Here is a 57671-nt window from a genome sequence, read left to right on the forward strand (position 1 = left end):
ATTGACGCCGTTCCCTCGCCCGCCGTTTTTTCACTTATTTAGATCGTTACCATGCAAGCAGGAATGCTCTACGCCATCGCCTCCTACGTCCTGTGGGGCCTGTTCCCGATTTACTTCAAGGCGCTTGAGGCAGAGGTTCCACCGGTCGATATCGTCGCCCACCGGATCGTCTGGTCCTTCCTGTTCCTGCTGATCGTGCTGACAGTGCGCAAGCAATGGGCCTGGGTCGGGCCGATGCTGCGCCAGCCGCGCGTGATCGGCGGCTTCGTCGCCAGCGCCCTGCTGCTGACCGCCAACTGGACCACTTATATCTGGGCGGTCAACAATAATCACATCGTCGAAGCCAGCCTTGGCTACTTCATTAACCCGATGGTCAGCGTCGCGCTCGGCCTGGTGTTTCTGCACGAGCGGCCACGGCCGCTGCAATGGGTAGCAATCACCATCGCCGCCAGCGCCGTACTGTGGCTAACCTGGCAAGCGGGTCATCCGCCCTGGATTGCCCTGACCCTGGCTGTCACCTTCGGCGGCTACGGTTTGCTGCGCAAGACCGCCAGCCTCGGTGCGCTGCCCGGCCTGGCACTGGAAACCGCGCTGGTGCTGCCATTGGCGCTAGCATTCCTGGCGTACACTTCGCTGCAGGGTCACAACACCTTCAGCAGCGCCTCGACCTCCACCAAATGGCTGCTCGTTGCGGCCGGGCCGATCACGTCGATCCCCTTGCTGATGTTTGCCGCCGGCGCTCGGCGCATTCCGCTGTCGCTGGTCGGCGTGCTGCAATACATCACGCCATCGCTGCAACTGCTGTTCGGCGTCTGGTTGTACGGAGAAGAACTGGATGGCGACCGCCTCAACGGTTTTATCCTCATCTGGTGCGCTTTGGCGCTGTATTCAGCCGAAGGACTGTGGCGAACGTTTAAAATACGCCCAGGCGCGTCGGCCTGAAGGATCGCACTTAACAATTCGCCAACCCCGCGCGCATAGGTTATTCTTGGCAGTTACGGGCCGCTGGTGGTCCGCTCTATTCAACGCATTACTTTTTATTATCACGGCTCCTCATGGCTCAATACGTCTACACAATGAACAAGGTCGGCAAGATCGTGCCGCCCAAACGCCAGATCCTGAAAGATATTTCGCTGTCGTTCTTCCCCGGCGCCAAGATTGGCGTGCTGGGCCTGAACGGCTCCGGCAAATCGACCCTGCTGAAAATCATGGCCGGCATCGACAAGGATATCCAGGGTGAAGCAGTGCCCATGCCGGGCCTGAACATCGGCTACCTGCCGCAGGAACCGCAGCTCGATCCGGAACAGACCGTGCGCCAGGCCGTCGAAGGCGGATTGGGCGAGGCGTTTGAAGCGCAAGCCAAGCTCGACGCGGTATATGCCGCCTATGCTGAGGAAGGCGCCGATTTCGACGCGCTGGCGGCAGAACAGGCACGCCTGGAAGATATCCTGGCTACCGCCGGCGACGGCAATCTGGACCTGCAACTGGAAATGGCCGCCGACGCCCTGCGCCTGCCGCCATGGGACGCCAAGATCGGTGTCCTGTCCGGCGGTGAAAAGCGGCGCGTGGCGCTGTGCCGCCTGCTGCTGTCGAAGCCGGACATGCTGCTGCTGGACGAGCCGACCAACCATCTGGACGCCGAATCGGTCGACTGGCTGGAACAGTTCCTGCAACGCTTCCCGGGCACCGTGGTCGGCATCACCCATGACCGCTACTTCCTCGACAACGCCGCCGAATGGATCCTGGAACTGGACCGCGGCCACGGCATTCCATGGAAAGGCAACTACAGCTCGTGGCTGGAGCAAAAGGGCAATCGCCTGAAGCAGGAAGAAGCCACCGAATCGTCGCGCCAGAAAACCATTGCCAAGGAACTGGAATGGGTACGGCAGAACCCGAAGGGCCGCCAGGCCAAGAGCAAGGCCCGTTTGGCGCGCTTCAATGAATTGAGCGAACACGAATACCAAAAGCGCAACGAAACCCAGGAAATCTTCATCCCGGTCGCCGAGCGACTGGGCAATGAAGTGATCGAATTCAAGAACGTCTCGAAGTCATTCGGTGACCGCATGCTGATCGATAACCTGAGCTTCCGCATCCCGGCCGGCGCCATCGTCGGTATCATCGGCCCTAACGGCGCCGGTAAATCGACGCTGTTCAAGATGATCACCGGCAAGGAACAACCGGACAGCGGCGAAGTGGTGATCGGCACCACCGCCAAGGTCTCGATCGTCGACCAGTCGCGCGATACGCTGTCGGACCAGAAGACCGTGTTCGAAGACGTTTCAGGCGGTGCCGACATCCTCACGGTGGGTCGCTTCGAAATGCCGTCGCGCGCCTACCTGGGGCGCTTCAACTTCAAGGGCGGCGACCAGCAAAAAATCGTCGGCAATCTGTCCGGCGGTGAACGCGGCCGCCTGCATCTGGCCAAGACGCTGCTGCAGGGCGGCAACGTCTTGCTGTTGGATGAACCATCCAATGACCTCGACGTCGAAACCCTGCGCGCGCTGGAAGACGCCTTGCTGGAATTCGCCGGCAGCGTGATGGTGATCAGCCATGATCGCTGGTTCCTGGACCGTATCGCGACGCACATCCTGGCCTTCGAAGGCGAATCGCAAGTCTCCTTCTTCGATGGCAACTACCAGGAATATGAAGCCGACAAGCGCAAGCGTTTGGGAGAAGAAGGCGCCAAGCCTAAGCGTATCCGCTACAAGCCTGTGACACGTTAATTGGTATAAAACAAAAAGGGGAAGCACGGTGTGCTTCCCCTTTTTTTATCTCCTGTGGTTAAGTCAAATATGTTGCCAAGCCAGGATACCCAGCACCACGCTGACTCCCGCCGCACCATAGGCCACCTTCTTCAGCCACTCCTTGCGCGTCAGCAGCGTGATCGCCGCCAGCGAAATCGCGATCTGAATCGCCGTCATCGCTTGCGCCCAGCGATGATGCTGGTGCAACACCTGCTCTGACTTCTCATCCCAGGCGCTGGCTTCTTCTTCCAGTGCCTGTGCCTTCTTCTGCACGACTTCCTTTTCGCTCTTGTAGCGCTGCGCTTCCGCCGCATAATGCGCTGCATCGACGCCTGGAATATGAGTTGCCAGCTCGGCCAGGTTCTGCCGGCTGGATTTGGCCTGGTAGTAGTTCCACTGGTTCGACGCTTCCGTTTTCTTGATGGCGGCGTTGTTCTTGTTCATCGCCGCTTCACTTTCGGTGGAACCGGCCTGGTAGCTGAACAGGGCGCCGATGGTGGCCATGATAGCGGTCATCACGGCGATCTTGCCGGCGAAATTGTCGCCGCTGGCATGCGCGTGTTCGGTCACGTGTTCCAGGTGATGTTCGTGCGGGCTGGGAACTTCGAATTCTTCTGACATGGAAATACTCTAATAGTGAAGTGAATGAAATCGTTGCGATCAATGAATGACCATCGAGACGGCACCCAATCCGAGCCCTCTGCTATCCCTTCTGATCATCAACTGCATCGGCGACACCGGGTCTGCAATTGTCATCAGAATATACAGATTGCCATGGCTGTTCGCCACCACGTCGGCCGGAATGTGGAAGCTGCTGATGCCTTCGTGGTTCTGTTCGGTAAAACGCAGTTCTCCCAATGCCCGTCCGTTCACGGATACCGGAATGACTTGCAACGGGTGTTGCGCCGTCACCAGCGCATGTCCGGATATCTCCAGCGTCAGGTCGCCACGGGTCTGATCAGGCACAGACAACCACACGGCGGCAGCATTGCCATCGGTCCAACGCCCCCAGGTTTCGGGGACTGACCAGTTGCCGATACGGTACAGGTCAGCGTTACCAGTGCTGCGGAAATCGATCGACGTACCGAGCGCGTATGCCGGCGCCGGTTTAGCGGCGGCCTGGCTTGACGCGAATTGCAATTGACTGCACTCGCCACAACGACGCCAGCCTGGCGCCAGCACTTGATAGCCGTCTACTTCACCCATGAAATCATCCGGACCGGCATTCAGCTTCGCCTGTTCCCAGAGGGCGCTGGAAAGCGGATCATGGAAGAAAACATACAAGGTCTGCGGATCGTAGCGGCCTGTGAAAACGGTTTCCGCAGTTTGCCGTTGCACCGCACCGAGTTTGTCCAGATCCACGCGGCAAAGTAGCCGTTATTGATCGACATCCCGTTGTTCGATGCAAAAAGCGACAACGCGAAATATTCCCAGGGATAAGTGAGCGGCAACGCAACGGCAATTCGGCGATAATTTTTTGCTACATGCTGCCAGAAAATCGATTGCACCGGGGAAGTCCAATGATGCTCGCGCATTTCCTTGCGCACCATCTGCGTAGCGCCATTGCTGTCGATCAGCTGCAAAACCAGCAACCCAGCCAGCAGATACGTCAACCCCTTTTTCCCTATGAGTTTGAAGGCGGTATAGAACACAGCGACATAAATCAGATAGAACACCGGCCAGAACATGCGGCCCGATGCCCGGAAAACTGCACTTGGCCATTGCAGCCAGCGCGGAAGTTGGTAGGTAAACAAGTCATAGTCGCCCCATCCGACATAATTGGTCAGCGCAATCGCGGTCAGGGCCAACGCGATCGCAAGCAACGGCAGCAGCGTGCTCCAACGCCACTCAAGTGTGGCCCGACGCTTCCCCGCAACCAGCATCTGGAGCGCCGCGAGAACCAGCAATGCCAGCACGCCGATCCCCAAAAAACTGAACCCGTCGTACTGGCCGCCGCTCCTGGGTTGCTCCGGCAGGATGCTGGACCATCCAGCCAGCGGATCGAACAGCGCCAGCAGGCTCATGCGGTAATAGCCCAATCCAACCGGGGTGCTCAATCCGCCGTGCAGCATGAAATAGCCGGTAACCCACATGACCAGTGCCAGGCAAGCGGCCGCTGACAATCCGTTGAGAAGTGCCGCCTGCAACGATATCTGTTTTTTCAGCCAGCGCTGCAACACGTCCGCACACCAGATGGCCAGCACCATGGCGAGCAGGTAAGCATGCGTCAATGTCGCCACGCATAGCAATCCGATCCAGTCGCGCTGGCGGAAATTTTCCCTGAAATACAGATACAGGCCGGCCAGTATCAGCCAATGCGAGGCCAGCGCGTCGCATTCGATATTGATACGCCACCACAACGGGGGGGCGATGACGAAGAATGCCGTGGCCAGCAATACGGCGCCACGATCGGTTGAAAAAAGCGACAGCAGCTTGTAGGCGAAAATCCCTTGCAACATCGCGGTCAAAGCCAGCCACAGGCCGATGTATTGAAACGGCTCCGGCAGGAGCGACGCAAAGGGTTTGAAAAGGAATGCGAATAACGGCGTCGAATCGGTAAACACAATCGAACTACCCAGCACCTCGCCATAGGCCCAGTTGGCGCCCAACGGAAATTGCAGCAGTGGCGTGTGCCGGAAAAAACTCCAGCCCAGATAATGCTGTGCGAAATCTCCTCGCATCAGCCATTCGGTGTAGGTGGGCCAGACAATAGCGCCACCGGTATAAAACACAAACGCAACAAGGCCGATCAGAGCAGCCCAGAATACCGGGGAAATTTTTCTTATCATGGTGTCGGGAATCATGGGTACGGCGTCTTTGCGCAATGAACGTCTCGATCGGAACGTCCAGAGTGGATTCCCAAAACGAGCCCGCATGAGCGCCGCTGTGCGGCCTCATCTTAGCATTATTGTCGACGGGAAATTAGAGGAAAACCGCGACCACAAATGCAAAAGCCGGCTGGATCAAAGACTTGATCCAGCCGGCTTCGGTTGTTGCCTGCATTCGTTCGCGGGCGCCGCCTGCCGCCCTACGTCATGCACACACCATTAATAGGTGTAGAACATGCGCTGGATTTCCTTGGTGTTGTTGGTCTTGGTCAAGGCCAGCATCAGCAGGATGCGGGCTTTTTGCGCGTTCAGCGTATCGGAAACCACGAAGTCCAGTTCGTCATCGTTGGCTTCGCCGTTACGGGCAACGATGCCTTGGCCGACGCGGCTGGCGCGGACAATGATCACGCCCTTCTTGCGCGCTTCAACCAATGGCGTTTTCATCTGCGCGGCAATGCTGCCGTCGCCGACGCCGGCCTGGATGATGCCCTTGGCGCCGGAAGCGACTTGCGCGTCAAGTGCGGCGCGGGTCATGTTGGCGTAGCCATAGATGATGTCGACTTGCGGCAGCACATCCAGCTTGCTGATGTCGAACTCGGTATCGACCGTATTCTTGCGGGTCGACTGACGGTAGAAGTAAGCCTTGTTGCCCTGGATGTAGCCCAGCATGCCCAGCTCGGTCGACTTGAAGGTGTCGGTGGTCGAGGTGTTGGTCTTGGTGACTTCACGCGCCGCGTTGATCTGGTCATTCAGCGACACCAGCACGCCCTTGCCGATCGCATCCTTGCTGCCGGCCAGCAGGACCGCGTTGTACAGGTTGATCGGGCCATCGGCTGAAATCGCGGTCGAAGGCCGCATCGCGCCGACGATCACCACCGGCTTGCGGCTCTTGACGGTAAGATCCAGGAAGTAAGCAGTTTCCTCAATGGTGTCGGTACCGTGGGTGATGACGATGCCGTCGACATCAGGTTGCGCCAACAACGTATTGACGCGCTTGGCCAGTTTCAGCCAATGGTCGTTGGTCATGCTTTCGCTGGCGATCTGGAATACTTGCTCGCCCTTGACGTTGGCGATTTTCTTCAGCTCTGGGACCGCAGCGATCAGCTTCTCTACGCCGACTGTAGCTGAGGTATAGCCGACGGTGGTGGTGCTGTCAGCGCCGGTGCCGGCAATCGTGCCGCCGGTGGCCAGGATCATCACGTTAGGCAGTTTGGCTTGGGTATCTTGCGCGTGCGCCACGGAAGTCGACAGCAACAACGCGCCGAACATCATCAGCGCATAGGAATTGAGGTTGCGCAGTGTAAGTTTGCGGGTAAACATAAATCTCCTGGTCTGTTAGTAATTTGCAATAACCGGTTCCGGTTACGCGATGCCGACATTCTTCGATGCGTCTTCGCGCAGCGGAACTGTAACGGAAAGTCCACAACTCATCGATGCCATCTATGCATAGGTTTATGCATAACTGTTATATCTCTTGGCAAAATTAATGTTATATAAGCACCATTTACGCAGCGTCGAATGTAATTTTGTTATTAAAATTGCATTTTTAAATAGAAACGGCGGTTTCAACCGTATTGCTTCTAGTTGAAACCACCGTTATCAAGTATGCAAATATCGCGCCACCCATTTACCGGGATTGCTCGCCGTTGCTTCAGGCCTGGCCGACGACACTCTTGGCGCCAACTTCGTGCGTGATATGCACTTCACGCACCGGATAGGGGATCGAGCAGTTGACCGCCGCCAGCGTCGATTTCAACTGCTGCGCCAGCGACCAACGCACCGCCCAGTAGTCGGAAGTGCTGGCCCAGGCGCGGATATTCAGCATGACCGCACTTTCGGCATGATCGGTAACCACCACGAACGGCGCCGGCGTCGACAAGATGCGGCTATCGGCCAGCAACAGCTTTTGCAATGCATTGATCGCCACCACCGGATCATCGTGGTAGCTGATGCCGACCGGGATATCCATGCGGCGCGAGGCGTGACGGCTATAGTTGGTCAGTGCGCTGTTCCACAGCTGGTTGTTCGGCACGAACAGGCAGATGCCGTCGGCCTTGGTCAGCTTGGTAACGAACAGGCCGATTTCATCGACGGTGCCTTCGACCGTGCCGTTACCAACGTATTCGCCAACCTGGAACGGCCGCAGGAACAGCAACATCATGCCCGCTGCGATGTTCTGCAATGTGCCCTGCAATGCCAGGCCGATGGCCAGGCCGCGGCGCCGAGGATGGCGACGATACTGGCGGTCTGCACGCCGAACTGGCCAAGCACCGCAACCAGCGTGATCAGCCGCACCAGCCACAGCAGCACACTGCGCAGCACCGGACGCAAGGTAGCATCAAGATCGGCACGAATCATTACCCGGTCGAGCGCATTAGCAAAGCGCGACGACAGCCACCAGCCGACCAGCAACGTGAAAATCGCCAGCACGGCATTGAGACCATAGTGCAGCGAAGATTCGAGCAGGAAATTCCAGATCGAGGAGAGTTGATTAACGGCGAGTATATTCAAGAGCTGGCTCCTTTTGCTTGTGTGAAATTATGCAGACCTGGTCCGCATACAGAACCCTCTATGTTACCAGCCACTTCAAAAAAAACGCGCCGGACAGTTTTCTGTCCGGCGCGCAACAGTCATGACTAGGGCCTGTTAACATTGAATTTAGGAGCGCAACACCTGCAACCGTTCCCGAAGGGTTCAGGTAAAAACGTGCACTGGCTGCGTTGCATGAGGGTATCGTTACGCAGGCGTGCGGCAGTGTTGCGCGAATTCCCTGCTACACCCTTGCCATCACACGTTTTGACTTGAACACATCTCCCACATTAATTGTTAACAGCCCCTAAGACTGCGGGGAAAAATCATTGACATCGCAAGCGATGCTTGCATCGGCGTCAGAACCGATAACCGACACCCACACCAATCAGCCACGGATCAATCTTCACTCGGCTGATTTGTTCGCCGCCGGCGTAGACATCGCTGCGAATTTGCACCTTCTTCACATCCAGATTGAGTGACCAGTTCTTGTCCAGCTTGTAATCGACACCTGCCTGCAGCGCCAGACCCCAGCTGCTGTTATCCAGACGGCCCGCGCCATTCAACAGATCAACGCTCGAAATGCGGGTGTAATTCACGCCAGCGCCGACATAGGGGCTAAACAGCGCATCAGGCAGGAAGTGATATTGCAACGTCAGCGTCGGTGGCAGATGCTTGAACGTGCCGATCTTCTGGCCATCGAGCGTGACATCCTGCTTTTGCGGATAAGTCAGCACCAGCTCCGCCGCCCAGTTCGGCGTGAAGAAATAGGAAATATCAACTTCCGGAATGGTCTTGTCGTTGACTTGCAAACGATCCGATGCGCCGATGCCGCCAACAGCATCCGACTTGTTCGCAGGTTTCAGGTAGTCGGCGCGCACCCGCACCTGCCACGGGCTTTCCTGCGCCGTAGCGTTACCTGCCGCAAAACCCAATGCCAATACCATCATTGCCAGTACAGTCTTTTTCATTTTTCGCTCCTGTGTATATCCGTGTCGACCTGCACTTTAGCGGCTCGCGCAATAAATTAATTTGATATAAATCAAACGATTCTCAGAGCCTCATCGCCGCAACAACAACAGCACCGGCAGCCAGACCGCGCCGGGTTTGCTACCATATGGCTGATTCGCCTGTCGCTCCGGCCGTTCCGGCGACGCAACCAGCCTTCACTTACCTTCTTTAGCGACATTCCCATGAGCAAATTCTGGAGCCCGATCGTCAGCCGCCTGACGCCCTACACCCCCGGCGAGCAGCCCAAGCTGAGCAACCTGGTCAAGCTCAACACCAACGAGAACCCATACGGTCCATCGCCGCTGGCGATTGCCGCCATTGCGGCCGAAGTGGGCGACAACCTGCGCCTGTATCCGAATCCCGATGCCGAGCCGCTCAAGCTGGCGATTGCCGAACAGAACGCCGCGCATGGCATTACTCCTGCCCATGTCTTTGTCGGCAACGGTTCCGACGAAGTGCTGGCGCATGCGTTCCAGGCCCTTCTGCAACATGACGAGCCGATCCTGTTCCCGGACATCACCTACAGTTTCTATCCGACTTACTGCGGCCTGTATCAAGTCGCGCATCGCACGATTCCGCTGGCGGACGACTTCAGCATCCGCGTCGACGATTATCTCGGCACCGCCAACGGCGGCATCATCTTCCCGAATCCGAACGCGCCGACCGGTTGCCTGTTGCCGCTGGCCGAAGTCGAAAGACTGGTGGCCGGCAATCCCGACAGCGTGGTGATCGTCGACGAAGCCTATGTCGATTTCGGTGGCGACAGCGCGATCCCGCTGGTGTCGCGTTACCCGAACCTGCTGGTGGTGCATACCTTGTCCAAATCGCGTTCGCTGGCCGGTTTGCGGGTCGGCTTCGCGGTCGGCCATCCGGACCTGATCACGGCACTGGAACGGGTCAAGAACAGCTTCAACTCGTATCCGCTGGACCGTCTGGCAATCGTCGGCGCCACTGCCTCGATCAAGGACCAGCAGCATTTTGAGAAAACCCGCCAGGCGGTGATTTCCAGCCGCCGGCAACTGGTGGCCGGCCTCGCGGTGCAGGGCTTCGACGTGCTGCCTTCGGCCGCCAACTTCGTCTTCGCACGCCATCCGAACTACGATGCCGCCAAGCTGGCAGCGCGCCTGCGCGGCGACGGCATCATCGTGCGTCATTTCACCAGCGCGCGGATTGCCCAGTTCCTGCGCATCACGATCGGCACCGACGATGCCTGCAAGACCTTGCTGGATGCCTTGCAGCGCCATCTGCAGGAAATGCCGGCGGATTTCTAAGCGCCGTCTCTGTAGATACTGCCGCGAAGGGCGGCGCCGTCGCGTTGCCCTTCGTATTTTTGCTGTTCCTTGTCCCGTCCGCCCTCACCTCTCCAGGCCATGTCCGAATCCATCGCGTTACCCGTATCCGCCGGCACTCGCATGCAGCGGGCGGCACTGCCAGTGCTGTTCCTATTGCTCGGGGTGATGTACGCCAGTTGGGCTTCGCGTATCCCGGCGATCCGCGATCTGTTGCAACTGGAACCGGCCAGCCTCAGCCTGGTGCTGCTGGGCGGCGGCATCGGCGCGGTCGGCTCGTTTCCGATTGCAGCGTGGCTGATCGGCCATTACGGCGCGCGCCGCAGCAGCTGGTATGCCGGCGTCGCGTTGCTGCTCACCATGCCTTGCCTGGCGCTGGCGCCGAACCTGCCGGTGCTGATGCTGGTGATGGTCAGCCTGGGCGCCTGTTCCAGCTGCTTCAATGTCGCCATCAACGCCCTCGGCGCCGCCGTCGAAAAAGCTGCCGGACGTTCGATCATGTCGCTGCTGCATTCATGGTTTTGCGTCGGCACCTTGTCAGGTGCGTTGCTTGGTAGTGCGGTGGCCGGGCTCGGCATCGGACCGCTGCTGCATTTCAGCGTGGCCGCCATCGTGTTCGCGATTCCACTACGACTCTGCTATCGGGCGCTACCGAATGACCGGCCGCAATACATCGCCGGACAAAAACATTTCGCGCTGCCGCACGGTCCGCTGATCGCACTCGGTGTGGTGGCCTTTGGCGGTGCCATCGTCGAAGGTTCGGTCGCCGATTGGAGCGGCGTCTACATGAAAGACCTGCTGTTCGCCAGCGATGGCGTGGCGCCGCTGGCCTTTGCATTTTTTGCCGGCATGATGCTGTTGACCCGCATCGTCGGCGATCGACTCAAGGAATCCTTCGGCGCGCGCCGCGTGGTCGCCGGCGGCGCAATACTGGCCGGCGTCGGCATGGCGCTGGCGCTGGTGGTGAACGATATTCCATTGGCTATTGCCGGTTTCGCGCTGACCGGCGTCGGTGTCGCCACCGTTTTCCCGTTCATCTTCAGCGCCGCCGGCCGTCACGGTCCAACAGCCTTGGCAGGCGTCACTACGATGGGATATACCGGCGGCCTGGTCGGGCCGCCGATGATCGGTTTCCTGGCCCATGGCTTCGGCCTGCATGCCGCCTTGTCGGTGGTCGGCGTGCTATGCATCGCGGTAGCGATTGCCGCCGCTCGCGCAAAATGGTTGGAATAAAGTTCGCTAAGTTAAAATACAGCGTTGCGTTTGTACGCCCACCTTACTACGGAGTCCATATGACGCTTGCTAGATTTTCTTCTTCGCTGCTGCGCAACCTGACCATCGGCGCTGCTGTCGGCGTCGCTCTGGCGGCCTGCGCCGGCACACCACCGCAACCGGCTGCAAGCAATGATCCTGCGCTGTCGACATCCCGCTGGGAACTCACTTCCTGGAGCGGCCACACCGTGCCGCATGGCGACAATGGCGAACCGGTGATTCTGAATTTCAACGTCGAGAATGGCCAGGGACGCGTCAGCGGCCGCGCCGGCTGCAATCAGTTTACGGCGCCATTTTCAATACGTGGACCGGGCCAGCTGACCATCGTCGAAGCGGCGACGACGCGCATGGCTTGCCCGGAGCCGGCCATGCAGTTTGAAGCGGATTTCCTCGACAAGCTGCAAGCCGTCAACCACTATCAGATCAGCGGCCCGGTGCTGGAAATGAAAACCATCGACGGCCAGACGCTGAAGTTCTACGCGCGTGAAAAACCGAGCGCCGCCGCGAAAATCAAATTCGTCTACGTCGCCCCGCAAAAAGTGGCATGCAGCGCCGGTGTGATGCGCACTACCTGTTTCCAGATCCGCGAGCGCAAGGAAGATCCGTGGCAACTCTGGTATGGCAATATTGAAGGCTTCAAATTCGAACCGGGCGTAGCGTATCGCCTGCGTATCCTGGAAGAGAAAGTGCCTAATCCGCCGGCCGATGCCAGCGCGCTCAAGTGGACGCTCGATCTGGTCGTGGAACAGGAACTGATTTCGAAATAATGACGATGGACGCTCACACCAATTTGCCTGATCTATTGCTGCTGCCCGGCTTCATGCTGGACCAGGCGCTGTGGGACGACATGCGCGATGGCCTGCAGCACTTGGGCCGGCTGCATTTCGGCGATCTCGGCCAGGACGATACGATCAGCGCGATGGCCGCGCGGGTGCTGCAACACGCCCCCGAGCGTTTCGTCCTGATCGGCTTCTCGATGGGCGGCTATGTCGCCCAGGCGATCATGCAGCAAGCGCCGGAGCGGGTCATCGCGCTGGGCTTGCTGAATACTTCGGCGCGCCAGCAGGACGCACGAGAAATCGCCGGCAACCGAATGCAGCTGGAACTTGCCAGGCAGGTGCCATTCAAAGGCCTGACCAGCCGTGCGCTGGCATCTTCACTCCATCCCGATCGCGCTAATGACCGCGCGCTGCTGGACCGCCTGCAGGCAATGGCGCTACACAACGGCAAGGAAGTTTTCATCCGCCAATTGTCAGCCCTGCGTAGCGATGGCTACGCCGAACTACAGAAGATTCACTGCCCAACGCTGATCGTCGCCAGCCGCAACGATCAGTTGAGCAGCATCGCCGAAGCACTGCAGATGCAGGCCCAGATTCCAGCAGCGCAAATGGTGTTGATCGAGGATTGCGGGCACATGACGCCGCTGGAAAAACCAGATGAATTGCTGCAGATCTTGTCGGATTGGCTGACCGTTTCCAGCATCAGAAAATCGGCCTAGGCGGCGCAATGCTCATCCTGCCGTAATTGATTTGCACACTGCCGGCCCAATGAAAAAGGGCCGCGCTATCAACGCGGCCCCATGCAACGGCGAGCGACTTGTTACAACGCCAAACGCTTGCGCGCTGCCTGGTATTCCGTCTGCAGGCGATCGACCATCTGCGCCACGCTCGGCACATCGTCCATCAATCCTACACCTTGACCGGCGCCCCAGATATCGCGCCAGGCCTTGGCGCCGGTGCCGCCGGAGCCGAAATTCATCTTCGACTTGTCGGCTTCCGGCAGGTTGTCCGGATCGAGGCCGGCATTGACAATGGATTTTTTCAGGTAGTTGCCATGCACGCCGGTGAACAGGTTGGTGTAGACCACATCGGCTGCGGTTGATTCGATAATTGCCTGGCGGTAGGCGTCGTCGACATGCGCTTCCTTGGTCGCCAGCCAGCGCGAACCGATGTAGGCAAAATCAGCACCCATCGCCTGTGCCGCCAGGATTGCATCGCCGGTGGCAATCGCTCCCGACAACGCAATCGGCCCCTTGAAGAATTTGCGCACTTCGCCGACCAGTGCAAACGGCGACAACGGACCCGCGTGGCCGCCAGCGCCAGCCGCCACCAAAATCAGCCCGTCGACTCCGGCTTCCAGCGCCTTCTGGGCATGGCGGATTGAGATCACGTCATGCAGTACGATACCGCCGTAGCTGTGGATCGCATCCATCATTTCCGGCGGCGGCGCGCGCAGGCTGGAGATGATGATCGGCACCTGGTGTTTGACGCAGACGGCGACATCGTGCGCCAGGCGGTCGTTCGACTGATGGACGATCTGGTTGACCGCGATCGGTCCTATCTTGGCATCAGGATGTTCGGCCTTGTAGGCAGCCAGTTCTGCCTGCAGGTCGGTCAGCCAGACATCCAGCAATTCGGCCGGACGGGCATTCAGCGCGGGGAACGAACCGACGATGCCGGCCTTGCACTGCGCAGCCACTAGCGCCGGACCGCTGGCGATGAACATCGGCGAGCCGATCACGGGAAGGCTCAGGTTTTGCAACGCGGCTGGCAGTGCCATAACGACCTCTTGAATTGGGATTGGAGAAAACGATTATAGGACGAAGGCGGGAATAAAAAGTACGGTCGTGCTAGATTTTGTCCTCTAAAACACGCAAGGAGAGGCTTGCTTTCCAAGCAATAAAACAGCGTCGCATTAATGTTGCTTCGCGACCTATCCATTACCGGTTTAACAAGAAGCCGTCACGTATCTCTGCCGCACCGGCGCGCACCAGCTGCGCCGCCGTCCATTCGGCCAGCGCGGCCTCGCTTAACTGCAGGAAACGCCGGTTGGCGGCAACCACCAGCGGCAGCGCCGACAACATCTGTGGCAGTTCATCCAGCTTCAACTGTTGCCGTTCCAGCAGCAGGAATTTCAGCAGCACCTTGATTGCATTATGAGCGTTGCGCAACGGATCTGCGGCCAGGTAATCAAGCCGCGCAAAGGCCCTCTCCAGCGCCGCGTCCGCCCCACTGAACGGACTGCCGTGGCCGGGGATCACCAATCGCACGTCAAGACCGGCAATCAGTTCCAGCGTGGCGCGCGCCTCGGCAAAACCGGAGCCGCCGTCCAGTTCCGGAAAAATCACGCCGAAACCGTTTTCCCACAAGGCGTCGGCCGAGATCAGGATACGCTCCTCGGCGCAGTAGAAAACCAGTGAATGCGGATCGTGGCCGGCGGCCGCCAACACTTGCCACTCCAAATCGCCGAGCATGACCAGGTCGCCATGCTGCAAGGTATCGTCGAAACTGAAACGCGCGCATTGCTGGCCGGTGCCGCTAAAGGTCAGTGCATCCTGGTCCCAGCTGCGCACCGCCTCGGCTTCCGAAGCCGGAATCGACGTACGGCAGCGATAGGCATGCTGCAAGGCGGCGTTGCCGCCGCAGTGATCGGAATGCAGATGGGTGTTCAGCAAGCGGTCCAGCGGCCGCCCCTGCAAGCCGTGCGCCACCAACGCCACGGTCTGTGCCGCATGTGTCAGATAACCGCTGTCGACCAGCGCAGTCTGCTCACGGCCAAGAAAAAGAACATTATTGGACGACAGCCAACCGCGTTCCAGTACGCGCATCGTCGGCGGCAACGATGGCAATGGCAGCGCGCTCATCGCGCCGCCCGGCGTTGCCGGATCAGTTGCCAGATACGGCGCTTCTGCTCAAGGCTGGCACTACCCCATGCCGCGATTTCATCGATGGTACGCTGACAGCCGTCACACAAGCCGCTCGCGGCGTTCATCACGCACACGTTGATACAGGGCGAGGCGCTGTCGTTGTGGGCGGCTCGGTCAACGCTGGCGCCCAGCGGCGATACTGGACTGGCTGGCTTGATCTGTGTGATTTTCACTCGGTCTCTGTCGGTTCGGTCGGCAGCGATGCTGCTCTTATGGCAACGTGCCCGGTATTTATCTCGTATTTGTTCATATAATACGCGACACCACAGCCCTCCAGAGCGACACCCCGCATGCCTAATATTTTACTGGCTGAAGACGAAAGCGCCATCGCCGATACCGTGATCTATGCGCTTGGCAGCGAAGGATTCCAAGTGCGTCATTGCCTGCTCGGCAGAGACGTGCTGCAACAGGCGCGCTCAGGTCAGTTCGATTTGCTGGTGCTGGATGTCGGCCTGCCAGACATGAGCGGTTTCGATGTCTGCCGCGAGCTGCGCCGTTTTTCTTCGCTACCGGTGATTTTCCTGACCGCCCGCGGCGGCGAAATCGATCGCCTGATCGGCCTTGAAATCGGTGCTGACGATTACATGGTCAAGCCGTTTTCACCACGTGAGCTGGCGGCCCGCATCCGCGTCGTGCTGAGGCGTCTGGGTCATGCGGAGGCTACGCCAGAAGCCGCGCCAACGGCCACGCTCGGCGCCTTTGAGCAAGACCAGATCGGCATGCGTATCCGCTATGCCGGCCAGATGCTGCAACTGACCCGCTACGAGTATTTGCTGTTGAACATGCTATTGAGCCGGCCAGGCGGAATTTTCACCCGCAACCAGCTGATGGACTCAATCTGGCGCGACGCTCCGGACACCACCGACCGCACCGTCGATACCCATATCAAGACACTGCGCATCAAGCTCAAGGCGGTAGCCCCGATGCTCGACCTGATCCATACCCATCGCGGCCTTGGCTATTCGGTCGAACCCGGCGTCAACGACAAATCGGCTACGCCATGAAACTTGGCATCCGCGTCCTGCTCGGTTATTTCCTGATTGTCGGCCTGGCTGGCGTCTTCATCCAGCGCGTGTTCCTGGCCGAGGTCAAACCGGCGGTGCGGCAGGCAATGGAAGACACGCTGGTCGATACCGCCAATATCCTGGCCGAACTGGCCGCCGACGACATGAAGCAGAATCGCATCGCCGATGGCAACTTCGCCAATCGCGTGCGCGAATACGGCCATCGCGACATCAATGCAAAGATCTGGGGTTTTCGCAAAACCACGCTGGATTACCGCATCTACGTCACCGATCTGAAGGGCATCGTACTGTTCGATTCCACCGGCCGCGCGGTCGGCCAAGACTACTCGCGCCGTAACGATGTCTACCTGACGCTGCAAGGCAATTACGGCGTGCGTTCCACGCGCGATGTCGACAATGACGAGCGCACTACCGTCATGCATGTCGCCGCACCGATCATCGACAACGGCAAGATGATCGGCGTGCTGACCGTGGCCAAGCCCAACAATACCTTGCAGCCGGCGATCTCCCAAAGCGAAAGGACCATTCTGCGCTGGGGCGGCCTGCTGCTGGTGCTGTCGCTGGCGGTCGGGTTGGTGGTCACCTTGTGGATCAGCCGCTCGCTGGGCGCGCTGCAACGCTATGCCCGCGCCGTCAGCGTCGGCGAACGGGCGCAACCGCCGACCAAGGCGCCAGCGAAATCGTCGAACTCGGCCGGGCGCTAGAAACGATGCGCCAAAAGCTGGAAGGCAAGCAATATGTCGAACAATACATCCATAGCCTGACGCACGAAATGAAAAGCCCGCTGGCGGCGATCCAGGGCGCCGCCGAACTGCTTGACGAGGATTTGCCGGAAGCGCAGCGTCGCCGCTTCGCCCACAACATCCGCAACCAATCGCAACGACTGGCGGAACTGATCGAAAAGATGCTGGCGTTGGCCGCCATCGAACATCGGCAGACGCTGGAAAATATCGTCACGATCGATACCGGAAAATTGCTTGAAGATCTGGTTACGTTGCTGGAGCCACGCCTGCGGCAGGCACAAGTGACGCTGCAGATCGACAACGCGTCACAGCTGCCGGCATTGCGCGGCGAACTGTTCCTGCTGCGCCAGGCACTACTCAACCTGCTGGAAAATGCCATCGATTTCGCGCCGCCGGCGAGTGTCGTCACGGTCCGCGCCGAATCCGATGCCGCCGGCATGGTGACGCTGGTCGTTACGGACAATGGTCCCGGCATTCCTGACTATGCGCTGGCGCGCGTGTTCGAGCGGTTTTATTCGCTACCGCGGCCGCATAGCAATGAAAAAAGCACCGGCCTCGGTCTGTGCTTCGTGCAACAGGTGGCGCAGCTGCATCACGGTACGATCACTCTGTCCAACCGTAGCAACGGCGGCGCCGAGGCGCGCTTGAGCCTTCCTGTAGCACAAGCATGATTTAGCGCCGCTTCACACTGGCTTCACATTCCCTTCCCGGCGGCGCCATATAGCCGCCGTCATCGATTCACACGCTCTTCTTACACTGATGCCGACCGTGACGCTGTGTCACTTTGATCAGATCGAGAGAGACCATGAACCGACCCCTGCTACTCAAAACCCTGGCAATTGTTGTCCTGACTTTGCTGATCCTGATCCCACTGGGGCTGATCCGCGACACCGTCCAGGATCGCCAACAGCATCGGCAGGAAGCGGTGGCGTCGATCGCTGCCAGCTATGCCGGGAGCCAGACCGTCACCGGACCGATCCTGGTGGTGCCGTACAAGATCCGGATCGACGAATTGACGGGGCAGGATGCCGGCGGCAAGAAAACCTACAGCAGCCGCACCGAAGACCGGCAATATCTGTTCTTCCCGAAAGACCTGCAGATGCAGGGCAAGCTGCTGCCGGCCGAACGCTATCGCGGCCTGCACAAGGTGCATGTGTATGAGTTGCAAAGCCTAGCCAGCGGCAGCATCGAATTTGATTTGCCTTCCCCGGCAAAGCTGGAGGCCGACCGGATCAGCCTGCAACAGCCTTACCTGTCGATCGGCATCAGCGATGTGCGCGGCCTGGTCGGTTCACCGACGTTCAAGATCGATGCCAAGCCACTGCCGGTGGAACAAGGCGCCGGCAGCTTCGGCTCAGGCATGCATGTCAATCTGCCGGCCGCCACGCTGAACAACGGCGGCAAGTTCGATTTCTCGCTTGACCTGACCCTGGCCGGTACCGAGAACCTGGCGATCACGCCGCTGGCCGACAACAACCGCATCGAACTGGCGTCAAGCTGGCCGCATCCGCAATTCGGCGGCAGCTTCCTGCCACGGACGCGCGAGATTTCGGATAAAGGTTTCCACGCAGTGTGGGAAGTGTCGTCGCTGGCTTCCGGTGCACAACGGGCGTTGCTCACCGGTAGTGGCAGCAGGAGTAGCGTGGAGAATCTGGAAATCCAGCTGGCAGAACCAGTGAACATTTATTCACAAGCCGATCGCGCCACCAAGTACGGCCTGCTGTTCGTGTTGCTGACCTTCGTCGGTTTCTTCATCTTTGAAACCATCAAGCAACTGCCGATCCATCCGATCCAGTATCTGCTGGTCGGCCTCGGACTGGCGATCTTCTTCCTGCTACTGGTCAGCCTGTCCGAACACATTGAATTCTGGATCGCCTACCTGATCGCCAGCGTCGCCTGTATCGGCCTCCTCGGCTTCTATCTGTCGCAAGTGCTGCGCAGCGTCGCCCGCGCGCTCGGCTTCAGCGCCATGCTGACGCTACTGTATGGCACACTGTATGGCTTGCTGGTTTCGGAAGATAACGCGCTGCTGCTGGGTAGTCTGATGCTGTTCGTGATCCTGGCGATCATCATGACCGTCACCCGCAAGATCGACTGGTATCAAACCGCAACCCTGAAAATCGCCACGGACGAGTAAACGCTGCAGTGGCCTGCTTGCAGCGTCAATCAGGCCCGTAACGCAACGTCCGCCACCGGCGCCGCAGTCATCGACACCAGTTGCTGCGGCGTCAGGTTGAATACCGCATGGGGATGTCCAGCTGCGGCCCAGACACTGTCAAGCCCCAGCAGATCCTCATCGATCAACATCACCGTCTTGCCAACATGACCGATTGGACAGACGCCGCCTATCGCGTAACCGATGCGCTCCTTGACGAAGCGTGCATCGGCTTTTCCTAACGGCCCCACAATTGCCGCCACCTTGGCTTCATCGACACGATTGCTGCCGCTCGCCACCACCATCACCGCGGCATCGTCGGCCAGGCGCCGAAACACAATCGACTTGGCAATCTCGGCCACACTGCAACCCAGTCCGGCGGCTGCCTCGGCTGAGGTCTTGCCGGTTTCCGAGAGCATGACGACTTGCTTGTCGTGGCCGATTTCGGCCAGCAGATCGGCGACGCGTTGTGCGGTGTCGGGAGTTTTTGATTTTCCATATTTACGCTATCCACATTGCATGAAACAGATGATCATTATGCCTGCATCAGCCGGCCATCCGCTTCGCCGCAATCGCATTGCCGGCCCGGCTGACGGCCTTGCGTCCCAAGTGCTTCGAAATGAACTGGCCGGCATCCACCACCGCATCAAGATCGATGCCGGTTTCGATACCCAATCCCTGCATCATGTACAACACATCTTCCGACGACACGTTGCCGGTTGCGCCCTTGGCATACGGGCAGCCACCTAAACCGGCGACTGAAGAGTGATAAATGGAAATACCGACTTCCAGGCTGGCGTAGATGTTGGCCAATGCCTGGCCGTAGGTGTCGTGGAAATGGCCGGACAGGCGCTCAATCGGGAATTCCTGCACCAACCTTTGCATCACTGTGTGGACTTTGTTCGGCGTGGCGACGCCGATGGTGTCGGCGATATCGATTTCATCGCAGCCGAGGTCGCGCAGGCGATGCAGCACGTCAACCACCGAGTCGATGCCGACTTCGCCCTGATAAGGACAACCAAATACGCAGCTGATGCTGCCACGCAGGCGTTTGCCTTCCTGCTTGGCGACCCGCGCGACTTCGCGGAAGCGCTCGATCGATTCGGCGATTGAGCAGTTGATGTTCTTTTGCGAGAACGCCTCGGATGCGGCGCCGAAAATCACCATCTCGTCAGCACCGGCGGCCAGTGCAGCTTCCAGGCCTTTCATGTTCGGCACCAGCGCGGAATAAATCACGCCAGGCTTGCGCTGGATGGCCGCCATCACTTCCGCCGAGGTGGCCATTTGCGGCACCCATTTTGGCGACACAAATGAGGCCGCTTCAATGTTGACGAAACCGGCTTTGGTGAGCTGATCCACAAGCGCGATTTTCACGTCCGCCGGGATGGTTTCCTTTTCGTTTTGCAGGCCGTCACGCGGTCCGACTTCAACGATTTTCACTTTGCTGGGGAATGTCATGGCTTGCCTCGTAATTGTTCTAGTATCCGTTGCTGCGATCGATGATGCCGCTCACCGTCTTGCCTTGTTCCAGCAACTGTATCTTGGCGCAAATCTGCTGCACCGAATCTTCATCCACCGTAATGGCGGAGATATGCGGCGTAATGCTGATGCGCGGCTCCTCCCAGAACGGATGTCCTGGCGGCAGCGGTTCCTGCTCGAACACATCCAGCGTCGCCGCGGCGATCTGGCCTTCGTGGATCAGCGCCAGCAAATCGGCCTCGACCACATGGCCGCCGCGCGCAACGTTGATCAGATAGGCGCCTTCTGCGCCCTTCTGCAATTTTTCCATATTTTTCCGATTGACGATGCCGCGCGTGGCGTCGGTCAACGGCAAGATGCAAACCAGCACTCGCGACGCCCGCAGGAATTCGTCGAGCGCATCGTCGCCAACAAAATTGCGTACGCCCGGCAACTCCTTGGGAGTGCGGCTCCAGCCGTTCAACGGAAATTCGAAATGCGCCAATGCCGCGGCAATACGCGAACCGAGTACGCCCAGGCCGAGGATGCCGATGCTGAAATCGCGCTTGCTCGGCTCCGGCAACGGCCGCCATTCGCGGCGTGCAGCCTGTTGCCGATAGATATCGTAACGGCCGAAATAGCCTAGTACCGCATGCGTGACATAACTGGCCATCTGGATCGCCATTCCCCCGTCTTCGATACGGATCAGCGGTACGCCGGCGGGCAGTGCGTCACCCAGTTTCAGGATTGCATCGACACCGGCACCGAGGTTGAAGATGGCTTTGAGATCGCTGCGTCCTTGCAGCATGGCCGGCGGTGGGCGCCACACCAGTGCGTAGTCAGCGGGGGCGTTGTCGCCTTCCCGCCAGAAACGAACTTCGGCTTGCGGCAATGCCTTGCCGAAATCGGCGATCCAGCGCTCGAAATCGCTGCCTGGGGTACGTAACACAGGATTTTCACTGTTGGGCCTCTTGCTTTTTACAACGCGAATGCGATGGCGTTTACTCTATGGGCCGTTAACTGGGGTCAGAGTAATTTACGACGATGAAACTGTCGTAAAAAAACTCTGACCCCACTTAACTCTTGATCCCGCTTAACTCTCTATGCCGGCTTAAATACCAGCAACTGCGCCGATTCGCTGACCTGGTCGCCGACCGCATACAGCAGTTCTTCGACCAAGCCATCGGCCGGAGCGGCGATGGTGTGTTCCATCTTCATCGCTTCCATGATCAGCAATGGTGCGCCTTTTTTTACTTGCTCGCCTTGCGTCACCAATAGCGCCACGATCTTGCCTGGCATCGGCGCTGTCAGACGGCCGCCTTCGGCTTCGGCGTCGCCGGCATGCAGCATCGGATCGACATAGCCGAGCACATAATGGCTACCGCCATGGAACACGTGGAACTGCTCACCCTGGCGCACCACGGTGCCGCTCACGGTTCTGTCGCCAAGGCTGATTTCGATGGCGTTGCCATTCTGCTGCAATACGGTCATCTGGTTGAATTGTTGTCCTTGATGCTGCGCGTGATGCAGCAGCCAACGCCCGGCTTCGTACATGACATCCACCGGGCTGGCGGTGCCGTCATCGACAAACGCCAGCCGCCGTTGCAGGCTGCCGTTCAAGCGCCAGCCGTCGGTATTGGTCCACGGATCGCTGCCGGCATTGTTGACGGCGTTGCGTTCCGACAGCAGCAACGATGCAGAAGCCAGCGCCAGCACTTCAATCGCAACCGGAGCCGCAGCCGGAAACAACGCATCGTGATGCCGTTCGATCAAACCGGTATCCAGGTCGGCTTCGGAAAACGCCTTGCTGCCGATCAGGCGCTGCAGGAATTTGACATTGCTGGCCAGGCCGACGATCTGATATTCAGCCAAGGCCTTCGCCATGGCCGCCAGCGCCTGTTCCCGGTCCTGGCCCCAGACGATCAGTTTGGCGATCATCGGATCGTAGAAAGGTGAGATCGCATCGCCCTCGCGCACGCCGGAATCGATACGCACAATGCTGGCGCTGGATTGGCTGACGATGAATTCGTTAGCCGCAGGCGTGCGCAAATGACGCAGGGTACCGATCGACGGCAGGAATCCTTTATCCGGATTTTCTGCATAGATCCGCGCTTCCAGCGCATGGCCGCTCAGCTTCAGTTGCTCTTGCTTGAGCGGCAGCGGTTGGCCCGCGGCGACGCGCAATTGCCACTCGACCAGATCGAGGCCGGTAATCATTTCAGTGACTGGATGTTCAACCTGCAAGCGGGTATTCATTTCCATGAAATAAAAAGAACCATCCTGGTTGGCGATGAATTCGACCGTGCCGGCGCCGACATAGCCGACCGCCTTGGCCGCGGCTACCGCCGCTTCGCCCATCGCACGTCGGCGTTCTGCCGTCATGCCCGGCGCCGGCGCTTCTTCCAGGACTTTCTGGTGACGCCGCTGTACTGAACAATCGCGTTCGAACAGGTAGACGCAATCGCCCTGGGTATCGGCGAAGACCTGGATTTCGATGTGACGCGGCCGGGTCAGGTATCTTTCCACCAGCACCTTGTCGTCGCCAAAACTGTTGATCGCCTCGCGTTTGCAGGATGCCAGCGCGGCCTTGAAATCGGCGCTCTGCTCGACGATACGCATGCCCTTGCCGCCACCGCCGGCACTGGCCTTGAGCAGCACCGGATAGGTGATCTTGTCGGCTTCGGTCTGCAGGAACTCGGCATCCTGATTGTCGCCATGATAGCCAGGCACTAGCGGCACCTTAGCCTTTTCCATCAAGGCCTTGGCCGCCGATTTCGACCCCATCGCAGAGATCGCGCTGGCTGGCGGGCCAATGAACACCAGGCCGGCCTTGGCGCAGGCATCGGCGAACTGCGCATTCTCCGACAGGAAGCCATAACCGGGGTGGATGGCCTGAGCGCCGGTGGCGAGCGCCACTTCGATGATCTTGTCGGCGCGCAGATAGCTTTCCTTGGCCGCAGGCGGGCCGATCAGGACCGCTTCGTCGCATACCGCAACGTGCTTGGCGCCAGCATCGGCTTCCGAATACACGGCTACGGTCTTGATGCCCATGCGTCGTGCGGTGGCAGCCACGCGGCAGGCGATCTCGCCGCGGTTGGCAATCAGGATTTTAGTGAACATGCTGTCTCCTCCTCTTTTTTTATTGTTTTGCCGTGCTGTCGGCGGTTACTTCGCAGCGCGCGTCAAAGACCGACGAACGTGAATGCATGCCAAGCCGCTCCAGCAATGCGCGGTCTTCCTCAACTTCCGGATTGCCGGTGGTGAGCAGCTTGTCGCCGTAGAAAATCGAGTTGGCGCCGGCCAGGAAACACAGGGCCTGGATGCCGTCACCCATTTGCCGGCGGCCAGCCGACAGACGCACGCGCGCCTTCGGCATGGTGATGCGCGCGACCGCCACGGTGCGGACGAATTCGAACAGGTCGATCGGTGCGATACCGTGCAGCGGCGTGCCTTCAACCTGCACCAGATTGTTGACCGGCACCGATTCAGGATATGGCTCCAGGTTGGCCAATTGCGCTACCAGGCCGGCGCGCTGCAGGCGCGATTCACCCATGCCGACGATGCCGCCGCAGCACACCTTGATGCCGGCGCCGCGCACGCTGTCGAGCGTGTCGAGGCGATTCTGGTAATCGCGGGTGGTGATGATGTCGCCGTAGATTTCCGGAGCGGTGTCGAGATTGTGGTTGTAATAGTCGAGGCCGGCATTCTTCAGGCGTTCAGCGTGGCCTTCGCCCAGCATGCCCAAAGTGGCGCAGGTTTCCAGGCCGAGCGCCTTGACTTCGCGCACCATTTCCTCAACCTTTTCCAGATCGCGGTTTTTCGGCTCGCGCCAAGCTGCGCCCATGCAGAACCGGGTGGCGCCATGCGCCTTGGCCTGGCGCGCCGCATCCAGCACGGTATCCAGCGGCAGCATCTTTTGTGCGGTGACGCCGGTGTCGTAGCGTGCCGCTTGCGGGCAGTAGCCGCAATCTTCGGGACAGCCGCCGGTCTTGATCGACAGCAGCGTCGCCAGTTCGACTTCGTTCGGATCGAAATTCTCGCGATGCACCTGCTGCGCCTTGAACAGCAATTCATTGAACGGCATGTTGAACAGGTCCAGCACGGCTTGCACAGGCCACTTGGCATCGGCAGGCAGCACCAGCGGCTTGGCGGCTGGTTGGAATGTAATTGGTTGCGATGACATGATCTAACTTCCTTTGTGTTGAGGGAATAGGGTTAAGAGTGAATGCCGGATGGCAGCGGCCAACCCGGCAGACATGAAAAATCGAGATGGTCGGCGGCGGCCTTGACCAGCGCCCTGGCAGGCAATTTGGGTATGCGCGGCACGTGGCCCAGAAATGGTGCCTGAATGCGGCTCTTCAGTGCTGCGATATTGGCATCGCCGTTGAGCATTGCCGTGTCGACCGTATTGGCGACCCAGCCGGCAAGCTGCAAGCCGCGCGCGGCGATGGCCTCAACGGTCAGCATGGCATGGTTGATGCAGCCGAGCCGCAATCCCACCACCAGTACCACAGGCAAACCGAGCTGCTGGGCCAGATCGGCGGTATCGTGTTTGTCGTTGAGCGGCACGCGGAAGCCGCCAACGCCTTCCACCACCACGGCATCGGCCAAGCTGGTGAGCTGCCGGTAACAAACCAGGATATGTTCCAGTTCAATCGTCCGTTGTTCCTGCGCTGCGGCGATATGTGGCGCAGTCGGTTGGCGCAGCAGAAACGGCGTCGTCAATTCCTGCGGCAACGTCACGCTGGCTTCCGCCGCCAAGATATCAGCATCGTCATTGTGCCAGACGCCGTCGCGCAGTTCGGCGCCAGCGGCCACAGGCTTCATGCCAGCACTGCGGACACCGGTCTTGGTCAGTGCGTGCAACAGTGCGCCGGCAATCAGTGTCTTGCCGATTTCGGTGTCGGTGCCGGCGATGAACCAGGCGGCCTTCGAAAGGTTTGCAATCGGATTAATCATGGCCGATCACGCTCTCAAAAACCGCTGCGGTGCGCGCCGCCAGCAAATCGATTTCCTCATCATCAAGGATGTACGGCGGCATCAGATAGACTGTCTTGCCGATCGGCCGCAGCAGCAATTCCTGCTCGACTGCATTGGCGAAAAAGCGCCGTGAAAAAGTCGCCGCCTGCGCCTTGTTGTCGATCGCTGCGTCGAATGCCCAGATCATCCCGCGCTGGCGGAAGTGTCGCACTTTCGGATGCTGCGCCAACGGCTGCAGTGCGGCTGTAATGCGATGCGCGCGCTGGCGATTGGTGTTGATCACGTCGTCTTCGTCGAAGATCGCCAGCGTCGCAAGGGCGGCACGGCAAGCCAGCGGGTTGCCGGTGTAGGAGTGCGAGTGCAGGAAGCCGCGCGCCAGATCGTTATCGTAGAACGCCTGGTAGATTTCATCGCGCGTCATTACCAGCGACAACGGCAGGTAACCGCCGCTGATGCCTTTCGACAGGCACAGGAAATCCGGCCAGATCGGCGCCTCGCCGGACGCAGTGGCTTGTTCGGACGCAAAGAAAGTGCCGGTGCGGCCGCAGCCGACGGCGATTTCGTCAAAAATCAAATGAACCTTGTAGCGATCGCACAATGCGCGCAGTTCGCGTAAATAAACCGGATCGTGCATCGCCATGCCGGTGGCGCATTGCACCAGCGGTTCGATGATGATCGCAGCGATATGGCTGGAGCGCTGCTGCAGCAACTTCTCCAGCGTCGCGGCGGCGCGGCGCGCCACATCGGCGGCAGTCTCGCCGTCGCGCGCGGCACGGGCATCGGGCGACGCCACCACGTGCGCCTGGCGCAACAGCGGACCGTAGGCATCGCGAAACAGCGGTACATCGGTCACTGCCAGCGCGCCGATGGTTTCACCGTGATAGCTGCCCTTGAGGCAAACGAATTCCTGCTTGTCGGCATAGCCGGCGTTGCGCCACGCATGAAAACTCATCTTCAGTGCGATCTCGACCGCCGAAGCGCCATCAGACGCGTAGAAGCAGTGTCCCAATACATTGCCGGTGCGCGCCGCCAGTTGTTCCGACAATTGCACCACCGGTTCGTGCGTGAAGCCGGCCAGCATCGCATGCTCAAGTTGATCGAGTTGATCCTTCAACGCAGCATTGATGCGCGGATTGGCATGGCCGAACAGATTCACCCACCAGGAGCTGATCCCGTCCAGATAACGCTTGCCGTCGGTGTCATACAGCCAGGCGCCGCGGCCGCGGCTGACCGCGATCAGAGGCACCGTTTCATGGTGCTGCATCTGGGTGCACGGATGCCAGACACTGGCCAGGCTACGCCGGACCAGCTCCGATTGCGGTGCAGGGAGATTTTTTTCAGATTTATTCAATTACATTCCTTGTCATGCCTCGCGCTGACGCGTCGGCATTATTCGCAGCCAACGCATGCAACGCGCTCGCCAGCTGGTCTACTTGTTCGATACTGTGTGCCGCCGACAACGAAATGCGCAAACGCGCAGTACCCTTCGGCACCGTCGGCGGACGGATTGCCGGCACCGAGATGCCTTGCTCGCGCAAGCCTTCCATCAGGTCCAGCGCCAGTTGGTTATCTTCGACGATCAAAGCCTGCACCGCGGTCTCGGATGGCAGCAGCGGCCACGGCAAACCGGCCAGGCCGCTGCGCAAACGTGCAATCAGTTCACGCAAATGCTGATGCCGCCAATCTTCGTCCTGCATCACCTTGACGGCCGCCAGCAAGGCGCTCGCCAGCAACGGTGGGCTGGCAGTAGTGAACACGTAGGTCCGCGCGCGTTGCAGCAGCCATTCAATCAGCAGCGCATCGCCGGCAACGAAAGCACCGGCGACGCCGGCGGCCTTGCCCAAGGTCCCCATGTACAGGATGCGTTGCGACTGGATGCCGAAATGCGCCAGGCTGCCGCGTCCTTGCGGCCCAGCACGCCGAAACCGTGGGCATCGTCGACCAGCATCCAGGCATCGTATTTTTCGCACAGGGCCAGCAGTTCCGGCAGCGGTGCGATATCGCCATCCATGCTGAAAATCGCATCGGTGACAATCAGTTTGCGCGGGCTGCTGCTCTTGGCCAGCAGCTCCTCCAGCCGCGCCACATCAGCATGCGGATAAATGCGGAACTGCGCGCCGGACAAGCGTGCGCCGTCGATCAGGCAGGCATGGTTCAGACGGTCCGAGAACACCACATCGCCAGGGCCAACCAGTGCCGGGATGGTCCCCATATTGGCCATGTAGCCGGTCGAAAAATGCAAGGCGCGTGGCATGCCGACGAAAGCAGCCAAAGCCTGCTCCAACTCCTCGACCACGCTGGTGTGGCCACTGATCAGCGCCGATGCGCTGGCGCCGACGCCGTATTTTTCCAGTCCGGCTGCGGCTGCCGCATGCAATGCGGGATGATTGGCCAGGCCGAGATAATCGTTGCTGCAAAACGCCAGGTACTGGCGGCCGTCAACATCCAGCAACGGCCCTTGCGGACCATCGACAATGCGGCGCTTGCGCAGCAGTTTCTGCTCTTGCAACGCAGCCAGTTGTTCGCGGATCTGGTTCAGTAACTCAGGCATAGTGGACTTCCGCCGTTTGTACATGCGCCGCCGGCGATGGCCGCGCAAATTGCAACGGCAAGCGGTTCAGGCTGCGATATACCGCGTTCTCGCCCCAGGATTGCGTGTCGCCGACCAATCCCAGTTGCGGCAGCCGCTGCATTACGCTGCGCATCGCAATTTCCGCTTCCAGATAAGTCAGCGTGGCGCCGATACAGACATGCGGGCCGTAACCGAAAGACAGATGCGCACCTTCATTGCGGCGAATATCGAGCCGGTCCGGATCGCTGAATTTGGCCGGATCGCGATTGGCGGCGCCGATCAGCGGAATCACCAGGTCGCCCTTCTTCATGATCTGGCCATGCATCTCGACATCGACCTTGAGGCGGCGGCCGGTATATTGCACCGGGCTGTCGAAACGCAACAATTCCTTCAACGCGGATGGCAGCAAGGATGGCTCGGCTTGCAGCGCCTGCCATTGCTGCGGATGCTGTAACAGCGCCAGCATGCCGTTGCCCAGCAGGTTGCGTGTTGTTTCATGACCGGCGAACAGCAGCGTGCAGCATTGCGCCAGCAATTCCTTGGTAGTGATGATGCCGCCGCCGGCTTCGGCGCGAATCAGCTGGCTCATCAAGTCGTCGCCAAGCGCGGCACGGCGCAGTGGCAACAATTGGCGGAAATATTCGTTCATCGCGATCAGGCTGACCTGGGCGCGCCGGGCAATCTCCAGCGTCGGCGTCGGGCTGCCAATGAAAGCGGCGATATCGTCGGACCAGGCGACAAATTCGCTGCGGTCTTCGGCGGCGATGCCGAGCATGCCGGCAATCACCAGCGCCGGCAGCGGGCGGGCGAAGTCGCGCATGAAGTCAAACTGAGCAAATTCAGCAAACTGTCCTGTGCCGACAGCGGCCTTCGCCAACACGTCGTCCAGCAGACGAGTTACGATCGTCTGGATCTGCGGCGCCAATTCCTGCAACGCTGCCGGTTTGAAGCCGGCGTTCATCACCTGGCGCAGGCGCGTGTGCTGTGGTGCATCGACGAACAGCAGCGAGCGCGAAAAAATGCGTTTGAATTCACGCAGCTCGGTCAATGCCCCGGCCCGCTGCTATTCGCCCAGCCGCCAGCGCGCCGTACCGAAAAACGCGGATCGCGCAGCACGGCGGCGACATCGGCATGTCCGGTCAGCAGCCAGGCTCCGCCGCAGAACTCCGGGCTCCAATGCAACGGCCCCTCGGCACGCAACGCGTGGTAGGCGGGGTAAGGATCGTTCAAAAATGCTTCGTTAATCATTTAATATCGTTTCCGGCACTTACGTTGGCAAAATCGCCTCTGCAAGGACGAGATTGTATGTGATCGCGACGCAATCACTGCAGCCAAGACGGTTTACGCTTCTCCAGGAAAGCGCGTACCCCCTCCCGCCCTTCGGTGGAAGCCCGGATTTTGGCGATATCTTCCACGGTATCGGCGATCAGCGTCTCCGTCAGCGGCTGGCCGGCAATCGCTCGCACTAGTCGTTTGGCTTCTGTGACAGCGTTGGGACTGGCCGCCAATAACGCCTTGAGCAGCTGATTCACGCATTCATCGAGTTTTTCCGCTGCGGCAACTTCATGCACCAAGCCATGTCGCTGTGCGGTTTCTGCCGAAAAACGCTCGGCGGTGATGAAATAGCGGCGCGCAGCTGATTCTCCGATCGACTTGATGACATAGGGAGAGATGGTGGCCGGGATCAAGCCGATTTTCACTTCCGACAGGCAGAACTGGGCGGTATCCACTGCAGCCACGATATCGCAGGCCGACACCAGTCCTAGGCCGCCTGCATAGCAATCGCCCTGTACTTTGGCGATCACTGGCTTCGGACATTGGTAGATGGTGCGCAGCATGGTCGCCAGCTGGGCGGCATCGGCGCGATTCTGCTCCGGCGTGTAGTCAGCCATCGCTTTCATCCAATTGAGATCGCCACCAGCGCAGAACGCTGCGCCATTCGCCGCCAGCACGATAGCGCGTACTTCGGCGGCGCTGCCCAGTTCAAGGAAAGCATGCGTGATTTCGGCAATCATCGTTTCATTGAAGGCATTGCGCACTTCGGGCCGGTTGAGGACGATGGTGGCGACCTGGGGTGCGCGTTGTATCGTCAAAGTCTGATAAGTCATTTGTTCATCTCCGCTTGCTGCTTTGCCACCGCCCAATAAATAAAGTCCAGTTCCGGACACGCATAGCCCATGGCGGTCAGCGCCGCAGTGATCTGGCCGCGATGGTGGGTGGCGTGGTTGAAAACGTGGCCGAGCACTGCCGTGAGTGGCGCCTCTGCCGGGGCGCCTGTTGCCCGGGTGTAATGTAGATTGCCGGAATAATCCCGTTGTGGATTGCTCGACAGCCATTGGTCCCAGCGCCGCGACGCATCAGTCAAGGCACTCGCCAGGACGTCGCGTCGGCTTTCCAATTCGGTATCCAGCGCCATTTTCAGCGAAATGCCTTCGGCAATGCGGGAATGCCAATGACGCTCACCGACCAACATGTGGTTCAACGTGCCATGTATCGAATGAAAAACAGCCTGCAATCGCGACGATAATCTTCCTCGCTGATGGCAGCGATCTGTTCGAGCAGTTTCGCAGTGGCCCACACATGGTAGCGGGCCAGCGATTCAAAATAAGCTTGCATCATTTCGTCAATGGCTCCGCAGGAAAACCGTTGCGCCCCAGGAAATCGGCGACGACCGGCTCCCAAATACTGAGTCCGGAGGCGAACAGCATATGTCCGTTCTTGGCAAATGGCGGCAGCAATTTGTATTCGGCCTGACCGCCTGCCTTGTTGAAAGCGGCCTGCCAGGCCTGGCTGTACTTCGGTCCAAAAAACAGGTCGTTCTCGGTGTACACCCAGAGCATCGGCACCTTGGTCGTCTTGCCGAATTGCGCGTACATGCTTTCCAGTTTGTCGCCCTGGCAAGGCACGCCAGGATGGGCGACCGGATCACCGCCGGCGCCGCCGGCAAAATTGATCGCCGCCACCAGCCCCGCCGGATTCCTGGCCGCAGTCGCGGTGGTCGTATAGCCGCCGACCGATTGGCCGACCAGCAATACGCGCTGCGGATTCACGTAAGACTGCTGCTTGGCGTAATCGAGGACTGCCAACACTTCGGTTGCCGCAGCTTCGGCCATCGGTCCGTACTCTTTCTGGTTGCAACTACCGCTGTCCTCAGGATCAGGATCGACGCCGGCCTCGCCGTAGCCAAGACGGGTCGGCACGAACACGGCAAACCCGCGGTCTATAAAAAAGCGCGCCTGTTGCGTATAGCGGAAACGCAGCGGTGTGGCGCGATTGTCGCCGCTACGGCCGTGGCTGATGACGACGATCGGAAACGGCCGGCGCCGGCCGGCTTGAACTGTGTCACCGTGACATTGCCGGTAACGCTACGGCCATACAGGTTCTTGACCGTCACCGGCAGCTTGATGACCGACTCGTTCAAATCCTGCGCCAAGCCCTGTGCGGCGGCGTGGCCGGACCATGCGCCGAGCGAGATACATAAGCATCCCAGCGCATGACGCGCTGTCCAACTGGCTGATGACGGCTTCATTTTTTTCATGATGATTGCTTAGGCTACGATCATTCACCTGCCAGCGCTGCGGCAGTTCCCGCCGGCGATTGCCGTGTCGGCTGGGCGGCAGTGCTGGCCCGATACACCACGGTGCTGTCGATGGCATACAGCTGGCAGTTCCTGCCGCTCAGGTTGTAGCAAACCTGCAAGGCGCGCACCGCGGGATCCCTTGGCAAATTCTGGTCGGGCGGATTGCCCCAGGTTTGCGCCCAATGACCGTCTTCGGCAATGACAAAAGCCTTGGGACCAACCCTGGTCAGCCACAGTTGATAGGCTTCGCGGCCCTGCTGATCCAGAAACGGTATATGCCGGGAATCACTGATATCGGCAAAACCGGATGCTGGCGGAAACAAGCGTGCTCCTGGCGGCGCCTGCGCGGCGACACTGGCAGAGGTGCCGACACTATGGTCGATCTTGCCCAACCTGGCTTTGAGGTCGACGATTGCGCGCGTGGTGCCGGCATGACACTCATATTGGGTCGGGCTATTCATCACCGCCAAGCGGTCGTAGTAACTGACAATGCCGACCAGCACGTTGGCATTTCTCGCGCGTGCCTGCTGCACCAGGTCAAGCAAGGCATTTTGCAATGCAAGTTTGCAACATCCGAGTCTTCGGTTCCACGGCCGCGATAATTGGGTCTAGCCTCGCCCCTGATGTAAATTTCATCCGACAGCAAGCTCGTGCCGTCCGGTATCGCTGCACCGAAGATGATCGACATGTCGCTGCCGACAGCCTGCTGGACCGCCCTCTGCGCAAATACCGGCTCAACCGGCAACAGCAGCTTGGTATTGCGCGCTTGCGCCGCCGTCGGCCAGAACCCGTTCGCCAACACGCAGGCAAACGCCAGTCCGAGGCAGGTTTTTCTAGAAAAATCGATCATTCCCGCTTTCCCTTCGCTAGTGAGTTTCGCTGTTCCCGGTTTGTCGATGCGCGTCGCATCAATTTGCCTTCGGCGCCGGTGCATCGGACAAGCCGTCGATCTTGGCCAGCTTCGCTTTCAGGTCAACCACCGCGCGGGTTGTCCCGGCGTGGCACTCATACTGGGTCGGGCTGTCCATGACTGTGGCATGGTTGTAGTTGCTGACGATGCCAACCACTGCATTAGCGCCCTGCGCGCGTGCCTGACCTATCAGTTTGACCATCGCCTTGCGGAAAGCCTGTTGGCAAATCGCCTCATCCTCGTAACCATGCCTGAAACTCGGCTGGACCTCGCCCCTGGCCTGGATGTCCTGCGACACGAACTTCAACCCTTGCGGCACTGCCGCCTCACCGAAGATGATGACCATATCGTCATCGTCGCCCTTGTGCGCCGCTACCTGGCCCGCTGGCTGCGACTGTGCTTGCGCCTGCGTCGCTTTCGATGGCACGACTGTACCGATCGGCAGCAGCAACCTGGTGTTGCGCGCCTGCGCGGTTCCTTGCCAGCAGATAGCCGCCAACGCGCAGGTCAACACCAATGTCAATGGCGATTTATTCGTGAGTTTATGCATTTTATTTTTCTCCCTGTTGATGCGCATTGTTGAGTTACATGCGGAATACACCGAACTTCGTTTCAGCGATCGGCGCATTCAGCGCCGCGCTCAACCCCAGCCCCAGCACCCTGCGGGTATCGGCCGGATCGATTACGCCGTCGTCCCACAAACGCGCTGACGCATAATAGGGATGTCCCTGATGCTCGTATTGGTCACGGATCGGTTTCTTGAACGCCTCTTCCTCATCGGCGCTCCAACTGCCGCCCTTGGCTTCAATACCATCGCGCTTGACGGTCGCCAGGACGCCGGCGGCCTGTTCGCCACCCATCACCGAAATCCGTGCGTTCGGCCACATCCACAGGAAGCGCGGCGAATAGGCGCGGCCGCACATGCCGTAATTACCGGCGCCGAAACTACCGCCAATGATCACCGTCAGCTTCGGCACCGAGGTGGTTGCCACCGCAGTCACCATCTTGGCGCCATTACGCGCAATGCCCTCGTTCTCGTAACGACGGCCAACCATGAAGCCGGTGATGTTTTGCAGGAACACCAGCGGGATCTTGCGTTGCGAGCACAGTTCGATGAAGTGCGTCCCTTTCAACGCCGCTTCCGAAAACAGGATGCCGTTGTTGGCGATGATGCCGACCGGCATGCCGTAGATATGTGCGAAACCACAAATCAGCGTGGTGCCGTAGCGCGCCTTGAATTCGTCAAATTCACTGCCGTCGACCACGCGTGCGATTACTTCGCGCACATCGAACGGCTTGCGGGTATCGAGCGGAATCACGCCATACAATTCCTGCGCCGGATATTTTGGTTCGACTACCGGACGCAATAGCGGACCTTGCGGTTTCTGGCGGTTCAGATTGGAAACGATAGTGCGCGCCAGCGACAGCGCGTGCATGTCATTCTGCGCCAGGTGGTCGGCCACACCGGAAAGACGGGTGTGGACATCACCGCCGCCGAGATCCTCGGCACTGACCACCTCGCCAGTGGCAGCCTTCACCAGCGGCGGACCGGCCAGAAAAATCGTGCCCTGATTCTTGACGATGATCGATTCATCGCTCATCGCTGGCACGTAGGCGCCGCCGGCAGTGCACGACCCCATCACCACGGCAATTTGCGGGATGCCCTTGGCCGACAGGTTGGCCTGGTTGAAAAAGATGCGGCCGAAGTGATCGCGATCCGGGAACACTTCATCCTGGTTCGGCAGGTTGGCGCCGCCGCTGTCGACCAGATAAATGCATGGCAAGTTATTCTGCTCGGCGATTTCCTGCGCCCGCAAATGCTTCTTCACGCTCAACGGATAGTAGGTGCCGCCCTTGACGGTGGCATCGTTGCAGACGATCACGCATTCTTGACCGGCGATGCGGCCGATGCCGGTAATGACGCCGGCGGCAGGCGCGGCATCGCTGCCGTCCTTGTCCTTGTAGACGTGATACGCCGCCAGCTGGGAAAATTCGAGGAACGGCGTGCCCGGGTCGAGCAGCATTTGCACCCGTTCGCGCGGCAGCAACTTGCCGCGCGCAACATGCTTGTTACGCGCGGCTTCGCCGCCGCCTTCAGCGATCTGCGCAACTTTCTGACGCAAATCGTCGACCAGCAGATTGAGGGCGTTGGCATTTTGCTGGAATTCTTCGCTGCGCGGATTCAGCTTGCTTTCTAACTGAGGCATTGCAATGTCCTTTGTGTCTTGTATTTTGAATTGTTATGCGGTGCGGATATCGTTGAGCTTCAGCTCGTCCTTCATCGCTTCGCGAATCTTGAATTTCTGTATCTTGCCGGTCACCGTCATCGGGAAAGCGTCGACAAAACGGATGTAGCGCGGCACCTTGTAGTGCGCGATCTGGCCCTGGCAAAAATCGCGCACGCTCTGCTCGTCCAGCGCCTGGCCTGGCCGCAGGATGATCCATGCGCACAATTCCTCGCCGTATTTCTGGTCCGGCAGGCCGACTACCTGCACATCCTGGATGGCTGGATGGCGATACAAAATTCTTCTATCTCGCGCGGATAAATATTCTCGCCGCCGCGGATCACCATGTCTTTCATGCGGCCGACGATATTGACGTAGCCTTCGGCATCCATCGTCGCCAAGTCGCCAGTGTGCATCCAGCCTTCGCTGTCGATCGCTTCGCGTGTCTTTTCCTCGTCGCCCCAGTAACCGTGCATCACCGAGTAGCCGTGGGTGCACAACTCGCCGGAACTACCGATCGGCATGATCTCGCCCGACTCCGGATCAATAATCTTGACCTGCAAGTGGGGTTGCACGCAGCCCACCGTCGACACCCGCTTTTCCAGCGGCGTGTCAGTCATGCTTTGACAGCTGACCGGGCTGGTTTCCGTCATGCCGTAGGCAATGGTGATCTGCTCAAGATGCATGTCACGCACCACGCGCTTCATCACCTCGATCGGGCACGGCGAGCCGGCCATGATGCCGGTGCGTAGCGTCGATAAATCGAACTCGGCAAAGCGCGGATGATCAAGTTCGGCAATAAACATGGTGGGTACGCCGTGCAGACCGGTGCAGCGCTCCTCCTGTACCGCCTGCAGCACCGACAGCGGCTCAAAACCGTCATTTGGATAAACGATCGTGGCGCCGTGCGTCAGGCAGGCCAGGTTGCCAAGCACCATGCCGAAGCAATGGTACAAAGGCACCGGGATGCAGAGCCGGTCCTGCTCGGTCAGCTTCATCGCTTCGCCGATGAAAAAACCGTTGTTCAGGATATTGCGATGGGTCAGCGTCGCTCCTTTTGGAAACCGGTGGTGCCGCTGGTGAACTGGATATTGATCGGATCGCTGGCTTGCAGGGTTTTTCCAAGCTGCACCAGCTGAGAATCGGACGCATCGCCGCCAGCGATGAAATCCCTGAAACGCAGCATGCCCGGCACCTCGCCGCTGCCAAGCTGAATCACGGTTTTCAAGGTCGGCAGGCGCGCGGCCTGCAATGCGCCCGGCGTAGCGTGTTGCAATTCAGGCGCCAGTGTGCGGATCATCTCCAGATAATCGCTGGTCTTGAAACTAGTCATCGAAATTAACGCCTTGCAACCGACGTTGTTGAGTGCGTACTCCAGCTCGCTGACCCGATAGGCCGGATTGATATTGACCAGAATGATGCCGGCATAAGCAGTGGCCAATTGCGTCAGCACCCACTCGGCGTTGTTGTGCGACCAGATGCCGATGCGGTCGCCCGGTTGCAGGCCAAGCTTGAGCATGGCACTGGCCAGGCGTCGGGCTTCGGTCTGCAGTTGCCGATAGCTCAGGCGTACCTGCTGATGGCGCGATACCAGCGCGTCGTTGTCGGCAACCCGCTCCACCATGTCGTCAAAAAAACGACCGATGGTTTGTTCGATCAGCGGCGTTTCCTGGCTACCGCGGTCAATACTTGAATGCAATTGCGTCATGGTCTTGTCTCCTGTTGGATCTTCTAATGCTTTGCGCAATTATTTTTCTTTGTTTGGAAAACTGCCGTCAACGTAGAACCAGCGCTGTCGGTTTCCTGTTCCCGGTTCACACTCGCGCAGGAAGCTGCTGATTTCATGCAAACGCTCAGCGCGGCCGCCGATCTTGTAGCGCGCCACAAATTCCACCGTAGCGCTGTCGCCTGTAGCCTCATGTTTGCGCACTTCCAGGCCCAGCCATTTGAGGCCGGCTTCAGCAGTGATCGGCTCAAGCGGGCGCGTCGTGCGATGCCAGGTTGCCTGCAGATAGGCGCCAAGATTCATCACATAGGCGCTGTAGCGCGAACGCATCAGCGCTTCGGCGCTCGGCGCCACTTCGTCACCGCTGTGATAACGCCCGCAACACTGGGCATACTTGCCGCCGCCGCACGGGCAATCGATGTTCTTTTCTTTCAAATCTTGCCGTCCCGCAGAAATGCTTCGAGCTGGTCGAAACGGTCGAAACCCCAAAACGATTCGCCGTCGGCAATCACGAAGGGCGAACCGAACACGCCGCGCGCCATCGCCAAATCAACCTCTGCCTTCAACTGGTTCTTGATCGGCAGGCTGTTGATGCCGTCGGTCAGGCCAGCAGTGTCGATGCCGGCATGATGGCCGATCTCCAGCAGGTGCATCGGCTCGCCGATGTTGATGCCATCGACAAAATACGCCTTGTAGATCTGCCTGGCGAACTTGATCGCCTTGTCCTCGCCTTGCTTGCCGCGCACCCACAGCACGGCACGCGCCGCAGCCTGGGTAGATATCGGAAAGGCGCCGGGACGTTTGTACGGAATGCCGTGAAAACGCGCGGTACGCTCGAAATCATGAAACGCGTAGTCGCCCTTGATTGGCACCTGTACCAACGGCATCGAGCCGGTGGTCTTGAATACCGGGCCGAGCAGGATCGGATGCCATTCGACATCGCGCTCGTACTTGGTCGCCAGTTCGTCGATACGGGTGGCCGCGAAATAGCCGTACGGAGAGGAAAAATCAAAGTAGAAGTCGATTGCTGCGGCCATCTTTTTTACCTTGTATGAATGAAAGCCAATTGTTTAATTCGCAACTTGCGAAATCAAATAGCAAAGATCAGCGGGAATCCGCGGAAACTCCGCGAAGTTTCCACCGACTCACGCTGATCCTTTTGATGCGTGCTGCTGCTTTGCTACGTAAGGCTAGCGGCCTGTGACAGCCAAATCAATATCAAACCAGTTCGACGGCGATCGCAGTGCCTTCGCCACCACCGATACACAGCGATGCCACACCGCGCTTGCCACCCTTGGCCTTCAACGCGCCGAGCAGAGTCACGATGATGCGGGCGCCGGAAGCGCCGATCGGGTGGCCGAGGGCGCAGGCGCCGCCATGGACGTTGATCTTGTCGTGCGGGATGTTGTGTTCCTTCATCGCTGCCATCGGCACTACCGCAAACGCTTCGTTGATTTCGAACAGGTCGACGTCGCCGCTGGTCCAGCCGGTTTTCTTGTAGAGCTTTTCGATGGCGCCGACAGGTGCAGTCGTGAACCAGTCAGGTTCCTGCGAATGGCTGGCATGCGCGACGATGCGGGCAATCGGCGTGCAGCCGAGTTTCTTGGCGGTCGATTCACGCATCAACACCAGGGCGGCAGCGCCGTCGTTGATCGACGACGACGAAGCGGCGGTAATGGTGCCGTCTTTCTTGAACGCCGCACGCAGCGACGGAATCTTGTCGATCTTGGCCTTTTGCGGGCCTTCGTCCTTGTCGATGACGACCTCGCCGGCGCGGCTGGTGACTGTCACCGGGGCGATTTCCCATTTGAAGGAACCGTCAGCGGTAGCGGCTTGCGCGCGCTGTACCGAAGCAATCGCAAATGCATCCTGGTCGGCACGGCTGAAATGGTACTTGGCGGCGCAATCTTCACCGAAAGTACCCATCGAACGGCCGCCGCCGTTATCACCCTTGGAGTAGGCATCTTCCAGGCCGTCCAGCATCATGTGGTCGAGGATCGTACCGTGGCCGATGCGATAGCCGCCGCGCGCTTTCGGAATCAGGTAAGGCGCATTGGTCATCGATTCCATGCCGCCCGCAACCACGACTTCATGGGTGCCTGCCAACAGACCGTCGAACGCAAACATGGTGGCCTGCATGGCCGAGCCGCATACCTTGGAAATGGTTGCCGCATTGGTGCCGACCGGCAAACCAGCCTTGATCGTTGCCTGGCGCGCCGGAGCCTGGCCCTGACCGGCTTGCAGCACATTGCCGAACAACACTGCGTCCACCTGCTCCGGTTTCAGGCCGGCGCGCTCGACCGCAGCCTTGATCGCCACTGCGCCCAGATCACTGGCATTCAGCGCCGAAAAATCACCTTGAAACGCCCCCATTGGAGTACGGGCTGCACCGACGATAACGATTGGGTCATTCATGTTGCTTCTCCAGATTACGACAACTTGTAAGCTGCCCGGGAATTGCTCACGGCTGGCGACTATGTCGCATGTGACGGTTCTCGGAGCGTCTTTGCTGCCTGGTTGGTTAAAAATAAAACTGCTGCGCTAAATGATGAATTCAGTTGCTGCCAATGCTTATTTACTGCGATTGTCCTGCTTGTGTTTCACATTTCCGGATTACATGCATTACCTGGGGTCATCCGGAAAAATAGCAATCAGCCGGTTTTGCCGGTTTCCATGTAGGTAAAACGACATTCTTGCGGGTAAGGAAAAACGTCGTCGAAGTGCCCCTCCAGGATGTGTTGCTTGCGTTGCTGCCAATATTGCTGGGTTAACAAGTCTGCGTGATGCTTGATAAAGTATTTCTTTACGTTCTGGTTGCCGAGCAAAAACACGCCGAACTGTTCCGGAAAAACATCGTTCCTGGCAACCGGATACCAAGGCTCGGCGGCCATTTCATCTTCCTCGTTGCGCGGCTGCGGGATCGTGCGGAAATTGCAGTCTGTGATGTATTCAATCTCATCATAGTCGTAAAACACGACCCGATTGTGACGCGTGACCCCAAAATTTTTGTACAACATGTCGCCAGGAAAGATATTCGCCGCGACCAATTCCTTGATAGCGTTACCGTACTCGGCCACCCCATGTTCCAGCGCCGCCTGGTCGTTGTTCTTCTCGGCGTTGCCCAGGTAGATATTCAACGGCACCATGCGGCGCTCGATGTACAGGTGCTTGATGATGACTTCGTCGCCCTCTTCTTCAACCACCGACGGCGCCACCTGCTTTAGTTCGGCCAGCAGCTCATCGGCAAAACGGGCGCGCGGGAAGGCGACGCTCGAATATTCGAGCGTATCGGCCATGCGGCCGACGCGGTCGTGGTGCTTGACCAACAGGTACTTTTCCTTGACCAGCGCCTTGGTGGTTTCCTTCGGCGCCGGGAAATAATCCTTGATGACCTTGAACACATACGGGAACGACGGCAGCGCAAACACCACCATCACCAACCCGCGGATCCCGGCGCGATTTCAAAACGGTCTGATGAATGCCGCAAATGGCGCAGGAAATCGCGATAGAACAATGCCTTGCCGAGCTTCTGCAAACCCAGGATCGTATAGATTTCACTGCGCGGCTTGTTCGGCAGCAGGGTGCGCAGGAACTGCACATAGGCCGACGGCACTTCCATGTCGACCATGAAATAGGCGCGCGTGAAAGAAAACAGGATGGCCAATATCTTGTTGTCGAACAGCACGGCGTCCAGCACCAACTTGCCGTCGCGGTCATGCAGGATCGGCACTACGAACGGATATTCGCGCGAACCGTTGATCATCTTGCCGACGACATAGGCGCCTTTGTTGCGGTAAAACAGGTTCGACAGCACCTGGATCTGGTGATTCGGCTCCGGCGGGATGTCGCCGAACGATGCCCTGATACGCTCCTCGGCCAGCCCGATATCGCGATCCAGATCGGCAAACGGCCGCTGCAGCTGGAAATTGGTAATCAGCCGCTTCAGCGTGTAATGCATGCCATCCTTCTGCGGGTAGTAGACCCGGTAGGTCGGCAGCGCTTCATCGGTGTCGATGTATTCGGTCGACACTGCCGGCCGCACGAAGATGAAATCGTTATGAAAATAGGTGCGGTGCAGGATATTGCAGCAGACTGAGTTGAAGAACGTTTCGGCCAGTTCCGGCTGTTTGTGATCGGTTAACATGCCGATGTAATGCAGCTTTACTTCGCGCCATACCTCGTCGGTCAGGTCGTTCTGGTCGTATTCGTCTTCCAGTGCGTTCACGCATTCGTGTACCCGTGCGTCGTAAAAATCGATCCGTTCGCGCGCGGCAAGCTGCGCGGTCTTCCAGTCGGCCTCCTCAAAATGCTGCTTGGCGAGTCGGCTGGCTTCGCGGAACAGGCGGTAATGCTTGTCGAAGCCGTCCAAGATCATGCGCGCAGTATCGAAAGCGATCTGCGACGACAATAATTTTGGAAAGCTTGCAGACGTCATCACAGCGAAAAGCGCTCCTTCCAGCCAGCCAAGGCAGCAAGGCTGACGCCGATGCCGCCGCACACCACGATCAACGGCCGCTTGTAAGGCATCAGTTCGGGCAGCCGTTGATAAGCGACGGCCAGTGCGGCGCCGCAAGCCGGTTCAACCAGGATCCGCATCTGATCGGCAAACGCCAGGCAAGCACTGACCGCCTGGGCATCGCTGACGGTAACGTTGTGGACCTTGTGCTGTTTGGTCCAGGCAAAAGATTGCGCAGAAACCCGCTTGGCCGCCAGGCTGTTGGCTATCGTATTGATCGCCGACAGCGTCACCAGTTCGTCAGCACTCACTGCGGCAGATAGCGAGGCTGCACCTTCTGTCTCCACTGCAATCAAGGGAATGTGCGCCAGATTGTTGCGATGCAGGCCAGTCAATACGCCGTTCATCAGGCCACCGCCGCCGACCGCACAGATGACAACATCGAAATCGATCCCGAGTTGCTTTGCTTGCAATACCGCTTCATCGATCAGGGTGGCGTTGCCGTCCCAGATATCATGGTGATCGAATGGTGGAATGTAGATGCTGCCGGGCTGTTCACACAGGCGCAAAGCATACTGGTTGGCTTCATCCCACAAGGCGCCGTGGACGATCACCTCGGCGCCGATGTCACGGATGCGCTGGCACACTTCGGCGGAGGTAGTTTCCGGCACCACGATGGTGGTTTTGGTGCCTAGCGCCGCGCCGGCAACCGCCGCCGCAAAGCCGGCGTTGCCGCCCGACGGACACACCAGATGGCTGGCGCCGCCGGCCACTGCGCGCTGGCATAACAGACCAATCCCGCGCAGCTTGAAGGAGCCGGACGGCTGGGTGTTTTCCATCTTCAGCAAAACTTGCTTGTCGAGAGCGACCGAAAGTTGCGGATGCTGCAGTAATGCGGTGTGGATGTGCAGTGAAGTCATGTTCTTGCCGCTGTTGTCTGTTTTTCAATTATGCCAAAAATTCACTGCGGCCAGCGAACCGGCCAGGCAATTATTTCCTGGCCGGCTGGCGGCCACGCATTTTGGCGGGTCGCCCCGATGCTTTGCGCTGACCGTTGGCGCTTAGCGCGTTTCCGCGAACAGTTCGCGGCCGATCAACATGCGGCGAATTTCGCTGGTGCCAGCGCCGATTTCATACAACTTGGCGTCGCGCCACAAACGTCCCACCGGATATTCATTGATGTAACCGTTGCCGCCCAACGCCTGGATCGCTTCGCCCGCCATCCAGGTGGCTTTTCTGCCGAATACAGAATCGCGCTGGCAGCATCCTTGCGCAAGGCCCGTGCGGCTTCCGGCGTCTTGGCGCGGTCGCAGGCCTGGCCGACGGCATAGACATAGGCCTTGCAAGCCATCATGGTCGAATACATATCGGCCAATTTGCCCTGCATCAGCTGGAATTCGCCGATCGGCTGGCCGAACTGCTTGCGGTCATGCACATACGGCACCACCACATCCATGCACGCCTGCATGATGCCAAGCGGACCGCCGGACAGCACGCTGCGCTCATAATCAAGGCCGGACATCAGCACGTTGACGCCCTGGCCCAGTCCGCCCAGCACGTTTTCGGCCGGTACTTCGCAATCCTGGAATACCAGTTCGCCGGTGTGCGAACCGCGCATGCCGAGCTTGTCCAGCTTTTGTGCAACGCTGAAACCCTTGAAATTCTTTTCGATCAGGAACGCGGTCATGCCACGCGCGCCGGCTTCGATGTCGTTCTTGGCGTAGACCACCAGCACATCGGCGTCCGGGCCGTTGGTGATCCACATTTTTGTGCCGTTGAGCACCCAACGGTCGCCCTTCCATTCGGCGCGCAGCTTCATGCTGACCACATCGGAACCGGCATTCGGCTCGGACATCGCCAACGCGCCGATGTGGTCGCCGGAAATCAGTTTCGGCAGGTACTTGGCTTTTTGCTCGGCAGTGCCGTTGCGTTTGATTTGGTTGACGCACAGGTTGGAATGGGCGCCGTACGACAAACCGACCGAAGCCGAGGCGCGCGAGATTTCTTCCATCGCGACAATGTGCGCCAGATAACCCATGCCGCTGCCGCCATATTGTTCTTCTGCGGTGATGCCGAGCAGGCCGAGGTCGCCCATTTTTTCCACAAATCCATCGGAAACTGGTCATTGCGGTCAATTTCGGCTGCCCGTGGTGTGATTTCTGCAGCCGCAAACTCCTGGATCGCGCTACGCAGGGCCTCGATATCCTCGCCGTGGTCGAAGGTCAGGCCTGGTAAGTGAATCATGTTGTCTCCTCTTTTTTATCTATATTGCGGGACAGGGCCTTGCCTTGTCGCCAACTGATTGAATCAAATAAAACGATTAATTATCAAGAAACTATTGAATGCCCCGACGCAGCCCTTCAGTCCTTTTGTCCGGCAACCGCAGCGTGATCACTCAACTGCCCGCTGCTCAACAGACGCCGGCATTCTTCCTCGTGCGCGCTGATCTCAGCCAGGGTCACCTCGATATCTTCGCGCTGCTGTTCCAGATGCTCGCGATGACGTGCCAGCACTTCCAGGAACAGCTCCAGCTGCGGCGCCGAATCCTTGGGCGTGTCATACATGTCGACCAGGCTCTTGATCTCCGACAGCGTCAGCCCCAGCCGCTTGCCGCGCAAGGTCAGCTTCAGGCGGGTGCGCTCGCGCGCCGCATACACCCGGTTGCGGCCGCCGGCGCCATCGCGTTTCGGACTCAGCAAACCCTGGTCCTCATAGAAGCGGATCGCCCTCGGGGTAATGTCAAATTCACGCGATAGTTCGGTGATGGTGTAGGTCGGCATGGTCAAGTTGGCATCAGGGAACAGGAAATTCTGGTTTAGGTACAATGGCAGTTAACGTTAACGTAAAGCACATTGTAGGCGCGCCGGCCGAAAATGAAAACACCGAAAAACTACTAGCCTACGGTTTAGCGGCGACAATACGCAGTGCCAGTCCGCAAGTCATTGATAACAAAAAGGAAATCCCAGATGAATGCTCTCGAAGCCCAACTCAGCTATGCGTTTGGCGATACCCTTCCGGCCGCCGGCGCCACGCTCGAAGTCGCGCCCGGTGTGTACTGGCTGCGCATGGGCTTGCCGTTTGCGCTTGATCACATCAACCTGTGGCTACTGGAGGACAGTATCGAAACCGCAGCCGGCGTCCAGCACGGCTGGACCATCGTCGATTGCGGCATTGCCAACGATGCGACACGCGCGGCCTGGGAGAGCATTTTCGACACTCAGCTGCGCGGCTTGCCGATATTGCGGGTGCTGGTCACGCATTGCCACCCGGATCACGTCGGCTTGGCCGATTGGCTGTGCACGCGCTGGCAGGCACCATTGTGGATGAGCGCCGGTGATTATCTGTCGGCGCGCATCATGTCGGCCGCACTGCCCGGCGCTGACGGCAGCGCAGCGTTGCCGCATTTCCAGCGGCACGGCATGCACGATCCGGAGGTCGTCGCCAAAGTTGCCCAACGCAAGTCTTACTATCCGTCGATGGTGCCGGCGGTGCCGCTGGCCTACCATCGCCTGGCCGATCGGCAGGACGTTCGCATCGGCAGCCACCAATGGCGCGTAATCACCGGCTTCGGTCATGCGCCGGAGCATGTGGCGCTGTATTGCGACGACCTGCATCTTTTGATTTCGGGCGATATGGTGTTGCCGCGGATTTCCACCAATGTCTCGGTGTTCGCGATCGAGCCGGAATCCAATCCGGTCCAGCAGTATATGGATTCATTGGAAAAATATCGCGAGCTGCCGACCGATACGCTGGTGCTGCCGTCGCACGGCAAGCCATTCCGCGGTTTGCAGATACGCATCGATCAGTTGCAGCAGCATCACCGCGAACGGCTGGCAGAAGTAATGAAAGCCTGCGCGGAGGCGCCGCAATCGGCCAGCGACATCGTACCGATCATGTTCCGCCGCCCGCTCGATGCGCATCAAATGACGTTCGCGCTGGGCGAGGCGTTGGCGCATTTGCACAAGCTATGGTTTGACGGCACCCTAACCGCCGCCTGGATGCCGATCAGGTCTACCGTTTCAGCGCAACCTGATACGAACGTAGGGTGGGCACATCGTGCCCACGCGGCATCGCGATCGTGGGATCAAATGTTCGTAGCGCTTCCTCAAAACCGACGAATGCAACGGCATGCACTCCGTAGTCCGTTAAATGGGGTCAGAGCTGCGCGGGAAGTGTAATTTTCGCAAAAAGCCGCGAAAAAAACTCCGACCCCATTTAACTGCGATGGGTTGGTTTTGACGTTGCTGTTGGTCTTGACGCTGCTTTTGAATTGGCTGTTGCCGTTGCTTTTGACTTTTCGCATGCTGACGTTGCCAAATGGGGCGGGTGACAGTCGGGAATGATGGGACACATGTTTGAGCGCAGCGAGTTTGTGTCCCATCCGACTGGCGCACGGCTCATTTGGGAACCCGCCGTAGGCGGGCAACGGCTGTGCGATCGCCTTCTTTTGGTTACTTTTTTTGCGCCCGGCTAGGGGGCGAAGCAAGAAAAGTGACTAGCTGCCGGGCTACCCCCGGCTAGCTTCCACGGAGTAGTAACCGCATTAGGTAACGACGAAACGACCTAAACTACGCGGTGGGCACGAACTGCCCACTCTAAAACTACTTCTGTATCGCCGCCACAATCATAGCCACTCCCAACATCAAACTCCCAGCAACCCGATCCGTAATCCTGGCAAAACTCGGACGCGTCGCTACTGTTTGCATTTTCCCCGCCAGCACCGCATAACCAAGCAGGATAAAAAATTCCGGAATGATCGAACCAGCCGCCAGCCAGACCATTTGCAACGACACATTGCCGGCCGGGTTGACGAATTGCGGCAAGATCGCGATGAAGAAAATCAGGGCCTTGGGATTGGCCAGTTGCAGAGTCAGGCCGCTCAGCCAGATTTTCCAGCCGGAAGCGTTCTTGTTGTTTAGCTGCGACGCCGTAATCGGCGAGGGACGGCCGAATATCGCCGACAAGCCGAGATACGCCAGGTAAGCCACGCCCAGCCACTTCACCACCGTGAACAAGGTATGAGAAGCGACGATCAACGCCCCCAGGCCAGTCGCCGAGATGGCGAAATAGATGGCATTCGCGGCAAGGATGCCGAGAATTGCGAATAGCGATTTTTTCCAGCCGCGTGTAATCCCGTAGGCGACTACCAGCATCACCGCCGGACCAGGCGATAACGAGAGCGCGAATTCGGTGAGCACGAACAAAAAGAAAGAATGAAAATCCATAGATCAGCTCTCGCTCTTGCGCGCCTTGTGCGGCGCTTTGGAAAAGGCAAAATCATACAGCCAGTTCGGCAGCAGCCGTAACAACTTGGCGACCACGCCCATCTGCCACGGAATCACCTGATAACTGCTGCCGCGCGCGACCGCAGCGCCGGTCTTTGCGGCGAACTGCGACACCGGCATCAGGAACGGCATCTTGTAGTGGTTAACCTGTGTCATCGGCGTGTCGATATAACCTGGCACGATGGTGACCACCTTGATACCGCTGTCGCGCAATTCAACCCGCAACGATTCGCAATAGCTGATCACCGCCGCTTTCGAACCGCTGTAGGCGCCGGCGCCCGGCAGGCCGCGGATACCGGCCACGCTGCCGATGCCAACCAGCCGCAAGTCGCGCCGGCCCGACTGCGCCTGCCGCTTCATGGTCACAATGAACGGCGTGAAGGTAGCGACCGTCGCCAGCACATTGGTAGCAAACACTTGTTCGAACACTTGCTGATCTTCCGCGTATTCGGTCAGCGTGCCCTGGGAAATCCCGGCGCTGGCGATCACCACATCGACACCGTTGCCGGCAGCGATGAAATCTTCAGCGGCGGCGGTCAGCGCCGCATGATCGTTGACGTCCAGCGCATACAGACGGTGCCGCTCAGGATGCGGCAAACCCGCCAACAGTTGCTCCAGCACCGGTTGCCGCCTGGCCACCAGTCCCAGGGCCGCGCCTTGCTCAGCATAATATTGCGCCAGCGCGGCGCCGATGCCGCTGGAAGCGCCTGTGATAAATACTCGTTTCATGATTGCGCCTAATCTTGAGTGGCAATGCCTATCGACCGCAGCCGATAAAAAAGCCCGCCCTCTTGCGAGTGGCGGACTTTTCAATATCCATCAGCCGACCATGTCGGCGGATGGCTTATTTTTTTCCTGCAGCGACTTTGGCTACCAGGCCATCCATGACCTGCAATGTCGATTTGAACAGTTCCGGCTCGGTCTTGCCTGCATTCGGATTGACGCCGACAATCGACGGCGACGTGACGTAACGGCCATCGACTACCAGCATCGGCACGCCGTCGACCTTATAGGCGTTCTGCAACTGGGTAGCACGGGTAACCTTGGTTTGCACGCTGAAGGAATTGTAAATCTCCAGGAACTTGGCTTTGTCGAGACCTTGCTTGGCGGCGAAATCGGCAACGCCGGCATCGCTGTTCAGGTTTTGACGTTGCACGTGAATGGCGTTAAAGACCTTCTTGTGCATCTCTGGAATCTTGCCCATTGCTTCCAGCGTGTAGTACAGCTTCTTCTGCGCTACATACGGCGATTTCTTCGGATCGGCGCTCGGATCGCCAAAGTCAACCGGTACGCGCTTGAAGGAAATCTTGTCGCCCTGCTTGGCGATCCACTCTTCCAGCGTCGGCTCCAGCGCATTGCAATGCGGACAGAAATAACCGAAGAATTCCGTCACTTCCACTTTCTTTCCCAGGCCGCTATCGGTTGGTTGTGGATTATCGAGCACCTTGTAGTCGGTTCCTGCCACCGGATTGGCCGGCGATGCGCCGGCGCTGGCGGCAACCAGGCCAAGGCTCAGGCTAAGACCGGCAACAGCAAATACTTTTTGAAAAAAACGCATGATTATCCTTTTTCTAGATTTCGAAGAAAATATGTACTTACATCCGCCTCATTATTTAGCAGCGCGCACCACGGCTGCATTAACGCCGTTATCTGACAACTTCCCGCGAATCCGGTTCATTGTTTCGAGCTGATTAAATGGGCCTACCCGTACCCGGTACAAGGAGCCGGTATCGGCCTGGCGTTCGCTGATCTTGGCTTCGAATCCCATCAGGGCCAGACGCGCCTTGGCGCTTTCAGCTTCGCTCTGCTCGCGGAACGCGCCGACCTGCAGGAAATAGATCCAGTTGTCGTCAGCGCCAGCCTTGGTCTTGGCTTCGGCGATATCGCCTGCGGCCTTCTTGGTCTTGTCGGCAGTGGATTTATCGACGATCGGAGCGGTCTTGTCCTGCGCCTTGGCGACCAGCGCATCCAGCTTCTTCTCGGCAGAAACCGGCGGCACGACTGCCGGCGGGTTGGCATCCGGCGCAGGTGGAGCAAACGCTTTGGCAGCTTCCTTCGATGGCTCCTTGTTGCCGTACAGGGATTTGTTCGGGTCCGGCAACTGATCGCCGCCAGCAGCCGGCGTCGACGCCACCGGCGCGGTGATGGCTTCCGGCGCCTTGTCGGCTTTCGTGGTCTTGTTGGTGAACGGCGTTGGCGTCTTGGTGATCATGATCGCCACCACTACCGCTATCGCCAAACCGATGATCAGGCCGAAAATCAGGCCCAGTAAAGTACCGCCAGCCTGCTTAGTATTAAGTTTGCTCATACTTCCCCAATGACATCCTGGTTACGAGGCCTCTAAAAACTTACTGCGCAACCCAATCTCCGGCCTGCGATGCTCGCTGTACCCGAAATACAGCTGCGCTTCTCGACCAGACCTTGAGCCGCTACGGTTTTTAAGGCCCCCTCTATAGACCGTCTCTCAAGACTGCCGCACTATCCAACAAATTTCAGAGCCACCTGCTTTACTTGTAAATTACATCCGGGTCGGTGTCGATACGCCCAGCAGCGCCAGGCCGTTGCGCAATACCTGACGGGTTGCATACATCAGCGCCAGACGCGCCATCTTGAGCGCCTCGTCGTCGACCAATACCCGCTCAGCATTGTAGTAGCTATGCAGCTCCCCGCCAAATCACGCAGATAGAACGCTACCTGGTGCGGGCCCAGCTCTTCCAGTGCATGTTGCAGCATGTCCGGATATTCGGCCAGCTTGGCCAACAGGCTGGCTTCGCGCGGCGCGACCAACGGGCTCAGATCGACATTGGCCAGGCTGGCCTCGTCGCCGGTCCATTGCGCCAGCACCGAGCAAATGCGCGCATGCGCGTATTGCACATAGTAGACCGGGTTTTCGTCGGATTTGGCCAGGGCCAGATCAACATCGAACACGAATTCGGTATCTGCCTTACGTGAAATCAGGAAAAAACGCACCGCGTCACGGCCGCGTGTCAGATCGCGCGGGCTATCCGCAACACCTTCTGCGGCGGTATCTTCGCCGGCCGACCATTCGATCAGGTCACGCAGCGTCACATAAGAACCGGCGCGCTTGGAAATCTTCACTTCCTCGCCATTCTTCATGACGGTCACCATCTTGTGCAGCACGTAATCCGGGTAGCCTTGTGGAATCCCGATATTCAGCGCCTGCAGGCCGGCGCGCACGCGGGCGATGGTGCCGTGATGGTCGCTGCCCTGGATGTTGATGACCTTGCCGAAGCCGCGCTGCCATTTCACCACGTGATAGGCGACATCCGGCACGAAGTAAGTGTATGTGCCATCAGTCTTCTTCATCACGCGGTCTTTGTCGTCGCCATAGTCGGTGGTGCGCAGCCACAGCGCGCCATCCAATTCATAGGTGACGCCGGCAGCGATCAAGGCCTCGACCGCGCCGTTGACCTTGCCATCCTTGTACAGCGAGGATTCCAGGTAATAGTTATCGAACTTGACGCCGAAAGCCTGCAAATCCAGATCCTGCTCGCGGCGCAGATAGGCCACGGCAAACTTGCGGATTGATTCGATATCTTCGATGTCGCCACTGGCGGTAGCCGGTTCGCCATCGCTGGCCGAAACCGTCTTCTTGGCAAGGAAATCCTGGGCGATGTCGGCAATATAATCGCCGTTATAGGCATTTTCCGGCCAGCCGGCCTCGCCCGGCTTGAAACCTTTGGCGCGCGCCTGCACCGATGTCGCCAGGGTGGCGATCTGGACGCCGGCGTCGTTGTAATAAAACTCGCGGGTGACATCAAAACCTTGCACTTCGAACAATGCCGACAATGCATCGCCGAGCGCGCCTTGACGGCCGTGGCCGACGTGCAGCGGGCCGGTCGGATTGGCCGAAACGAACTCGACCAGCACTTTCTTGCCGGCGCCGAGCTGGCTCTTGCCGTATGCGGCAGCTTCCTGCAGCACCGTCTTGACCACTTGCTGCTTGGCCGCGGCGGTCAGGCGCAGGTTAATGAAGCCCGGCCCGGCAATTTCCACAGCCTCGATCAGATTGCCCTGTTTGCTGGCGGCCAGCACTGCCGCCACCAGGGTTTGCGCCAGTTCGCGCGGATTCTTTTTCAGCGGCTTGGCCAGCTGCATCGCGATATTGCAGGCGACATCGCCATGCGACGGATCGCGCGGACGCTCCAGCGTCACTGTCGGCTGCAGCTCGGTGCCGGCAACGATAGGTTGCAATGCGGCGTTGAAAAGGTCGATGATCTGTTGTTTTTGTGGTGCAAGCATAGGATAGGTAGTCAGTGGTACGGCAAACGCACCGGATTATGCAAAAAATCTAAGAGGGTTGCTCAATTTCTTGAAGAACTCCCAGGCAATCTTGATTATACCGGCTTGGCGCAGCAATCTTCACCTGGCTTGCCCATGGCGGTAATACACGATGCCGAAATCCACGCTACCCTGCAAGCATGAAAAACTGCTGCTAAGATGCCAAGCCTTGCCTGCTTGTATTCGGGCAACGATATTTTGCCGTCCTTCTGTACCATTCAACAGGAATTCACATGACCCAAACCACGCCACGCGTTGCCGATCATCCGGCCCACCCGCAATTCCTCAACCGCTGGTCGCCACGCGCCTATGCCAATGACGAGATCTCCGAACAAGAATTGCTGACTATCCTGGAAGCAGCGCGCTGGGCGCCTTCGTCCTACAACTCGCAGCCTTGGCGCTTCGTCTTCGCCCGCCGCGGCACACCGCACTGGAACAGCCTGCTGGGCCTGCTCAATGATTTCAACCGCAGTTGGGCTGAAAACGCCTCAGCGCTGGTGATCGTGTTGTCGAAAACTACTTTTGCGCCACCGGGCAGCAGCGAAGAATTGCCGGCGCCAACCCATTCGTTTGACACCGGTGCCGCCTGGGGCTACCTGGCGCTGCAAGCCAGCCTGTCCGGCTGGCACGCGCACGGCATGGCCGGTTTCGACAAGGAAAAGACCCGTTCAGTGCTAGGCGTGCCAGCCAATTTCGCGATTGAAGCGGCAGTAGCCATCGGCAAGATCGGCGACAAGGCGATGCTGCCGGAAGGCCTGCGCGCCAAGGAAGAGCCAAGCCCGCGCCTGCCATTGCAAGCGCTGGTCTCGGAAGGCACTTTCAAGGCTTAAGCCAAGAGTGCGATGCGGATTGCCGGTCAAGCCGGCACCGCATCGGCCACGGTTTTGGTACGTAACAGCAAGGCGCCAAGCACCGCGCCTAAAGCCGCAAAACACGCTCCTACCAGGAAAGCCGTCTGATAACCGCTGTTGAGCGCATCGATTTGCGCATAGCCGGCAGCCAGCAAACCCTCGCTGCGGGACGCTGCCAAACTGGCAAGCACCGCCAGTCCCAACGCTCCTCCCATCATGAACGACGTATTGACCACCCCGAAGCCAGCCCGGACTCGGACGGCGCAACATCGCTCATCGCCGCCAACAGCACCGGATTGAAGGCAATCCCGGCGCCCAGGCCAAGCACGATCATGCCTGGCAGCACGTCAGCAATGAAATGGCCATCGACCGGCGCCCGTGCAAACAGCAACAGGCCACAGGCGGCCATCAGCAAGCCGATCGCCAGTGGCCGCCGGATGCCGAAACGCATGACTAATTTGGCCGAGATGCCCAGTGAAAATACCGCCATGATCAGATTGGCCGGCAGGAATGCCAAGCCGACCTGCAACGGGTTGTAACCAAGCACCAGCTGCAGGTACAGCGCCGACAGGAAAAACCAGGCGAACATCGCCGCCGCCCACAACACACCCACCGCATTGGCCACCGCGACGTTACGCAACTGGAACAGGCGCAATGGCATCAGCGGCGTGTGCACCCGCGTTTCGATCACCAGGAATGCCGCCAGCAATGCCACAGCCAGCGCCAGCTGGCCCAACGTGCGATACGAGGTCCAGCCGGCCTGGTTGCCGTTGACGATCGCGTACACGGCGAGCATCAGCGCTGCCGTAACAGTGATGGCGCCAAACACGTCCAGATGCCGCGACAGCACCTGGCCGAGCGCAGCAGGCAGCAAACGTCGCGACAGTATGATGACGACAATGCCGATCGGCAGGTTGACCAGGAAAATCCAGTGCCAGCTCAGGCTGGCGGTCAGCACGCCACCCAGCATCGCGCCCAGGCTGCCGCCGCCGGCGCAGACGAAGCCATAGACTCCCATCGCCTTGGCGCGGTCGCCGTCCTCGGTAAACAAATCCATGATCAGCGACAAAGCCACCGCCGTCACCACCGCGCCGGCCAATCCCTGTACCGCGCGCGCTGCCAGCAAAAAGCCTTGTGTGCCGGACAAGCCGCAGGCCAGCGATGCCAGTGTAAAAAGTGCAATCCCGATCAGGAACAAGCGCCGGTGCCCATACAGATCGCCGAGGCGGCCGCCCAGCAGCAGGAAGCCGCCAAAGGTCAGCATATAGGCGTTCACCACCCAGGCCAGCGAAGTATCTGAGAAACGCAGGTCGGTCTTGATCGATGGCAGCGCGACGTTGACGATCGTGGTGTCGAGCACAATCATCAGCACGCCAAGACACAGCACGATCAGCGCCAGCCAGCGGCGGTCGTGATGCACGCCTGCACCGGCGTGATGAATGGAAGGGTTACTCATGGCCAGTCTCTCCAAAGATGGCGGGCTCTGTTCTGCAAGAGGCAACGAGCCACGGATTCAGGGGCCTCGCTAGCTAATCGAACAGCCACTGCCAAAATCGACATGCAGACTGCACAATGATTACTCAGCCACGCTGCCAATTCACCAACACGATGCCGCTCAAGACCAGCAGCGCGCCGAACACAAACGGCATGCCGATCGGATCGTCCAGCAGCAGCACGCCGAAACTGACGCCGAACAATGGCGTCAGGAATGAAAACACGGTCAGCCGCGACGCCAGGTAGCGGCGCAGCATCCAGAACCAGGTCAGGAAGCTACCAAAGGCCACGATCAGCGACTGGAACACCAGGCTGGCCCACATGAGGCTGCTCAGCGGCGCCACGTCAGCCTGGCCCGTGAGCAGCGCCAGCAGCGGCAACGTCACCGCCGCGACGGTCAGTTGATACCACAGGGTCATGCTAGGCGCGGCATTGGACAGCACGCTACGCTTGATCATGATGGTGGTCGCCGCCCAGAACACAGCCGCCAGCACGCCGAGCGCATCGCCGATCAAGGTGTGACTGAAACCGGCGCCGGCTTCGAAGCCACCGGCAAACGCCACGGTGATGCCGGCAAAAGCCGCAAGCACGCCCAGCCACTGGGTCAGGCCGAAACGTTCGCCCGGCACCAGCCAGTGTAAGCCGAGCACGGTGAAAATCGGCGCGGTGTAGACGAACACCGACATGTGCGAAGCGGTGGTGTAATTCAAGCCGATCGACACGCACAGGAATTCGCCGGCGAACAGCAGGCCGGTAACCAATCCCGGCCAGAAACTGCCATCGGTCAGCGAGAATTTGCTGCCGCGCCACCACATCAGGCCGCTCACCAGCAACGCCGCCACCGCCGAACGCAAACCGTTCTGCAAGATCGGCGAAATGCTCGGCGCCGCCACCTTGATCGCTACCTGCTGCAAACCCCAGCAGGTACACAGGATCAACATCAGGCTCATGGCCAAGCCGTCGAGCGGCTTGCGGGAGGTAGGCATATTGCTATCTTTCGGAAACGGCGCGGCGCTTCATTATTGAAGCGGTGGCGCGCCAATGGTTTGTCATAAATGTCATTTTACTCAGCGCCGATTTGTGCCTATCATCAGCGTGATTGGCCGACGCATTGCAGCCTTAACGGCAAGATGCATCCGCTCTGTAAGAGATTGAATCCCGATTGCAAGGAGTACGCTTGAAAGCAGCTGTCTTTATTCTTCGGAGCACATCAACATCTGGCGGAGTCCATCATTATAGATAAGCCAGCACATGAGTTGTCGCCTAGTCCGACCTTTCCGCACCGTCCCCGCAAACTTTTACTGTTAAGTGTCTCCGCCGGCGCCGGCCACATGCGCGCCGCTGAGGCGCTCAAGGCGCACGCGGCGATTGAATTCCCGGATACCGAAGCAGTACATCTGGATGCCATGGATTTCGTGCCGGCCGGTTTCCGCGCGGTGTACACCGATCTCTACCTGCACCTGGTTAACCGGCACCCGGCGCTGTGGGGTTATGTCTATCAAAAAAGTGACACCGCGCTAAGCAGTTCGCCTGGCCAGAAATTGCGGCGCGCGATCGAGCGCATCAGTACCCGGCCGCTGCGCGCGGCGATCCGGGCGGCCGCGCCGGACGCCATCATCTGCACCCATTTCCTGCCGGCCGAATTGCTGGCGCGTGAAATCGGCAAGCAGCGCGTGACCTGCCCGGTCTGGGTGCAGGTGACCGATTTCGACCTGCACAGCATGTGGCTGCAGCCGCACATGCGCGGCTATTTCGCCGCCACCGAAGAAATCGCCTATCGCATGCGCACCCGCGGACTGGCCGCCGATGCGGTGCACGTGACCGGCATTCCCATCATGCCGGGCTTCGGCTATCCACTGGAGCGGCAACGCTGTGCGGCGCTGTTCGGCCTCGATCCGCAACGCAAGACCATATTGATGATGTCTGGCGGCGCCGGCATCGGCGGCCTCGACAAGACCGTCCAGCGACTGCTGACCTTGCCCGAAGATTTCCAGCTGGTGGCGCTGGCCGGCAAGAATGCGGCAATGCTGGCCAGCTTGCAGGAACTGGCGGCGGCGCATCCGGGCCGGCTGTTCCCGTTTGGCTTCACCAGCCAGGTTGAACAGCTGATGGCTTGCGCTGACCTGGCGATCACCAAACCAGGCGGCCTGACCACATCCGAATGCTTGGCGATGGGCGTACCGATGATCATCCATTCACCGATCCCGGGTCAGGAAGAACGCAACGCCGATTACTTGCTGGAACAGGGCGCAGCACTGAAAGCCATTGATCTGACCGCGCTCGAATATCGCGTGCGTCAACTGCTGCAGCAGCCAGAGCTGCTGCAGCGCCTGAAACAACGCAGCCTGGCATTGGGAAAACCCGATGCTGGCCGTAGCGTATTACAAACCGTACTGAGCAAACTATGACGACATCTTTCCGCCGCCTGTTCGGCATGCTGTTCTGGGCAGTGCTGAGCGCCTTCTTTTTCGCCAACGTCGAAATCCAGATCGAAGGCGCCGCCGGCTGGGCCGCCAACCTGCCGACCTGGCGCATCGAGCATCACTGGTTGCTCGACATCTTTTGGGGCGGCCGCGCCATGACCGGTTACCACGCCTGGATCTTCCCATTCATTGCACTAATGTTCCATTATCCGATCTGGTTCAACGGCAGTTGGGACTGGCGCGGCGAATGTCGCATCATGGCTTCCATCATGACCTTCTGGATCAGCGAAGACTGGCTTTGGTTTGTCCTCAATCCCGCTTATGGGCTGGCGCGCTTCAACCCAGCCGACGTGCCGTGGCACAAGCACTGGCTGGGTGCAGTGCCTGTCGACTACTGGATTTATTCGGCGGCGGCGATCGTGTTGCTGTGGCTGGCGGAACGCAAACCGCGTTCGGTGCAAATAGCGCTGAGCCGCAGCTAGCCTGGTGATCGATATGTGAATCTCTGGTTCTGTATAGAAGTAGAGATTCATATAGGTATTGTAAAAACAATTGGAACTTGGTAAATTGCGCTCCCGTTCCAAGTTTGAAATGTTGTTAATGCTGATCAAAAAAAGTGCAAAAAATGCGTCTCTGCCGAAAAAAAACGCGTCTCTCTCCAAAAAAAACACGCCTCTCCTGAAAAAAAACGCGTCTCTCTCGCAAAAAATACGTCTCTCCCTTTGGAAAATGGGTCTGATCCGCGCTTGCCGCGCTACCTCCAGGTCCGTGACGATCTGCTGCAAAGAATCACTTTGCGTAGCTGGGCAGCCGATGAAGCGCTGCCGTCCGAAGATAAATTGGCCGCTGAATATGAAATCGCTGTCGGCACCATGCGCAAGGTGCTGGACGCGCTGGTCACCGATGGCGTTGTCGATCGCGTGCGAGGACGCGGGACGTTTGTCGCGCGCGCTGCCGAACGCTCTTCGATGCTGCGTTTCGTGCGCCTCCACGGCAAGACCAAAAATCCGCTGCCGACAGCACAAATCCGTTCGATGACAACCGAGGTGCCACCGGTTGCAGTGGCTGACAAACTCAAACTCAAGCCGCGCGACAAGGCGCTGTATCTGCATCGCACCCGTTCTTTGGACGACGAAATCGTGCTGTCAGAACACATCTGGCTGCCGCTGGCGCGCTTCAGGAAGCTACAAAAATACCTAAAAAGCAACTCTCCGGCATCCCTGTATCCGGTCTACGAGAGTGAATGCGACGTGCTGGTCTCGCGCGCCATTGACGACCTGACGGCGAAGCCGCTGAACCGCGCCAATGCTGCCGTGTTCAAGCTGAAAACCAAGACCGTGGCGATCTGCGTGGAGCGGCTGATGCTGGATCACGCCGGCGAACCGGTTGAGTGGCGCACATCCTTTGTCCCGGCGGAGCGCTTCCAGTACACGGCGGAAGTCCGCTAATCATTAGCCCGGCAGGGGATAACGGGGCAGGGGATAACCCTGCTGCACGCCATCCGCGCCAGCGGTCGATTCACGACGTATTCCTGCATTTCGTCGCTTTCCGCTACTCCCGCATCTGCAGCGACCAGATAATCGCTGCAGATCAATCAACGGGAGTACAACATGCTGGCACAAATCATTTCACACACCCCACTTTGGGTCTGGGCGCTGCTGGCCTTCCTGGTCTATCGCGGCCTCCTGGCCAGCGTTGATCGTGAAGTCACGCTGAGAAAGATATCCGTCATCCCTCTGGTGATGCTGGCGCTGTCCTGGCAGGGTATGTCGGCGATTTTCGGCATCACGCCGCTGACCGCGCTGTGCTGGTGCGCCAGCGCTGCCGTCGCCGTAGCCCTCAACTGGCGTCTGTTCCGCAGTGACCGTGTGATTCCTTATCCGGAACGCGGCGTGTTGTTCCAGCGCGGCAGCTGGTTGCCGCTGGTGTTAATGATGGGGATTTTCGTGACCAAATACACGGTTGCCGTGCTGATTGCGGTCCAGCCGCAGCTGGCGCACGAAAGCGCTTTCGTCGCAACGGTGTGCGCACTGTATGGCATATTCAACGGCATGTTCATCGGCCGCCTGCTGCGCGTCATTACGCTGTATCGCGAAGCTGAAATGAG

49 protein-coding genes and 8 pseudogenes (1 of these 57 cut by a window edge) are annotated in these 57671 nt (G+C 59.0%); 15 read left to right on the forward strand and 42 right to left on the reverse strand.

The features are described from left to right. Window positions 1-51 precede the first annotated feature (51 nt). Together rarD and ettA are read left to right on the forward strand one after the other, a co-directional pair. Window positions 52-942 (forward strand): EamA family transporter RarD, encoded by an 891-nt coding sequence (gene rarD, locus CAter10_RS20830; protein WP_061534958.1) that lies wholly within the window; start codon window positions 52-54, stop codon window positions 940-942. A gap of 113 nt (window positions 943-1055) precedes the next feature. Beyond that, window positions 1056-2723: an energy-dependent translational throttle protein EttA gene (gene ettA, locus CAter10_RS20835; RefSeq protein WP_061534959.1), complete on the forward strand. Its 1668-nt coding sequence runs from the start codon at window positions 1056-1058 to the stop codon at window positions 2721-2723. 63 nt (window positions 2724-2786) lie between these two features. Here ettA and CAter10_RS20840 read toward each other — a convergent pair whose 3' ends face one another. The 7 genes from CAter10_RS20840 to CAter10_RS20865 form a co-directional block, all read right to left on the reverse strand. Next, window positions 2787-3365, reverse strand: a complete 579-nt coding sequence (locus CAter10_RS20840; RefSeq protein WP_061534960.1) for a DUF4337 domain-containing protein — start codon at window positions 3363-3365, stop codon at window positions 2787-2789. A gap of 39 nt (window positions 3366-3404) precedes the next feature. Further along, window positions 3405-4082: a DUF7024 domain-containing protein gene (locus CAter10_RS23860; protein WP_470294998.1), complete on the reverse strand. Its 678-nt coding sequence runs from the start codon at window positions 4080-4082 to the stop codon at window positions 3405-3407. Beyond that, window positions 3971-5533 carry a DUF6311 domain-containing protein gene (locus tag CAter10_RS20850; protein WP_128083164.1) on the reverse strand — a complete coding sequence of 521 codons (1563 nt, stop codon included), beginning with the start codon at window positions 5531-5533 and terminating at the stop codon, window positions 3971-3973. Before CAter10_RS20850 ends, CAter10_RS23860 begins: the two co-directional genes overlap by 112 nt. A 258-nt stretch (window positions 5534-5791) precedes the next feature. After that, window positions 5792-6844, reverse strand: coding sequence for a type II asparaginase (locus CAter10_RS20855; protein WP_417924733.1), 1053 nt, complete (start codon window positions 6842-6844; stop codon window positions 5792-5794). Window positions 6845-7223: 379 nt separating this feature from the next. Beyond that, window positions 7224-7754 carry a mechanosensitive ion channel family protein gene (locus CAter10_RS24395; RefSeq protein WP_335340174.1) on the reverse strand — a complete coding sequence of 177 codons (531 nt, stop codon included), beginning with the start codon at window positions 7752-7754 and terminating at the stop codon, window positions 7224-7226. Next, window positions 7730-8083 (reverse strand): mechanosensitive ion channel family protein, encoded by a 354-nt coding sequence (locus CAter10_RS24400; RefSeq protein WP_335340175.1) that lies wholly within the window; start codon window positions 8081-8083, stop codon window positions 7730-7732. Before CAter10_RS24400 ends, CAter10_RS24395 begins: the two co-directional genes overlap by 25 nt. Before the next feature lie 377 nt (window positions 8084-8460). After that, complete coding sequence (locus CAter10_RS20865) at window positions 8461-9072, reverse strand: OmpW/AlkL family protein (protein ID WP_061534964.1); 612 nt, start codon at window positions 9070-9072, stop codon at window positions 8461-8463. A gap of 222 nt (window positions 9073-9294) precedes the next feature. Between CAter10_RS20865 and hisC the strand changes: the two genes are divergently transcribed. The 4 genes from hisC to CAter10_RS20885 all read left to right on the forward strand — a co-directional run bounded on the left by hisC (window position 9295) and on the right by CAter10_RS20885 (window position 13171). Continuing rightward, a complete protein-coding gene (gene hisC / locus CAter10_RS20870) occupies window positions 9295-10383 on the forward strand; it encodes a histidinol-phosphate transaminase (RefSeq protein WP_061534965.1) in 1089 nt (362 codons plus the stop codon). Window positions 10384-10482: 99 nt separating this feature from the next. Further along, window positions 10483-11634: an MFS transporter gene (locus CAter10_RS20875; RefSeq protein ID WP_128083165.1), complete on the forward strand. Its 1152-nt coding sequence runs from the start codon at window positions 10483-10485 to the stop codon at window positions 11632-11634. 59 nt (window positions 11635-11693) lie between these two features. After that, a complete protein-coding gene (locus CAter10_RS20880; protein ID WP_061534967.1) occupies window positions 11694-12440 on the forward strand; it encodes an META and DUF4377 domain-containing protein in 747 nt (248 codons plus the stop codon). Window positions 12441-12463: 23 nt separating this feature from the next. Beyond that, on the forward strand, window positions 12464-13171 hold the full coding sequence (locus tag CAter10_RS20885; protein WP_061535491.1) for an alpha/beta fold hydrolase: 708 nt from the start codon (window positions 12464-12466) through the stop codon (window positions 13169-13171). A 101-nt stretch (window positions 13172-13272) separates the two neighbouring features. Here CAter10_RS20885 and CAter10_RS20890 read toward each other — a convergent pair whose 3' ends face one another. From CAter10_RS20890 to CAter10_RS20900, 3 genes are all read right to left on the reverse strand, one after another. Next, on the reverse strand, window positions 13273-14232 hold the full coding sequence (locus CAter10_RS20890) for an NAD(P)H-dependent flavin oxidoreductase (RefSeq protein WP_061534968.1): 960 nt from the start codon (window positions 14230-14232) through the stop codon (window positions 13273-13275). Between the two features lie 160 nt (window positions 14233-14392). Further along, complete coding sequence (locus tag CAter10_RS20895) at window positions 14393-15316, reverse strand: MBL fold metallo-hydrolase (RefSeq protein WP_061534969.1); 924 nt, start codon at window positions 15314-15316, stop codon at window positions 14393-14395. Beyond that, on the reverse strand, window positions 15313-15552 hold the full coding sequence (locus CAter10_RS20900; RefSeq protein WP_335339710.1) for a DUF1289 domain-containing protein: 240 nt from the start codon (window positions 15550-15552) through the stop codon (window positions 15313-15315). Before CAter10_RS20900 ends, CAter10_RS20895 begins: the two co-directional genes overlap by 4 nt. A gap of 117 nt (window positions 15553-15669) precedes the next feature. On the opposite strand from CAter10_RS20900, the gene creB reads away from it, so the two are divergent. The 3 genes and pseudogenes from creB to creD all read left to right on the forward strand — a co-directional run bounded on the left by creB (window position 15670) and on the right by creD (window position 19284). Continuing rightward, a complete protein-coding gene (creB, locus tag CAter10_RS20905) occupies window positions 15670-16383 on the forward strand; it encodes a two-component system response regulator CreB (protein ID WP_061534970.1) in 714 nt (237 codons plus the stop codon). Then, window positions 16380-17818 (forward strand): annotated as a pseudogene (creC, locus tag CAter10_RS20910) (two-component system sensor histidine kinase CreC). Before creB ends, creC begins: the two are co-directional and overlap by 4 nt. 134 nt (window positions 17819-17952) lie before the next feature. Beyond that, window positions 17953-19284: a cell envelope integrity protein CreD gene (gene creD / locus CAter10_RS20915; RefSeq protein ID WP_061534971.1), complete on the forward strand. Its 1332-nt coding sequence runs from the start codon at window positions 17953-17955 to the stop codon at window positions 19282-19284. 29 nt (window positions 19285-19313) lie between these two features. Here the strand turns inward: creD and CAter10_RS20920 are convergent, their stop codons facing one another. From CAter10_RS20920 to CAter10_RS21030, 25 genes and pseudogenes are all read right to left on the reverse strand, one after another. Then, on the reverse strand, window positions 19314-19757 hold the full coding sequence (locus CAter10_RS20920) for a YbaK/EbsC family protein (protein ID WP_061534972.1): 444 nt from the start codon (window positions 19755-19757) through the stop codon (window positions 19314-19316). 91 nt (window positions 19758-19848) lie between these two features. Further along, window positions 19849-20760: a hydroxymethylglutaryl-CoA lyase gene (locus CAter10_RS20925; RefSeq protein ID WP_061534973.1), complete on the reverse strand. Its 912-nt coding sequence runs from the start codon at window positions 20758-20760 to the stop codon at window positions 19849-19851. 19 nt (window positions 20761-20779) lie between these two features. Beyond that, window positions 20780-21709, reverse strand: a complete 930-nt coding sequence (locus tag CAter10_RS20930) for a 2-hydroxyacid dehydrogenase (RefSeq protein ID WP_061534974.1) — start codon at window positions 21707-21709, stop codon at window positions 20780-20782. 152 nt (window positions 21710-21861) lie between these two features. Then, the gene (locus tag CAter10_RS24645) at window positions 21862-23880 is read right to left on the reverse strand and encodes an acetyl/propionyl/methylcrotonyl-CoA carboxylase subunit alpha (protein ID WP_061534975.1); all 2019 of its coding nucleotides are present in this window, start codon (window positions 23878-23880) and stop codon (window positions 21862-21864) included. Between the two features lie 19 nt (window positions 23881-23899). Next, complete coding sequence (bioB, locus tag CAter10_RS20940) at window positions 23900-24943, reverse strand: biotin synthase BioB (protein WP_061534976.1); 1044 nt, start codon at window positions 24941-24943, stop codon at window positions 23900-23902. 32 nt (window positions 24944-24975) lie between these two features. Continuing rightward, the gene (gene bioD, locus CAter10_RS20945; RefSeq protein WP_061534977.1) at window positions 24976-25719 is read right to left on the reverse strand and encodes a dethiobiotin synthase; all 744 of its coding nucleotides are present in this window, start codon (window positions 25717-25719) and stop codon (window positions 24976-24978) included. Next, window positions 25712-27091 (reverse strand): adenosylmethionine--8-amino-7-oxononanoate transaminase, encoded by a 1380-nt coding sequence (bioA, locus tag CAter10_RS20950; RefSeq protein WP_061534978.1) that lies wholly within the window; start codon window positions 27089-27091, stop codon window positions 25712-25714. Before bioA ends, bioD begins: the two co-directional genes overlap by 8 nt. Then, window positions 27084-28291 (reverse strand): annotated as a pseudogene (gene bioF / locus CAter10_RS20955) (8-amino-7-oxononanoate synthase). The gene bioA and the pseudogene bioF overlap by 8 nt, the downstream one beginning before the upstream one ends. Next, a complete protein-coding gene (locus tag CAter10_RS20960; RefSeq protein ID WP_236905423.1) occupies window positions 28284-29360 on the reverse strand; it encodes a cytochrome P450 in 1077 nt (358 codons plus the stop codon). Before CAter10_RS20960 ends, bioF begins: the two are co-directional and overlap by 8 nt. Beyond that, on the reverse strand, window positions 29357-29560 hold the full coding sequence (locus tag CAter10_RS23865; RefSeq protein ID WP_236905424.1) for a cytochrome P450: 204 nt from the start codon (window positions 29558-29560) through the stop codon (window positions 29357-29359). The genes CAter10_RS20960 and CAter10_RS23865 overlap by 4 nt, the downstream gene beginning before the upstream one ends. 74 nt (window positions 29561-29634) lie before the next feature. After that, a complete protein-coding gene (locus CAter10_RS20965; protein ID WP_061534979.1) occupies window positions 29635-30420 on the reverse strand; it encodes an enoyl-CoA hydratase/isomerase family protein in 786 nt (261 codons plus the stop codon). Continuing rightward, on the reverse strand, window positions 30417-30785 hold the full coding sequence (locus CAter10_RS20970; RefSeq protein WP_335340221.1) for a DinB family protein: 369 nt from the start codon (window positions 30783-30785) through the stop codon (window positions 30417-30419). The genes CAter10_RS20965 and CAter10_RS20970 overlap by 4 nt, the downstream gene beginning before the upstream one ends. Window positions 30786-30927: 142 nt before the next feature. Next, window positions 30928-31620 (reverse strand): dienelactone hydrolase family protein, encoded by a 693-nt coding sequence (locus CAter10_RS20975; protein WP_335340222.1) that lies wholly within the window; start codon window positions 31618-31620, stop codon window positions 30928-30930. Then, window positions 31533-31850, reverse strand: a complete 318-nt coding sequence (locus tag CAter10_RS23870) for a hypothetical protein (RefSeq protein ID WP_236905426.1) — start codon at window positions 31848-31850, stop codon at window positions 31533-31535. Before CAter10_RS23870 ends, CAter10_RS20975 begins: the two co-directional genes overlap by 88 nt. A 20-nt stretch (window positions 31851-31870) precedes the next feature. Next, window positions 31871-32449: a hypothetical protein gene (locus CAter10_RS20980; RefSeq protein WP_061534980.1), complete on the reverse strand. Its 579-nt coding sequence runs from the start codon at window positions 32447-32449 to the stop codon at window positions 31871-31873. Between the two features lie 351 nt (window positions 32450-32800). Beyond that, complete coding sequence (locus CAter10_RS20985) at window positions 32801-33352, reverse strand: hypothetical protein (protein ID WP_061537494.1); 552 nt, start codon at window positions 33350-33352, stop codon at window positions 32801-32803. Window positions 33353-33386: 34 nt separating this feature from the next. Next, window positions 33387-35009 (reverse strand): carboxyl transferase domain-containing protein, encoded by a 1623-nt coding sequence (locus CAter10_RS20990; RefSeq protein WP_061534982.1) that lies wholly within the window; start codon window positions 35007-35009, stop codon window positions 33387-33389. Between the two features lie 33 nt (window positions 35010-35042). After that, a pseudogene (locus CAter10_RS20995) lies at window positions 35043-36735 on the reverse strand (AMP-binding protein). Between the two features lie 39 nt (window positions 36736-36774). Continuing rightward, complete coding sequence (locus CAter10_RS21000; protein WP_231879089.1) at window positions 36775-37188, reverse strand: YchJ family protein; 414 nt, start codon at window positions 37186-37188, stop codon at window positions 36775-36777. Beyond that, entirely contained in the window at window positions 37185-37790 is a 606-nt protein-coding gene (locus CAter10_RS21005) for a 2-hydroxychromene-2-carboxylate isomerase (RefSeq protein ID WP_061534983.1), read from the reverse strand. The genes CAter10_RS21000 and CAter10_RS21005 overlap by 4 nt, the downstream gene beginning before the upstream one ends. Before the next feature lie 181 nt (window positions 37791-37971). Beyond that, a complete protein-coding gene (locus CAter10_RS21010; RefSeq protein WP_061534984.1) occupies window positions 37972-39168 on the reverse strand; it encodes an acetyl-CoA C-acetyltransferase in 1197 nt (398 codons plus the stop codon). Between the two features lie 236 nt (window positions 39169-39404). Beyond that, window positions 39405-41188: pseudogene (aceK, locus tag CAter10_RS21015) on the reverse strand (bifunctional isocitrate dehydrogenase kinase/phosphatase). After that, window positions 41188-42129: a pyridoxal-phosphate dependent enzyme gene (locus CAter10_RS21020; RefSeq protein ID WP_061534985.1), complete on the reverse strand. Its 942-nt coding sequence runs from the start codon at window positions 42127-42129 to the stop codon at window positions 41188-41190. Before CAter10_RS21020 ends, aceK begins: the two are co-directional and overlap by 1 nt. A gap of 141 nt (window positions 42130-42270) precedes the next feature. Then, a pseudogene (locus tag CAter10_RS21025) lies at window positions 42271-43453 on the reverse strand (isovaleryl-CoA dehydrogenase). 116 nt (window positions 43454-43569) lie between these two features. Then, complete coding sequence (locus CAter10_RS21030; RefSeq protein ID WP_061535494.1) at window positions 43570-43989, reverse strand: MerR family transcriptional regulator; 420 nt, start codon at window positions 43987-43989, stop codon at window positions 43570-43572. A 186-nt stretch (window positions 43990-44175) separates the two neighbouring features. On the opposite strand from CAter10_RS21030, the pseudogene CAter10_RS21035 reads away from it, so the two are divergent. Then, window positions 44176-45242: pseudogene (locus tag CAter10_RS21035) on the forward strand (MBL fold metallo-hydrolase). Between the two features lie 568 nt (window positions 45243-45810). Here the strand turns inward: CAter10_RS21035 and CAter10_RS21040 are convergent. The 5 genes and pseudogenes from CAter10_RS21040 to argS form a co-directional block, all read right to left on the reverse strand. Continuing rightward, window positions 45811-46434 carry a LysE family translocator gene (locus CAter10_RS21040; protein ID WP_061534986.1) on the reverse strand — a complete coding sequence of 208 codons (624 nt, stop codon included), beginning with the start codon at window positions 46432-46434 and terminating at the stop codon, window positions 45811-45813. A 3-nt stretch (window positions 46435-46437) separates the two neighbouring features. Continuing rightward, a complete protein-coding gene (locus CAter10_RS21045; RefSeq protein ID WP_061534987.1) occupies window positions 46438-47223 on the reverse strand; it encodes an SDR family oxidoreductase in 786 nt (261 codons plus the stop codon). A 115-nt stretch (window positions 47224-47338) separates the two neighbouring features. Next, the gene (locus tag CAter10_RS21050) at window positions 47339-48052 is read right to left on the reverse strand and encodes a thiol:disulfide interchange protein DsbA/DsbL (protein ID WP_061534988.1); all 714 of its coding nucleotides are present in this window, start codon (window positions 48050-48052) and stop codon (window positions 47339-47341) included. Between the two features lie 51 nt (window positions 48053-48103). Beyond that, on the reverse strand, window positions 48104-48802 hold the full coding sequence (locus tag CAter10_RS21055) for an SPOR domain-containing protein (protein ID WP_061534989.1): 699 nt from the start codon (window positions 48800-48802) through the stop codon (window positions 48104-48106). A 210-nt stretch (window positions 48803-49012) separates the two neighbouring features. Further along, window positions 49013-50757, reverse strand: a pseudogene (argS, locus tag CAter10_RS21060) (arginine--tRNA ligase). 272 nt (window positions 50758-51029) lie between these two features. Between argS and CAter10_RS21065 the strand changes: the two are divergent. Beyond that, on the forward strand, window positions 51030-51626 hold the full coding sequence (locus tag CAter10_RS21065; protein ID WP_061534990.1) for a nitroreductase family protein: 597 nt from the start codon (window positions 51030-51032) through the stop codon (window positions 51624-51626). Window positions 51627-51652: 26 nt separating this feature from the next. Here CAter10_RS21065 and CAter10_RS21070 read toward each other — a convergent pair. After that, window positions 51653-53103 (reverse strand): annotated as a pseudogene (locus CAter10_RS21070) (MFS transporter). Window positions 53104-53227: 124 nt separating this feature from the next. Next, entirely contained in the window at window positions 53228-54127 is a 900-nt protein-coding gene (locus CAter10_RS21075) for a DMT family transporter (RefSeq protein WP_061534991.1), read from the reverse strand. 345 nt (window positions 54128-54472) lie between these two features. Here CAter10_RS21075 and CAter10_RS21080 point away from each other — a divergent pair, with 345 nt between their 5' ends. The 4 genes from CAter10_RS21080 to CAter10_RS21095 all read left to right on the forward strand — a co-directional run. After that, on the forward strand, window positions 54473-55549 hold the full coding sequence (locus CAter10_RS21080) for an MGDG synthase family glycosyltransferase (RefSeq protein ID WP_061534992.1): 1077 nt from the start codon (window positions 54473-54475) through the stop codon (window positions 55547-55549). Next, window positions 55546-56046: a hypothetical protein gene (locus CAter10_RS21085; protein WP_061534993.1), complete on the forward strand. Its 501-nt coding sequence runs from the start codon at window positions 55546-55548 to the stop codon at window positions 56044-56046. Before CAter10_RS21080 ends, CAter10_RS21085 begins: the two co-directional genes overlap by 4 nt. Window positions 56047-56310: 264 nt before the next feature. Beyond that, on the forward strand, window positions 56311-57012 hold the full coding sequence (locus CAter10_RS21090) for a GntR family transcriptional regulator (protein ID WP_205630272.1): 702 nt from the start codon (window positions 56311-56313) through the stop codon (window positions 57010-57012). A 141-nt stretch (window positions 57013-57153) separates the two neighbouring features. Further along, window positions 57154-57671, forward strand: partial view of a DUF6622 family protein gene (locus tag CAter10_RS21095; RefSeq protein WP_335339756.1) — the 5' portion only. 34 nt of this gene lie beyond the right edge of the window; the window shows 518 of its 552 coding nt (coding positions 1-518); the start codon lies at window positions 57154-57156; its stop codon lies beyond the right edge, outside the window.

The sequence above is a fragment of the Collimonas arenae genome (genome assembly GCF_001584165.1).
In the GTDB taxonomy this organism is placed as follows: Bacteria; Pseudomonadota; Gammaproteobacteria; order Burkholderiales; family Burkholderiaceae_D; genus Collimonas; species Collimonas arenae.

What these genes read in the sequence shown, in the direction of transcription:
- CAter10_RS20855 (WP_417924733.1), bottom strand. Translation starts at nt 6,844, where the DNA reads ATGATGTTCGGCGCGTTGTTGCTGTCGACTTCCGTGGCGCACGCGCAA.
- CAter10_RS21065 (WP_061534990.1), top strand. Translation starts at nt 51,030, where the DNA reads ATGACCCAAACCACGCCACGCGTTGCCGATCATCCGGCCCACCCGCAA.
- rarD (WP_061534958.1), top strand. Translation starts at nt 52, where the DNA reads ATGCAAGCAGGAATGCTCTACGCCATCGCCTCCTACGTCCTGTGGGGC.
- CAter10_RS21040 (WP_061534986.1), bottom strand. Translation starts at nt 46,434, where the DNA reads ATGGATTTTCATTCTTTCTTTTTGTTCGTGCTCACCGAATTCGCGCTC.
- CAter10_RS21045 (WP_061534987.1), bottom strand. Translation starts at nt 47,223, where the DNA reads ATGAAACGAGTATTTATCACAGGCGCTTCCAGCGGCATCGGCGCCGCG.
- CAter10_RS20965 (WP_061534979.1), bottom strand. Translation starts at nt 30,420, where the DNA reads ATGACTTATCAGACTTTGACGATACAACGCGCACCCCAGGTCGCCACC.
- CAter10_RS20895 (WP_061534969.1), bottom strand. Translation starts at nt 15,316, where the DNA reads ATGAGCGCGCTGCCATTGCCATCGTTGCCGCCGACGATGCGCGTACTG.
- CAter10_RS24645 (WP_061534975.1), bottom strand. Translation starts at nt 23,880, where the DNA reads ATGTTCACTAAAATCCTGATTGCCAACCGCGGCGAGATCGCCTGCCGC.
- hisC (WP_061534965.1), top strand. Translation starts at nt 9,295, where the DNA reads ATGAGCAAATTCTGGAGCCCGATCGTCAGCCGCCTGACGCCCTACACC.
- CAter10_RS21010 (WP_061534984.1), bottom strand. Translation starts at nt 39,168, where the DNA reads ATGAATGACCCAATCGTTATCGTCGGTGCAGCCCGTACTCCAATGGGG.
- CAter10_RS20850 (WP_128083164.1), bottom strand. Translation starts at nt 5,533, where the DNA reads ATGATAAGAAAAATTTCCCCGGTATTCTGGGCTGCTCTGATCGGCCTT.
- CAter10_RS23865 (WP_236905424.1), bottom strand. Translation starts at nt 29,560, where the DNA reads ATGATTAACGAAGCATTTTTGAACGATCCTTACCCCGCCTACCACGCG.
- CAter10_RS21020 (WP_061534985.1), bottom strand. Translation starts at nt 42,129, where the DNA reads ATGACTTCACTGCACATCCACACCGCATTACTGCAGCATCCGCAACTT.
- creB (WP_061534970.1), top strand. Translation starts at nt 15,670, where the DNA reads ATGCCTAATATTTTACTGGCTGAAGACGAAAGCGCCATCGCCGATACC.
- CAter10_RS21050 (WP_061534988.1), bottom strand. Translation starts at nt 48,052, where the DNA reads ATGCGTTTTTTTCAAAAAGTATTTGCTGTTGCCGGTCTTAGCCTGAGC.
- ettA (WP_061534959.1), top strand. Translation starts at nt 1,056, where the DNA reads ATGGCTCAATACGTCTACACAATGAACAAGGTCGGCAAGATCGTGCCG.
- CAter10_RS20985 (WP_061537494.1), bottom strand. Translation starts at nt 33,352, where the DNA reads ATGCATAAACTCACGAATAAATCGCCATTGACATTGGTGTTGACCTGC.
- CAter10_RS21030 (WP_061535494.1), bottom strand. Translation starts at nt 43,989, where the DNA reads ATGCCGACCTACACCATCACCGAACTATCGCGTGAATTTGACATTACC.
- bioD (WP_061534977.1), bottom strand. Translation starts at nt 25,719, where the DNA reads ATGATTAATCCGATTGCAAACCTTTCGAAGGCCGCCTGGTTCATCGCC.
- CAter10_RS20990 (WP_061534982.1), bottom strand. Translation starts at nt 35,009, where the DNA reads ATGCCTCAGTTAGAAAGCAAGCTGAATCCGCGCAGCGAAGAATTCCAG.
- CAter10_RS21005 (WP_061534983.1), bottom strand. Translation starts at nt 37,790, where the DNA reads ATGGCCGCAGCAATCGACTTCTACTTTGATTTTTCCTCTCCGTACGGC.
- CAter10_RS21080 (WP_061534992.1), top strand. Translation starts at nt 54,473, where the DNA reads ATGCGCGCCGCTGAGGCGCTCAAGGCGCACGCGGCGATTGAATTCCCG.
- CAter10_RS20890 (WP_061534968.1), bottom strand. Translation starts at nt 14,232, where the DNA reads ATGGCACTGCCAGCCGCGTTGCAAAACCTGAGCCTTCCCGTGATCGGC.
- CAter10_RS20880 (WP_061534967.1), top strand. Translation starts at nt 11,694, where the DNA reads ATGACGCTTGCTAGATTTTCTTCTTCGCTGCTGCGCAACCTGACCATC.
- creD (WP_061534971.1), top strand. Translation starts at nt 17,953, where the DNA reads ATGAACCGACCCCTGCTACTCAAAACCCTGGCAATTGTTGTCCTGACT.
- bioB (WP_061534976.1), bottom strand. Translation starts at nt 24,943, where the DNA reads ATGTCATCGCAACCAATTACATTCCAACCAGCCGCCAAGCCGCTGGTG.
- CAter10_RS20840 (WP_061534960.1), bottom strand. Translation starts at nt 3,365, where the DNA reads ATGTCAGAAGAATTCGAAGTTCCCAGCCCGCACGAACATCACCTGGAA.
- CAter10_RS20865 (WP_061534964.1), bottom strand. Translation starts at nt 9,072, where the DNA reads ATGAAAAAGACTGTACTGGCAATGATGGTATTGGCATTGGGTTTTGCG.
- CAter10_RS21055 (WP_061534989.1), bottom strand. Translation starts at nt 48,802, where the DNA reads ATGAGCAAACTTAATACTAAGCAGGCTGGCGGTACTTTACTGGGCCTG.
- CAter10_RS20970 (WP_335340221.1), bottom strand. Translation starts at nt 30,785, where the DNA reads ATGTTGGTCGGTGAGCGTCATTGGCATTCCCGCATTGCCGAAGGCATT.
- CAter10_RS20925 (WP_061534973.1), bottom strand. Translation starts at nt 20,760, where the DNA reads ATGACATTCCCCAGCAAAGTGAAAATCGTTGAAGTCGGACCGCGTGAC.
- CAter10_RS23870 (WP_236905426.1), bottom strand. Translation starts at nt 31,850, where the DNA reads ATGAAAAAAATGAAGCCGTCATCAGCCAGTTGGACAGCGCGTCATGCG.
- CAter10_RS20875 (WP_128083165.1), top strand. Translation starts at nt 10,483, where the DNA reads ATGTCCGAATCCATCGCGTTACCCGTATCCGCCGGCACTCGCATGCAG.
- CAter10_RS21075 (WP_061534991.1), bottom strand. Translation starts at nt 54,127, where the DNA reads ATGCCTACCTCCCGCAAGCCGCTCGACGGCTTGGCCATGAGCCTGATG.
- CAter10_RS21085 (WP_061534993.1), top strand. Translation starts at nt 55,546, where the DNA reads ATGACGACATCTTTCCGCCGCCTGTTCGGCATGCTGTTCTGGGCAGTG.